The organism is Streptococcus porci DSM 23759 (genome assembly GCF_000423765.1).
GTDB lineage: Bacteria > Bacillota > Bacilli > Lactobacillales > Streptococcaceae > Streptococcus > Streptococcus porci.
The window spans coordinates 1-57,671 of the sequence record NZ_AUIP01000015.1 but is presented as its reverse complement, the minus strand read 5'-3'; the positions used below and the strand labels follow the sequence as shown (position 1 = coordinate 57,671).

General features: G+C 40.0%; 42 protein-coding genes and 1 pseudogene (1 of these 43 running past the window's edge). 12 read left to right on the top strand and 31 right to left on the bottom strand.

The features are described 5' to 3' along the window. Positions 1-994, bottom strand: partial view of a class I SAM-dependent rRNA methyltransferase gene (locus tag G576_RS0107015; protein WP_027974005.1) — the 5' portion only. The gene continues 170 nt to the left of window position 1, outside the view; 994 of the gene's 1,164 nt are visible here — the first part of the coding sequence; its start codon is at positions 992-994; its stop codon lies beyond the left edge, outside the window. A gap of 113 nt (positions 995-1,107) precedes the next feature. Here G576_RS0107015 and G576_RS0107010 point away from each other — a divergent pair, with 113 nt between their 5' ends. Both G576_RS0107010 and G576_RS0107005 read left to right on the top strand, forming a co-directional pair. After that, a complete protein-coding gene (locus G576_RS0107010) occupies positions 1,108-3,297 on the top strand; it encodes an LTA synthase family protein (RefSeq protein ID WP_027974004.1) in 2,190 nt (729 codons plus the stop codon). A 106-nt stretch (positions 3,298-3,403) separates the two neighbouring features. After that, positions 3,404-4,117, top strand: coding sequence for a hypothetical protein (locus tag G576_RS0107005; protein WP_027974003.1), 714 nt, complete (start codon positions 3,404-3,406; stop codon positions 4,115-4,117). Between the two features lie 134 nt (positions 4,118-4,251). Here the strand turns inward: G576_RS0107005 and G576_RS0107000 are convergent, their stop codons facing one another. Further along, a complete protein-coding gene (locus G576_RS0107000) occupies positions 4,252-5,922 on the bottom strand; it encodes a formate--tetrahydrofolate ligase (protein ID WP_027974002.1) in 1,671 nt (556 codons plus the stop codon). Between the two features lie 138 nt (positions 5,923-6,060). Beyond that, positions 6,061-7,299: a carbohydrate-binding domain-containing protein gene (locus G576_RS0106995; protein ID WP_027974001.1), complete on the bottom strand. Its 1,239-nt coding sequence runs from the start codon at positions 7,297-7,299 to the stop codon at positions 6,061-6,063. 179 nt (positions 7,300-7,478) lie between these two features. Between G576_RS0106995 and G576_RS0106990 the strand changes: the two genes are divergently transcribed. Both G576_RS0106990 and G576_RS0106985 read left to right on the top strand, forming a co-directional pair. After that, positions 7,479-8,240 carry a polyphosphate polymerase domain-containing protein gene (locus G576_RS0106990; protein ID WP_027974000.1) on the top strand — a complete coding sequence of 254 codons (762 nt, stop codon included), beginning with the start codon at positions 7,479-7,481 and terminating at the stop codon, positions 8,238-8,240. A gap of 1 nt (position 8,241) precedes the next feature. After that, positions 8,242-8,922 (top strand): DUF4956 domain-containing protein, encoded by a 681-nt coding sequence (locus tag G576_RS0106985; protein WP_027973999.1) that lies wholly within the window; start codon positions 8,242-8,244, stop codon positions 8,920-8,922. 482 nt (positions 8,923-9,404) lie between these two features. Here the strand turns inward: G576_RS0106985 and G576_RS0106980 are convergent, their stop codons facing one another. From G576_RS0106980 to G576_RS0106890, 20 genes are all read right to left on the bottom strand, one after another. Next, positions 9,405-10,205 (bottom strand): C39 family peptidase, encoded by an 801-nt coding sequence (locus G576_RS0106980; protein ID WP_027973998.1) that lies wholly within the window; start codon positions 10,203-10,205, stop codon positions 9,405-9,407. Between the two features lie 88 nt (positions 10,206-10,293). Beyond that, on the bottom strand, positions 10,294-11,634 hold the full coding sequence (locus tag G576_RS0106975; RefSeq protein WP_027973997.1) for a cell division protein FtsQ/DivIB: 1,341 nt from the start codon (positions 11,632-11,634) through the stop codon (positions 10,294-10,296). Next, a complete protein-coding gene (locus tag G576_RS0106970) occupies positions 11,635-12,702 on the bottom strand; it encodes a UDP-N-acetylglucosamine--N-acetylmuramyl-(pentapeptide) pyrophosphoryl-undecaprenol N-acetylglucosamine transferase (protein WP_211218879.1) in 1,068 nt (355 codons plus the stop codon). Next, the gene (gene murD, locus G576_RS0106965; RefSeq protein ID WP_027973995.1) at positions 12,703-14,055 is read right to left on the bottom strand and encodes a UDP-N-acetylmuramoyl-L-alanine--D-glutamate ligase; all 1,353 of its coding nucleotides are present in this window, start codon (positions 14,053-14,055) and stop codon (positions 12,703-12,705) included. Between the two features lie 105 nt (positions 14,056-14,160). Continuing rightward, a complete protein-coding gene (locus G576_RS12515; protein WP_083959974.1) occupies positions 14,161-15,465 on the bottom strand; it encodes a serine hydrolase in 1,305 nt (434 codons plus the stop codon). Positions 15,466-15,873: 408 nt separating this feature from the next. Next, positions 15,874-18,219 carry a cation-translocating P-type ATPase gene (locus G576_RS0106955; protein WP_037618697.1) on the bottom strand — a complete coding sequence of 782 codons (2,346 nt, stop codon included), beginning with the start codon at positions 18,217-18,219 and terminating at the stop codon, positions 15,874-15,876. Further along, positions 18,212-18,406, bottom strand: coding sequence for a hypothetical protein (locus G576_RS13020; protein WP_051178048.1), 195 nt, complete (start codon positions 18,404-18,406; stop codon positions 18,212-18,214). The genes G576_RS0106955 and G576_RS13020 overlap by 8 nt, the downstream gene beginning before the upstream one ends. Further along, on the bottom strand, positions 18,403-18,702 hold the full coding sequence (locus G576_RS12510; RefSeq protein ID WP_051178046.1) for a hypothetical protein: 300 nt from the start codon (positions 18,700-18,702) through the stop codon (positions 18,403-18,405). Before G576_RS12510 ends, G576_RS13020 begins: the two co-directional genes overlap by 4 nt. Before the next feature lie 16 nt (positions 18,703-18,718). Next, positions 18,719-19,981, bottom strand: a complete 1,263-nt coding sequence (gene dltD, locus G576_RS0106945) for a D-alanyl-lipoteichoic acid biosynthesis protein DltD (RefSeq protein ID WP_027973993.1) — start codon at positions 19,979-19,981, stop codon at positions 18,719-18,721. Continuing rightward, positions 19,974-20,213 carry a D-alanine--poly(phosphoribitol) ligase subunit DltC gene (gene dltC, locus G576_RS0106940; protein ID WP_027973992.1) on the bottom strand — a complete coding sequence of 80 codons (240 nt, stop codon included), beginning with the start codon at positions 20,211-20,213 and terminating at the stop codon, positions 19,974-19,976. The genes dltD and dltC overlap by 8 nt, the downstream gene beginning before the upstream one ends. A gap of 32 nt (positions 20,214-20,245) precedes the next feature. Beyond that, entirely contained in the window at positions 20,246-21,502 is a 1,257-nt protein-coding gene (dltB, locus tag G576_RS0106935; RefSeq protein ID WP_027973991.1) for a D-alanyl-lipoteichoic acid biosynthesis protein DltB, read from the bottom strand. Beyond that, positions 21,499-23,025: a D-alanine--poly(phosphoribitol) ligase subunit DltA gene (dltA, locus tag G576_RS0106930; protein WP_425423372.1), complete on the bottom strand. Its 1,527-nt coding sequence runs from the start codon at positions 23,023-23,025 to the stop codon at positions 21,499-21,501. The genes dltB and dltA overlap by 4 nt, the downstream gene beginning before the upstream one ends. A 27-nt stretch (positions 23,026-23,052) precedes the next feature. Continuing rightward, positions 23,053-23,175: a teichoic acid D-Ala incorporation-associated protein DltX gene (locus G576_RS0106925; RefSeq protein WP_037618695.1), complete on the bottom strand. Its 123-nt coding sequence runs from the start codon at positions 23,173-23,175 to the stop codon at positions 23,053-23,055. A 10-nt stretch (positions 23,176-23,185) separates the two neighbouring features. Continuing rightward, entirely contained in the window at positions 23,186-24,346 is a 1,161-nt protein-coding gene (locus G576_RS0106920) for a sensor histidine kinase (RefSeq protein WP_027973988.1), read from the bottom strand. Beyond that, positions 24,339-25,022, bottom strand: coding sequence for a response regulator transcription factor (locus G576_RS0106915; RefSeq protein ID WP_027973987.1), 684 nt, complete (start codon positions 25,020-25,022; stop codon positions 24,339-24,341). Before G576_RS0106915 ends, G576_RS0106920 begins: the two co-directional genes overlap by 8 nt. A 636-nt stretch (positions 25,023-25,658) precedes the next feature. Further along, positions 25,659-27,134 (bottom strand): DUF1593 domain-containing protein, encoded by a 1,476-nt coding sequence (locus tag G576_RS0106910; protein ID WP_027973986.1) that lies wholly within the window; start codon positions 27,132-27,134, stop codon positions 25,659-25,661. After that, positions 27,127-27,993, bottom strand: coding sequence for an MBL fold metallo-hydrolase (locus G576_RS0106905; RefSeq protein ID WP_027973985.1), 867 nt, complete (start codon positions 27,991-27,993; stop codon positions 27,127-27,129). The genes G576_RS0106910 and G576_RS0106905 overlap by 8 nt, the downstream gene beginning before the upstream one ends. Positions 27,994-28,138: 145 nt before the next feature. After that, on the bottom strand, positions 28,139-30,391 hold the full coding sequence (locus G576_RS0106900) for a glycoside hydrolase family 3 C-terminal domain-containing protein (protein ID WP_027973984.1): 2,253 nt from the start codon (positions 30,389-30,391) through the stop codon (positions 28,139-28,141). 57 nt (positions 30,392-30,448) lie between these two features. Further along, positions 30,449-32,863 carry a glycoside hydrolase family 2 TIM barrel-domain containing protein gene (locus G576_RS0106895; RefSeq protein ID WP_027973983.1) on the bottom strand — a complete coding sequence of 805 codons (2,415 nt, stop codon included), beginning with the start codon at positions 32,861-32,863 and terminating at the stop codon, positions 30,449-30,451. A 138-nt stretch (positions 32,864-33,001) separates the two neighbouring features. Continuing rightward, positions 33,002-34,390 carry an MFS transporter gene (locus G576_RS0106890; RefSeq protein WP_027973982.1) on the bottom strand — a complete coding sequence of 463 codons (1,389 nt, stop codon included), beginning with the start codon at positions 34,388-34,390 and terminating at the stop codon, positions 33,002-33,004. A 187-nt stretch (positions 34,391-34,577) separates the two neighbouring features. Between G576_RS0106890 and G576_RS0106885 the strand changes: the two genes are divergently transcribed. Next, entirely contained in the window at positions 34,578-35,528 is a 951-nt protein-coding gene (locus tag G576_RS0106885) for an IS30 family transposase (RefSeq protein WP_027973981.1), read from the top strand. Between the two features lie 84 nt (positions 35,529-35,612). Here G576_RS0106885 and G576_RS0106880 read toward each other — a convergent pair whose 3' ends face one another. The 7 genes from G576_RS0106880 to G576_RS0106850 form a co-directional block, all read right to left on the bottom strand. Further along, a complete protein-coding gene (locus tag G576_RS0106880) occupies positions 35,613-37,019 on the bottom strand; it encodes a PTS transporter subunit EIIC (protein WP_027973980.1) in 1,407 nt (468 codons plus the stop codon). Between the two features lie 10 nt (positions 37,020-37,029). Further along, positions 37,030-37,797: a ChbG/HpnK family deacetylase gene (locus G576_RS0106875; protein WP_027973979.1), complete on the bottom strand. Its 768-nt coding sequence runs from the start codon at positions 37,795-37,797 to the stop codon at positions 37,030-37,032. Then, entirely contained in the window at positions 37,778-39,163 is a 1,386-nt protein-coding gene (locus tag G576_RS0106870; protein WP_027973978.1) for a glycoside hydrolase family 1 protein, read from the bottom strand. Before G576_RS0106870 ends, G576_RS0106875 begins: the two co-directional genes overlap by 20 nt. A 180-nt stretch (positions 39,164-39,343) precedes the next feature. Beyond that, the gene (locus tag G576_RS0106865; protein WP_027973977.1) at positions 39,344-40,138 is read right to left on the bottom strand and encodes a MurR/RpiR family transcriptional regulator; all 795 of its coding nucleotides are present in this window, start codon (positions 40,136-40,138) and stop codon (positions 39,344-39,346) included. Between the two features lie 159 nt (positions 40,139-40,297). Then, complete coding sequence (locus tag G576_RS0106860; RefSeq protein ID WP_027973976.1) at positions 40,298-41,239, bottom strand: alpha/beta hydrolase; 942 nt, start codon at positions 41,237-41,239, stop codon at positions 40,298-40,300. A gap of 145 nt (positions 41,240-41,384) precedes the next feature. Then, complete coding sequence (locus G576_RS0106855) at positions 41,385-42,386, bottom strand: helix-turn-helix domain-containing protein (protein WP_037618693.1); 1,002 nt, start codon at positions 42,384-42,386, stop codon at positions 41,385-41,387. A gap of 85 nt (positions 42,387-42,471) precedes the next feature. Then, the gene (locus G576_RS0106850) at positions 42,472-43,464 is read right to left on the bottom strand and encodes an AraC family transcriptional regulator (protein ID WP_027973974.1); all 993 of its coding nucleotides are present in this window, start codon (positions 43,462-43,464) and stop codon (positions 42,472-42,474) included. A gap of 131 nt (positions 43,465-43,595) precedes the next feature. Here G576_RS0106850 and G576_RS0106845 point away from each other — a divergent pair, with 131 nt between their 5' ends. From G576_RS0106845 to G576_RS0106815, 7 genes are all read left to right on the top strand, one after another. Beyond that, a complete protein-coding gene (locus G576_RS0106845) occupies positions 43,596-44,981 on the top strand; it encodes an MFS transporter (RefSeq protein ID WP_037618691.1) in 1,386 nt (461 codons plus the stop codon). 60 nt (positions 44,982-45,041) lie between these two features. After that, positions 45,042-46,688 (top strand): glycoside hydrolase family 3 protein, encoded by a 1,647-nt coding sequence (locus G576_RS0106840; RefSeq protein WP_027973972.1) that lies wholly within the window; start codon positions 45,042-45,044, stop codon positions 46,686-46,688. Next, positions 46,675-49,275 carry an alpha-L-rhamnosidase gene (locus tag G576_RS0106835; protein WP_027973971.1) on the top strand — a complete coding sequence of 867 codons (2,601 nt, stop codon included), beginning with the start codon at positions 46,675-46,677 and terminating at the stop codon, positions 49,273-49,275. The genes G576_RS0106840 and G576_RS0106835 overlap by 14 nt, the downstream gene beginning before the upstream one ends. 561 nt (positions 49,276-49,836) lie before the next feature. Beyond that, positions 49,837-51,522, top strand: coding sequence for a glycoside hydrolase family 3 protein (locus G576_RS0106830; protein ID WP_027973970.1), 1,686 nt, complete (start codon positions 49,837-49,839; stop codon positions 51,520-51,522). A gap of 18 nt (positions 51,523-51,540) precedes the next feature. Then, the gene (locus G576_RS0106825) at positions 51,541-54,342 is read left to right on the top strand and encodes an alpha-L-rhamnosidase (protein WP_027973969.1); all 2,802 of its coding nucleotides are present in this window, start codon (positions 51,541-51,543) and stop codon (positions 54,340-54,342) included. A gap of 63 nt (positions 54,343-54,405) precedes the next feature. Then, positions 54,406-55,068, top strand: a complete 663-nt coding sequence (gene pgmB, locus G576_RS0106820; RefSeq protein ID WP_027973968.1) for a beta-phosphoglucomutase — start codon at positions 54,406-54,408, stop codon at positions 55,066-55,068. A 90-nt stretch (positions 55,069-55,158) separates the two neighbouring features. Next, positions 55,159-56,706 (top strand): glycoside hydrolase family 43 protein, encoded by a 1,548-nt coding sequence (locus G576_RS0106815; RefSeq protein WP_027973967.1) that lies wholly within the window; start codon positions 55,159-55,161, stop codon positions 56,704-56,706. A 549-nt stretch (positions 56,707-57,255) separates the two neighbouring features. Here G576_RS0106815 and G576_RS13580 read toward each other — a convergent pair. After that, positions 57,256-57,671: pseudogene (locus G576_RS13580) on the bottom strand (transposase); the annotation flags it as partial.

Genomic DNA, 57,671 nt, shown 5'->3' with positions numbered 1-57,671 from the left:
TGGTTGAGGCGATGATAGTCCCATTTGGACTTAAAATCTCCAAAGCCTGCGCAATCAATTTATGGTAATCTTTCAGCACAGAGAAGGTTTGCTTTTTATTTCGAGCAAAGGACGGTGGATCAATGACAATGACATCGAACTTCAGACCATGGCGCTTGGCGTATTTGAAATAGTCAAAAACGTCCATCACCACAAACTTGTGGCTAGTCAGGTCAAGTCCGTTGGCTTCAAAGTGGGCCTGTGATAATTCACGAGACCGTTTGGCCAAGTCAACAGAGATTGTTGCTACCGCTCCGCCCATAGCTGCAGCCACAGAAAAAGCCGCGGTATAGGAAAACATGTTGAGCAAGGTCTTGCCCAGGGCTAGACCATCCACCAGACTTCCTCTGACCTCATGTTGATCTAAGAAAATCCCCGTCATCAGCCCGTCATTCAGAAAAATGCAGTAGCGGACGCCATTTTCCAAAACCTCAAAAGTTTCAGGCGCTTCCTGCCCATAGAGGTGACCAGATTCTGGCAAGTCACTTTTAAAACGCACCTTCTCATAGGCACCAAGAAGCTCTGGAAAAACCTTTTGAAAAGCGGAAACAATCAGCTCTTTCTGGCTGTAAATGTAGGTGTTGTACCAGGAAAAGAGGGCGAAGTCTCCATAGCGGTCAATGGTAAGACCACCAAGGTTGTCTCCATCCTGATTAAAGAGACGGTAGGCTGTAGTCAGTTCCGACTGCTGAAACTGCTGGCGCTTGTCCTTTGCCTTTTTCAAGAGGCTAATAAAATAATCCTCTGTCAATTCGAGAGATTTTCTAGATAAGACCCAGCCAATCCCCTTGTTTTGAGGCGCTAGATAGGCCGTACCCAAAAACCTTCCCTTTTTATCTGACAAGGACACCAAGCCAGTTTCAAAAGTTTGATTTGGAAAATCTCTACCATCAAGTAGCTGAATCCCTGATTTCAGGCGTTTTTCAGCCAATTCACCCATAGTAAGTTTAGTCATAAAAGTATTATAGCAAAAATTCAATCACTTAGCCACAGTAGGTTTAGATTACTCTTGATTTTTGTTTTGTGTTATAATAAAGCCATACTATTTCTATGAATGAGGAAGGCACTTTGAAAAGATTTAAAGACACTTTTTTAGATGTGATCTCGACTCGATTGGGCTTTGTCTTGCTCCTTTTGCTGGGCTACACCCTCAAGACCATCTGGGCCTATTTTATGGCTTTTAATCTAGACTTGGCCTCTGTGGAGCACCCTGTCCAGTACTATCTCCGTTTGATTTTGGTAGTCATTAACCCTATTCCTATAGGTCTTTTGCTAATCGGTCTAGCTCTTTACATCAAGCGCAAAAAGCCCTTTTACATAGCAGCATGGACTATCTCCATATTACTGACTATTCTGCTCTTTGCTAATATTATCTACTACCGTGAATTTGCAGACTTTATCACTTTTAGCTCTGCTATGGCCAGTCGAAAAACCTCAGAAGGACTCGGGAAGACTGTGCTTGATTCTCTGCAACTTTGGGATTTTATCTACCTATTGGATTATCTCTTGATTGCCATTCTTTTTTTGAAAAAGAAAATCACCACAGATGATCGTCCTTTTCACAAACGAGCAAGTTTTGCTGTTACTGCCCTCTCTGTATTGGCTTTTTCCATCAACCTTTTCATGGCTGAGCTGGATAGACCAGAGCTCTTGACCCGGGGCTTTTCCAATACTTACGTCGTACGAGCTTTGGGACTTCCCACCTTTAGTATTTATTCAACCAACCAAGCCATTCAGGCACAAAAGGAGCGTGACAGCGCTAGCCCTGATGACCTTGCCACGGTCAAAGACTACCTCAGCACCCACTATGCCAGCCCGAATCAAAATTACTTCGGTATTGGTAAGGGGCGCAACGTCATCGTTCTCCACTTGGAGTCTTTCCAACAATTTTTGATTGACTACAAATTGAAGGTTGATGGTAAAGAGTACGAAGTCACCCCATTTATCAACTCTCTCTACCATTCAAAAGAAACCTTTGCCTTTTCAAACTTCTTTAACCAAGTTAAGGCTGGGAAAACTTCTGATGCTGAAACCATGATGGAAACAGGACTCTTTGGACTCGCAAACGGCTCTTTCATGGTTAACTATGGCGGGGAGAACACTCAGTTTGCTGCACCGACTATTCTAGCTCAGAACGGCAACTACACTAGCGCCGTTTTTCACGGAAATGTTGGCTCTTTCTGGAATCGAAACAATGCTTACAAGCAATGGGGCTACAATTATTTCTTTGATGCCTCCTACTTCTCTGAGCAGACTTCCAGTAACTCTTTCCAATACGGACTCAATGATAAAACCATGTTTGCTGACTCCATTCAGTATTTGGAGCACATGCAACAGCCATTTTATACCAAATTTATCACTGTTACCAACCACTATCCTTACAATAGCTTGGCTGGCAACAGCGAAGAACAAGGTTTCCCTCTGGCACAAACCAATGACGAAACCATCAACGGTTACTTTGCAACAGCAAATTATCTGGACACATCCATAAAAGCCTTCTTCCAATATCTGAAAGATACAGGAATTTATGACAACTCTATCATTGTCCTCTACGGAGATCATTACGGGATTTCTAACTCACGTAATCCTGAGTTAGCACCTCTTCTGGACAAAGATACAGAGACCTGGAGTCAATATGATAATGCCATGCTACAGCGAGTCCCTTACATGATTCATGTTCCAGGAATGACTAAAGGGTTTATCAGTGATACCTACGGTGGTGAAATTGATGGGCTGCCGACCTTGCTTCATGTGCTTGGTATTGATACTAAAAACTATACCCAAGTTGGGCAAGACCTGCTGTCAGCTGAAAATAAACAAATCGTCGCTCTAAGAACAGCTGGAAGTTACATTACCCCACGTTACACGTCTTATAATGGGCGGATTTATGACACGGTCAGCGGACTTGAAATTACTAATCCAGATGAAACGACCTCAGCTGAACTGGAAAATATTAAAACTTCAGCTGCCCTCCAGCTCCAGATGAGTGATAATGTCCAAACTGGAGACCTGCTCCGCTTTGACAAGACTAACGGCTTAAAGGTTGTGGATGCTAATAATTTTTCTTACACCAATAGTCTGGATAACTTGACGGACATTGAGAAAAAGCTAGGAACAGCTTCAACCAGTATTTATAGCCAAAACGGTAATAAGACAACGGTTGACCGCTATATTGCTCCTAGCTACTCGGCGCTCAATCCTCAAGTTTCTGGCAGTGAAACCAGTCAAAGCACCAGTACGACGGAGAAAGATAAGTAGACAAAACGGAGATTTAGGTCTCCGTTTTTATGATTTCATTTGTAAAAGTTGAGGCAAAAAGCTATAATTAAACTAGGAAAACGCTTTATTTCGGGGGTGAATATCAATGACAAAATGGAAATTCTCTCTAATTCTTGCCTTGATTGTCAGTATCGTCGCAAGTCTGATTGCGATTCCTTTTGTAACAGCTATAGGGATTGCTTTCATGTATTTTCTCTATCTAGTGCTACCCCTGATTAGTTTCTCAAGCACCCTTATCATCAGCCATCGTAAAGGCTGGAATTTCTACTATCCAATCTTTTTACCAATCTTCTGTGCCCTTACTGATCTTTTACTGAGCCAAGTCTTACATCATATCTACGGCCTATTTGACTACGTTGATTACGAACTTCCCTTACTTATTGCCATCTTAACTTTTGTCCCCGCAATAGTGGGGAGCCTTGTTGGCGGTCTTATGCACCAAAAAAGTTGGATTAGGCATCCATCGCTTCCAATTCTGATTTGCCTTGCCATCTACTTCCTCGCTCTTTGTACCAACAACGCCTACCCTTACAACCTTCAGGCTGAAGCTCCGCTCCTTCTCTATGGAGCAAATAGTGGTATCTTTGCTATTGTAGGTCTTGCAGTCGGCTACTGGGACAAAAAAGGCTATTTAGTTCCTATCATCCTAAGCCTCTTCTTCCAAATCTTCTTTGGCTTCATGCACGGAGATTGGCTCAGCTATTTTACCCTCATCTACCTTTTGGTTGCCTACCTCTTTCTTTTCCTTGGACGGTTTTGGCAAAATAGCAGAGCTGATAAAAGAAGGCAAGTCAATTAACTAGCTCACCTCCTTCGCTCTCCTAGTTATCTAGGAGAGTTTTTGTATCTTGAATTTACAATATAAGTAATAAGTAGGCAAAAAAAGCCAACAAAGGTTGGCTTTTAGAGTTCTTAGAAATTAAGATTTAGGACTTAAAACAGACCTACCGCTGTACCATCTTCAAGCACATCCATATTAAGAGCAGCTGGAGTTTTTGGCAGACCTGGCATGGTCATGACATCTCCTGTTAGAGCAACGATAAAGCCCGCTCCTGTTTTTGGAACAAATTCACGAATAGTAATGTCAAAATCTTCAGGCGCTCCCAGCAAGAATTGGTTGTCTGAGAAAGAGTATTGTGTTTTAGCCATGCAGACTGGCAATTTATCCCAGCCGAATTCCGCAAATTGTTTAAGCTGGTTTTTCGCTTTTGGTCCGAACTGAACAGCACGTCCACCGTAGATTTCCGTCACGATTTTAGTGATTTTATCTTCCAAGCTATCTTGGTCTGAATAGAGGCGCTTATAGTCTGCTCCGCCATTTTCCACAGCAGAGACTACCGCACGAGCCAAGTCCACACCGCCATCAGCACCATTGGCCCAGACGCTAGCCAGTTCGACTGGCACATCAATCTGTGCACAGAGTTCTTTTAGAACTGCAATCTCAGCTTCAGTGTCCGCCACAAATTCGTTAATTGCTACAACTGCTGGAATCCCAAACTTGCGGATATTTTCCACATGGCGCTTAAGGTTGGCAAAGCCGCTACGTACTGCTTGGACATTTTCCTGATTAAGGTCGGCCTTCGCAACGCCTCCATGCATTTTGAGAGCTCGAAGAGTGGCTACAATAACGACAGCGTCAGGCGATTTCGGAAGGTTTGGTGTCTTGATATCAAGGAATTTTTCTGCACCCAAATCTGCACCAAAGCCTGCTTCCGTGATTGTATAATCTGCCAAACGCAGTGCTGTTGTGGTCGCTAGAACTGAGTTACAGCCATGAGCAATATTGGCAAAAGGTCCACCGTGTACCAGAGCTGGCGTACCGTAGATGGTTTGCACCAAGTTTGGCTTGATGGCATCTTTCAGAATAAGGGTCAGCGCCCCTTCAATCTTGAGGTCGCGGACATAGACTGGCTTACGGTCGTAGGTGTAGGCCACGACAATATTAGCCAAACGCTCTTTCAAGTCTTTAAGGTCAGTCGCCAAACAAAGGATAGCCATGATTTCAGAGGCAACAGTAATGTCAAAGCCGTCTTCACGCGGCACGCCGTTGACTGGACTTCCAAGCCCCACAATCACCTGACGGAGGGCACGGTCATTAAGATCCACCACACGTTTCCAAATGATTCGACGAGGATCAATTCCAAGCTCATTTCCTTGCTGGAGATGGTTGTCGAGTAAAGCTGACAGGGCATTATTGGCTGTGGTAATGGCGTGCATATCTCCCGTGAAGTGAAGGTTGATGTCCTCCATAGGAAGTACCTGAGCGTAACCACCACCAGCTGCTCCACCTTTGATGCCCATAACCGGACCAAGTGAAGGCTCGCGCAGGGCAATCATGGTTTTCTTACCAATTTTGTTCAGCGCATCTGCTAGACCAATGGACATGGTTGACTTCCCTTCACCTGCTGGTGTTGGGTTGATGGCTGTTACCAACACCAATTTTCCAGGTTCATTTTCCTGAACTGTTTGAATTTTGTCGAAGGACAATTTTGCCTTGTATTTTCCATAGAGTTCAAGATCATCAAAGTCAATGCCAACTTTCTCAACAACTTCAGTAATTGGCTTGAGTTGGACACTTTGAGCAATTTCAATATCAGATTTCATGAGTCACCTCGTTAGTTTGATAACTTCATTATAACAGATAAGATATAAAAACACATGTTACAACTCTTTTTGTTATCTAACGTTCGGAATTTATTTCTTTCTGGCTCTGTTTAGCGATGAATTGTTGCTTTTACACTCTTAGAAACCTCTGCCACCTTGAGTTGGACCTCCTTGACCAGGACCTACTTGACCGCCACCCATCATACTATTGGCAATTTGAGTTTGTTCTTGACCATTTATGATAATCGTTCCGCCTGTGAAAGTTGCTGTACCATCATAGTCAAAGCCTGAATTTCCAACAAGTTCAATCTTGCCTCCTGTCACATTGATATCACCGTTTGCGTCAATAGCATCCGTATCTCCCTGACCGACTTCGACCGTGAGATTACCACCATTCATATTAAAGAAAATCTCATTAGAGGAAGCGTTAGCATTAGCTGCATTAACACCGTCATCAGTTGCATAAACATCAATCGTTCCATCATTAATGGTGATAGATTTTCCTTCAATACCCTCAGTAGAATTTGTCACCTTATAAGTTCCACTGTCGATGACTAGATTTCCTGAAGCATGAATTCCGTCATCACCTGCCGAAATCGTTATCTCATTATCGGCTAAATACATATTTCCAACAGTCAAATCTTCATCATTATCAACTTTGATAGCATCTTCTCCCGCCTCAATAGTCATTTTTGTTCCTGCAATATTGAGCTCATCATTGACATTGAAAGCATCCCCTGTCGAGGTAATCTGATAAGTTCCACCTGTGATGTGGAGTGTATCATTGACTTTAATGGCATTATTGGTCTTCCCTTCAACTTTTAATGTCCCTGAGCCATTAATGGTTAAGTCAACTTTTGAGAAAAGCGCTGCATCAGCATCTTCATCTGTATTTGAGCTTGAATCCGCTAGACTATTGGTTGTTCCATCTGCCAGAATTAGATAAACATGATTCGCTGTAGTTGCAGAAATCGCTGCACTGCTATTGGTCATTGTAACCCCATTTAAAATCAAATGAACATCGTCACTCTCACCTGCTGTAATTTGAATCTGAACCCCCTCGGATTGACCTGAGATAACGTAAGTTCCTGCTGACGAAATTGTCACTGTTGAACCCGAAACAGATACACCATCACCTGAGACCGTAGCTGTCGAGCCTGATAGTTTAACTTTTGAAGCGGTATTGTCATCATAAGTAGTCTGATAGTCCTTTTCACTAAAGTAATCTGTTTGCTTTGAACTGGACTGAGTCGTTGAAGTTTCCGACCTTGTGGCTGTCGAAGTTGTGGCTGTACTACTTGTGGCCTGACTTGTCGAACAACCTGCTAAAAGAGCAAGGGTAGCGAAACTGGTCAGTAATATTTTTTTAGATTTAATAAATGTCATGATGATCTCCTCATTTCTTTTGATTGGTATCAGTTTAATCAGCCAACCTAAAAACAATCTGAAAGTTTTCATAAAGAAAGCTTAACAGATTTTCAGCTCTGCTATTTTTAAAAAAACTTTTAGTTTTCTTCTTTATAGTTATCATCATCATAATCAGTAAGGAGAACAACATGACTCAACACATCACAACACGTTTCAAACGCGTAGAAACTAAATATTTGGTACCAACAAAACACTTAAAGCCTCTTTTAGAGGATTTGAAAGCCTATTTGACCGAAGACGATTTCCCAAATTCTACTATTAGTAACATCTATTTCGATACCCCTGACTTTGAGGTTATCAAAGATGCTTTAGCTGGTCGAAATAAGCGAGAAAAGATTCGAATGCGCTGCTATGCTCAGAAACCGACTTCCGCTAGCCAAGCCTTTTTGGAAATCAAACAGAAGGATTTGGAAGGAGTCGGTCACAAGCTTCGGCTCGTTTCGACACCTCCTCTTATCAATCAACTCCTTGTCCATGGACGAAGCGATAAGAGCATAACTGACCATCACCTCGTACAAGAAATCTATGATTTACGCGACCGCTACGAGGGACTGAGTCCTCGCATCTTCATCTACTATGAACGCTACTCTCTCAAGCAGAAAAAAGGCGCTGAAGATAAGGTACGAGTGACTTTTGATAAAAATCTTCGCTATCGTGACAATCATGTAGACTTGACTTCTGGAAATTCAGGGAAAGCTCTCCTAGATACAGACCACATCATCATGGAAATAAAAGCAAGTAAGGACAAACCTAATTGGTTACAAGAAATTCTAGACAAGCACGGCTTAATCCAGATAAAATTTTCAAAATATGCTTGCGCTTATCACCGCTCAGAAGGTTTAGACTACCAACCACGACCTGCCATCCTAAATGAGAAAGTAGGTGTTTAAGATGAACCTCTTCGATAGTATCTTTAATTCAAATACTTCAACCGTAAATCCCGGATTACTTTTTCTGGCTCTGGCAATCAGTTTACTACTAGGCTTTGCCCTATCTTCTGTCTACAAGTACCGTACCCTCTATACCAAAGAATTTGTCACTACACTGACCCTTCTGCCTGGTCTCATGACCATCATTATCTTTCTAGTCAATGGAAGTTTGGGGACCAGCATCGCCGTAGCCGGAACTTTTTCACTCATCCGCTTTCGCTCTGCAACCAGTGGTTCCCGTGAGCTCTTGGCGATTTTTCTCTCGATGATTATCGGATTAGCAGCAGGTACTGGCTTTCTTCTCCTAGCCATTCTCTTTACAGCTCTCATCTTAGGCATTTGGTTTCTCTTGGAAAAAGGGCAGAGCAAAAAACAGATACAAACTCGTCGTCACTTAACTCTGACAGTCCATAAGACCGAGTCTATTGAAGAACAACTACAGACAGCACTAAATAAATACTGCTCAGCTTTCGAATTGATTTCAATTAAAAGTAATAACCAAGGGAGTGAGCTCCTTCTTAACTATGAAATTGATTTAAAGGTTGCTACAGATGACTTTCTCCTCACTCAATTTCTCCTTAATCAGCTAGGACAGACTGACATTAGCCTAAGCACAAAAGCCAAAAAACGAAAAAATCTTTAAGAGACTCCCCTTTCATTGCTACTAGAATAAAAAACGAGATACAAGAGTACCAGATTATAGTCACATCATCATACGTCACACTATTATGGCCACGGTTTTATAACATCTATGCAAGACAAAAGCACCTCAGAAAAGTATTGCCTGATTGCGATACTTTTCTGAGGTGCTTTATATGTACCTAGATTTTCTCATCCATAAATCCTATTCGAGTGATTTGAAAATTCTAGTGAATCTGGCAATGTTAGATGTTGCACCAATCTAGTGCTTTTGTTTTTGTTGACTATATCTAAGAAAAAGAAATAAACACTCAAAGCTCCATCTGTCACCAGCTAGGTTGGTAGTTTTTTTTTCGTTGAGAAAAACTGGCTTGAAGCCATAGTAAAAAGGTCTAAAATCAAGTTGAAAACTTAATCTCAGACCTTTTTAGTTGGATCTGATAACAGTTTTATCCCATAAGAGGTAATTTCCCCTACTCCAATATCCTACCAGGCATAGTTGGGTTCTACACAAACACTGGTTGAATAGAGCAATTCCTCCACAGTTACCTTTTTTAATCCTCCATAAACAGGATCCTGACTAACGTAAGAGGGGTCTAAATAATAGACTGACTCGATGTCTGTCCCTTCCGCATTCAACTGGTAACCGACCCCCAAGACATTGTGCTCACCCCATTTCTCAGTGGAGAGGGTGGAAAGCTCTATTGTGTAATACATAGGATAACCGTCCGCTATGTTTTTTCTGAGACGTTCTTTAAAGAGCGACTTGTCTGTTTCTGGGTTGGTCACTGTCTCCAAACGGTAACCTGCCTGATTAGCTGATGGAGTTGCATAGCCAAAAAGGTACTGATTTAGAACAGCTATAGCATTAGCATTGTGAGTGCCAAAAGTCTCGTCCGTTCCCATCTCCACTGCTAAAGTCTCCTGACTGACGTCTATCCCTTTATAAGCTAGGAGCATGCTGACCGTTGTTGGGGAGCAAGTATTCCAAGCCCTTTGAACTTGTTGAGGTACTTCTAAGCGTACAATCTGTCTACCGATTTCTGGAGCATTTTCTGATTCAGAAAAAGTTGTTGCCTCACTTGAATTTTCTTTGTAACTTGTATTTCCTATCTCGGAAACAGTGCTTTCCTCTTGAAGAATCGATTTGCTGTCAAAAGTCGTTTCCGTTCGACTCGCTTTTTCGACACTCTGTTCGAATCTTGATGATTTCAAAGTGTAAATACTCGCAACCACAATGATTGTGCTTAGCAGAAGTATTGTGATAAAAGCATACAAGCGTTTCATATTATCACCTCATTTCACTAAAATTATAGCGCTTTTAGATTTTGAAGTCAAAAATTTATGAAAAAAACTCCCAAAAGGGAGCTTGACTTCATTCACTTGAACTTGCTGTACTTGTTTCCTCAGTGGTTCCTGTTTCAGTTGATTCACTGATTTCGGTCGTTTCGGTTTCGTCTGAATTGCTTTGGCTACTTTCACTTGTCGGGTCAGAATTTTCTGAGGTAGAGTCCGCTTTTTTAGCCTCTTCTTCTGCCTTTTTCTTAGCTTCTTCTCGCTCTGCTTTTTCCTGAGCCATAACGTCCTCAATGGTGGCGGTAGTGGTGTAAATGCCGACTTCCATATCAATGATACTTGGTTCAGTTAAATTACTTACTATTTTACTGTAAAATGGTAACTTGACTTCAATTTGCGATAAGGGCACTCGAATAATATGCCCCTCTTTGACCTCCAAAGCAATTAGATCCTCAGTAGCTGCATTCTTGATTGGATTTACGACCTGAATACTTGAAACCAATTTCTGATCTAATTTTGCTAGCTTGGTAACCAAAGACTGCACCGCTTTTTCATCCGTCAAATTAACCGTTAAAAAGGAAGCTGGTAATTTGGCTTCCGAAACAAGAGGCATGCGAACACCATTTTCAAGAACAGGCTGGTAGCCAGATTTAGTCTGCGCGTAAGCGATAATCCGGTTTTCGGTAACAGCAATCTCAAATGTGTTGGGAAAGTGATAGGTCATTTTGGCACTCTTCACCCAGGGATCAGCTGCAATAATGGCTTTCTCGTAGTCCCTCATGTTGAGGAAAACACTGGTAATATAATCAGACTTTTTAATACCCGTAGCGATCAGCACAGTGCTCTCATCGGTGTTTGTTAAACCAGTCACCGTTAGTTTTTTCTCCTTGCTAAAAGGAGTCAAGATAAAACCGGATAAGACTAGGGTTACCAGTGCTACAAAGATGATGGATGCTACTTTTAGCCTAGCAATGCGCATCGGACGTCCAAGGCGTTTTTTCTCCAGACTTTTGGCTTTTTTTTCAGCCTTAGCCTGCGCTTTCAGCTCTTTTTTATCAGTTTTTTCTTCCTTACTGCTGAGCGTATTCCCCTCTTTTTCAGGTTCAGCCTGGGTGACTTCATCGTCTCCTTCCGAACTTTTATCAGCTTCGTCTGACTGGTTCACTTTCTCTGATTCATCTAGCTCAGAAGTTTCTTCCCTATCATCCGCTTCTGGCTTCTCATCTTTTTCTAATCCCTCTTGAGTTTCTGCGGATTCAGCTTCAACTTCTGCTTCAGCTTTTTCTCTCTCTTCAGCAAGCCGCTTTTCTTCCTCAGCTTTTTTAGCTACCCGTCTGGCTACAAATTCCTCATGACGCTTCTGCCACTCGGATTTTTCAATCACCTTTACAGGCTCTTTCTTGTCTTTTTTCTTGGTCATTTACTTTCCTTTGATGGCGTCACTTAAGAGCTGATAGAAAGCATCCGGTGACGTGATTTCCTGCGAGTTTTTCATTGTCTCTTGGTACTTTTCTTTTTGGGACAATAGCAGAGCTACTTTTTCTTTTAGGGTCTTCTCAGAAAGGTCAGGCTCAAGCAATTGCTCAGCATAGCCTTTTTCCTTAAAATAAGCGGCGTTTTCCAACTGGTCTCCACGAGAGGCTTCTTTACCAAGCGGGACAATCAGATGGAGCTTTTGCATAGCGACCAACTCAAAAATGGTATTAGAACCTCCACGGGTCACCACCACGTCAGCCAGATCCATAAGAGGCTGATAAAGGTCGGTCACATAGTTGATGCGGTAGAGATTTTTCTCCAAAGTATTAAGACTTTCATCGCCTGAAATATTGATGATATTAAAGTCAGTTGTCAGGTCGTGATTGCTGATAAAATCATTGAAAACCTTGGCACCAGCCGATCCTCCGATAAAGAGAAGTGTCGTCTTATCAGCGTCAAATTGTGCCTTGATAGCGTCTATCTGATGATGGTTATAGGATTTGGGACTGCCGACTTTTGTAATGGCACCGATATGCTTAGTTTTGGTTAAGCCATCCGACTGCTCAAAAGTAGTGTACATGGTGGTGGCAAACTTATAGGCAATTTTATTGGCCAAACCCATAGACAAATCTGATTCGTGAATGAAAACTGGCACGCGCAAGCCTTTTGCTGCAATAACAGGTGGTACCGACACAAAGCCTCCTTTTGAAAAGAGTGCCTGCGGGCGGAGCTTTGCCAAAATAACAAAAGACTGAAGGACTCCCCAAGCCACTTTGAAGACGTCTAACATATTTTGCCATGAGAAATAACGGCGGAGCTTCCCTGTCGCGATAGAGTGGAAAGTCACATCAAGCCCTGACTTATCAATTTCCTTGTGCTCAATCCCATTTTTATCACCGATATAATGAACTTCCCAGCCATCTGTGAGAAATTTTGGAATGAGAATCAAGTTAAGGGTCACATGGCCTACAGTTCCACCACCGGTAAATACAATTTTTTTCTTGGTCATGATTTATCCCTTCAATGCTTCAAAGCTGGTAATAAATTCATCACCACGCACTTCAAAACTTTTGTACATGTCCCAGCTGGCATTGGCTGGGCTGAGGAGAACAACTTCACCCGCTTCTGCATTTTCATAAGCAATTCGGGTTGCCTCAGCTACATCTTTAGCAACAAGTGTCGCTACACCAGCCTTATCCGCTGCCCGCTTAACACGTGGCGCCGACTCTCCTAAGATGACCATGAGTTTGAGGCCAGTAATATCTGGCACAAGTTCATCAAACTCATTGCCACGATCAAGCCCACCAGCAATTAGAATCGTTTTAGCATTATCAAAACCTGATAGAGCTTTTTGGGTCGCTAAAATGTTGGTTGATTTTGAGTCGTTGTAGAATTTAATCCCATTAACTTCTCCTACAAATTGGAGACGATGTTTAACCCCACCAAATGAGGACAAGGTTTCCTTGATGATGTCATTTGAAATACCTGACAATTTGGCAACAGAAATCGTGGCAAGGGCATTTTCTACATTGTGAGAACCCGGCACACCGATTTCTGATGCTAACATAACCGCCTCACCTTTAAAGTAGAGGGTTCCCTCTTCTAGGTAGGCTCCGTCCACTTTTTCACTGGTTGAAAATGGAATGACTGTCGCTTGGGTTCGTTGCGCCAGCTCTTTTGCCAAGTCTTGGTTAAAGTTCAGAACAACAAAATCCTCTTCTGTCATATGATTTTGCATGTTCCATTTGGCTTCAACATACCCCTCAAAATCCCCGTGGTAATCAATATGGGTCGGCATGAGATTGGTAATGACCGCAATATGAGGACGGAAAGTTTCCACTCCCATAAGCTGGAAGGAAGAAAGTTCCATGATGAGGGTATCATCAGCTGTTGCATTGACAGCCACCTCAGAGGCTGGAAAACCAATATTGCCAGACAGAAGTCCTGACTTGCCTGCGTGATTAAAAACATCCGCAATCATAGTTGTGGTTGTCGTCTTGCCGTTTGAGCCTGTGATACCAATAATGGGCGCCTCAGAAATCAAATAGGCTAGCTCAACCTCTGTCCAGACCGGAATTCCCTTCTCAAGAGCACGAGCTACCATGGGATTGTCGTAGCGAATCCCTGGATTTTTGACCATAAGTTCAAAACGTTCATCCAAAAGCTCAAGGGGATGACTACCGCAAACGACCTTAATGCCCTCCTCAAGAAGTGCTTGGGCTGATGGGTTTTCATCAAAAGGTTTACCGTCATTAACGGTCACAATAGCTCCCAGCCTAGCAAGCAGGCGAGCCGCAGCTTCACCAGAACGTGCCAATCCCAATACCAATACTTTTTTATTTTCAAAATCTGTGATCTGTTTCATGTCACAACAAGTCCATTCTATCAATTCTATCCCATATATTTTACCTTTTATAGACCTATTTTTCAAGGTAAAGGCAGAGCTTCAAATGAAAAAACTAGGTTAGACCTAGTTCTCTGTGTAGCCACTTTCGGTGCTTGTTTCTGGGGCTAGTGCTTCCTTAGCTGGATTCATGTTGACCCTATGCCATTCATTGATGACATAGGCCAAGCAAGTCACTTGATAGTAGCCGTAGCCATTGATTTCCGTAGTAAATTCATTACTTCCACCAAAGCCTGCTGTGTAAAGTGAGATGATATATGGGGTCTCCTCCTCAACAATCGCATTGACATTCAAAGCCTCCTGAGAATAGCCTGGTTTTTGAGAAACCCTAACCCAATTAACATACTGTTCGTACCATTGATTGGTGAAAGAGGCATCTAGGCGGTCAATGATGGGAGCGTACTTGTCCTTATTTTTCCAAAGATAATCAAGCACTTGGATGTAATAATTGCTGGTGGTCTTATTGCCGCCATCGTAGTCAATGGTTTTAACAGCCCCTTTTGATTGACCAAATTTAGCAATACGCTGGTAGGCCACATGAAAACCACCCAAACGGTCTGCCATGATATAGGCAGGTGTATTTTCAGAATGAATCAAAGCATTGTCCAAAATCTGAGTCCAATTCATGGTCTCACCAAAACCAGCCAAATACAGAGGATAGTCTGGAGCATCGGTGATATTTCCAATAGTTGTGTAATTCACTTCCTCAGTCATATCAATGTGACCAGCCTCCACCTCATCAATGATGAGCATAGCAAGCGGTAACTTATAAGTCGAGCCAGCCGTCATAGGCTGGGTGTCATTCATGGAAAATGCTTCATTCGTCACTAAGTTTTTATAAGAAAAAGCTACCTGAGACACCTCCAAACCCTGCTCAGCCAAAAACGCCTTGACGGTATCCTCCAAACTCAGATGGGCATAATCATAGTAAAGCCCCAAAGATGACATATAAGCTAAGTCCTCAGACATAGCCGCTTCTTTTGCTTCCTGACTCTTTACCCACGGCTTAGCCTCAGCTTTCTCAACTTCCGACCTAGTTTCACCCGAAGTTCTAGGAAGTCTATCTTCCTGTCCCTTACTTGTCCTTGTTGTTTGATTGACTTCCTGCCTTTCTTTTTTGGGAAAAGCGGTGCTGACTACCCAAATTAAGGTCAGAGTCGCAAGTAAAGAAAGAGCTCCCCCAAAAAACTTGCTCTCCTTCAAAAAAACAAGTGGTGACTGTTCCAAAATTTTCTTTCCAGTAAGGACAAAAGAGTGATTAGTCTTTCTTCTGTTAGCTCTTATGGTATTTCCCGAACGATAACGAAGATGCTTTGTGGTTTTTTGTCTTTTTTGTCGCCGACTGGTACGACGCCGATAGTTACTTTTCATACCAACCCATTATAAAACATTTTTTTCAAACTTTCTAACAATAACACAAAATCATTGTCAAACAACCAGAAGATGAGTTTCTCGGATTAGAGTGATTATGTGACTTGTGATAAAAGAAACTGGGCGTGCTTTTATGCGAAAAATGACAATATAAACCACTTTCTAGGCTGAACTGACGTTAAATTTTTAAGGTCACATTTTAGTGTCACGCCTTATCTCATCATTTGGATTACCTATCAGTAAAGTGGATGAGATTATACTCCATTGGAGAATCAATAAAGCATCTACCACAAAGCCCTCACTAAGATGAAACTCTTAGCAAGGGCTCTCTAATTTTTTCAGTAATTTGCAAGTAGCTCCCCTGATTTTTCATAAAGAAAATACATTTAGAGGTATCAAAACATCAACTTAGAAATGCTGACGCTCTTGCCAATGACTGAACCAGAAGAAGATAGGGATAAAAATGCTCATGAGAACGACATAAATCGTTAATGTGTGGCTAGTCAATCGGTTGATTTCAACTGTTTGATGTAAGATATGTGAGCTGATGAAAAATCCAAAAACCGAGTAAAGGATTAAGGCCATTCGAGATTTAGTCAGTGGAAGGCAGGCACGAATAACAGCTAGAACTCCTGCCGAACCTAGAACATAATAGGATAGGGTCAGCATATCTTCCACACTCAAATCGCCATAGACCTGCATTAGATGAAAAATCAGAACGCTTACAACCACCATGAGAGCATTTGGCAAGGCTAGTATGAGAGATTTTCTGAGAAAGTGCTTTTCTACAGGTCTGATATTTTTCTCAAAAGTTAGAACAAAAGGTGGAAAGCCCTCCACGAACTGACCTATCAAGGTCATCTGCACTTGAATAAAAGGAAAAACAAGAAGATACTGTGCCTTACCAAGAGCAACACTCAAAATACACACAATCCCTAGAAGGAAAGAGTAGATGGTCTTTATGAGGAAAATCGGTGCCACGTGTGCGATATTGTTGACCACCCGTCGTCCTTCAAAAATAATTTCTGGAATATCCTTAAATTCAGAATCTAAGAGAACGAGATTGGCAATCTGTTTGGTCGCAGGATCGCCCTCAGCCATAACAATCGAACAATCGGCTTCACGAAGAGCCAAAATGTCATTGACGCCATCCCCAGTCATAGCTGTGGTATGTCCATTGGCTTTCAAGGTTTGAATCAATAATTTCTTCTGATGAGGAGATACTCGTCCAAAAATTGCTGTTTCTTCAGCCATTTTTACTAATTCATCATCCCTTATTTTTGAGCAATCCACATAATTCTCAAAGTCAAGAAAGCCTGCTTCCTTAGCAATATGCGATACCGTCACTGGATTATCCCCAGAGATGATTTTTAAGATGACATCCTGAGACCGCAAGTATTCCAAGGTTTCCTTAGCATCTTCACGAATAGGGTCTGTGATTTCGATAGAAGCTAGAGGACGTATCTGACATGGTAAAGTCATTGACTGAGCATCAACCCTGTCCAGACTTTGAGCTAAAATCAGTACACGGGAGCCACGTTTTTGAGCCTCACTAACTGAAGTAGGATTTTCTGTCAGTAGCATTTCAGGTGCCCCTAAAAATAGGCTTCCAAAATCATCAACAGTCACTGCTCCCCATTTTCTATCACTGGAAAATGGAATACTTTCCCTGATTTGATACGGGTGTTTTAGCTCTCCAAAAGCTGTACGAATGGCTTGCGCTGTTGAATTGCTATCTGTACTAGCTTGACTGTAAGCGGCAAGTAATTTTTGAATCTTTTCCAAGGAATACTCATCCGACAGTGATTGAACTTCTTCCACTGTCATTTTTCCTTGGGTGATGGTTCCCGTCTTGTCCAAGCAGAGCACATCAACACGCGCCAGCGTTTCTACCGAATACATCTCCTGAACAAGAATATTTTTCATCCCCAGCTTAATAACTGCCGTCAGCAAACTCGTCATGGTCAAAAGCGCAATTCCTTTTGGTAACATTCCAAGTAGAGCTGTTGAGCTGGTAACGACAGAATCTTTCAGCGGTAAAAGTTTGATTAGGTAGGCTTCCAAAAAGAGTGCTAGACCAAAAGGAATGATAATTTTACCAGTAAAATTGGCAATTTTATCCATGTTATACATGATGCGAGAGACCAGCGGCTTGTGGATTTTAGCTTCCAACATCAACTTGTTGGAATAATTAGCTGCTCCGACATGAACCACGCGCGCGTAGAGCTGGCCACTAACCAGATAACTCCCCGACAGTAATTCAGAACCCTGAGTTTTTAAAATAAGGTCACTCTCTCCTGTTAGCATCGCTTCATTTAACTCAGCCGAGCCCTTGATAACCTGAGCATCACTGGGCACTTGTTGCCCCGCAGATAAGAAGAGAACATCATCTAAGACAATATCCTCTGGGTCAATCAAGACAATCTGACCGTCACGAACCACCTGAATCTGGTCTTTGGTCATGAGATTCAGTTTGTCAATCATACGACGAGCTCGCAATTCCGTCAACATTCCTGAAACAGCATTGAGAATAATAACTCCAAAGAAAAAGAGATTTGACCAAGCCTGCACTGCTAGTAAAGCCAAAAAGACTAGAAAGTTTAATGCATTAAAAGTAGTAAACACATTTCGCCTAAAAATTTCCCAGTTACTATCACTGGCTTTGGTCTTAAAATCGTTAGTCTGACCAGCTTCTACTCGTTTTTGAACTTGGTCAGCTGATAGACCTTGAACACTATCTTTCATTTCATTCATCCATTTCTGGTCTATTTTTCATGATTTTCTCAAACTGAAACATCAGTTCATCTACATCATCATCAAAGACAAAGATGTCGACAATCTTAAAGCCACACTTCTTAAGGTAAAAAGCAATGTTGCGTTTTTCAAAATAAGGTGTCGTTGTTTCCCAGATAATTGTTTCAGGATAAGATTTTTCAATCAATTCCCAAACCCTACTCCCATAACCTTTCCAATAATATCTGGATTCATGTAGAAAAAATCCAAATGATTGTGATAATTAGCTGCAATCTGAACGACGACTTCTCCAATAATTTCTCCAGCTTCTTCAATGAAAAAAGACTGGGCATCAGGATGATGCAAACTCTCCAACAAATCCTCATCGGGTGGAATGAGTTCATCTGAAATATCTTTTTCTTCTTGGACGGCTAATGAGAACGAAACCTGACAGGCTTTCATAAAGGCTGAATAATCCTCCTTCTTTAGGGGAATAAGTTTCATTCTTCTTCCTCTAATCTTACTTAAATTCTTCTAGGCTACCTGTGTAATTTGCCCAGTCCTGACTCAAAAATCTAGAATTAAGCTTGTAAGTTGGCGCCTCTGCTTGTTGGGTTAAGAAAGGGTTTATCTGCTTATCCATCTCTAGCCAACCTATCCAGCCCATGTGAATGGTATCCTGCATGAAGTAAGGTTTAGCCCCATCTTTTGAAAAATCAGCGATATTGGTAAATCCTTGACTTTCTAACTGGTGCTTAATCTTAGCGACTGCTTGCTGATACATGTCCTGATTCAAACCCGTAAAAGCGGCCCACTTATCATTGACTGGTGGAATAACAAATATGACGTTCGTTTCACTCTCCGCAAATTGCTGGAGCATGAGTTGAAAATCTTGATACTCTGGGGATTTTCTATAATCAAAGGCCACTTGACTTCCCCGCAATCTTTCTTTATGCGAAGCTATCCTAGTTGTATAAAAATGATTTTTAATGCCAAATTCATTGTTGCTAGTCTTCTTCCGTCCATCTTTTATTGCCAATTTCTCCAAGCTCGCGTAGGAAAAATCCTGAGGTAATTTTTTGGCTTGTTTTTGAACCTTCTGGTAATTTCCAGTATCAAAAGCTAATCGACCAAAGAAATTATCCTCTTTCAGCAAAATCTGTCGTTGAAAATCAAGGCTAGCCTTCTCTGAGTCATTCAAGTTTTCCCCACCAGACACCTTTGTCAGCATAGCTTGAAATGGAGCTTGGGGGTAGATTTCTAATAAACGCTTGGCAGCGTAGCTATCGTACTCTGTTCCCTTGTTAGTTGCTAAAAATTCAGCGATTTGCCCAGTAGATAAGTACTTCTGAAAAGCATTCGCGTTAGTCCCCTCTTTTACAAACCATTGCGGAGAAACGAAATAAACAGCCTGCTTTCCTTTCAAAGCGTCAGCTATTTCCTGACTGCCAAAAAAGTGAGTTAAAGACGCTGCTCCTCTTTGTCCAAGAAGATAAGGGGTGTAAGATCTATTGTAAGCTTCTGCTAAAACAGATGGATGCATGATGTCAAAACGTGACCACTCGCTAGACCCAAAAAAAGGAACAAAGTTGATTGAGTTGTCCGAAAGGGCCCGATTCTTTTTATATCTACTTTTAAATTGTGAGGTTGATAAAGCAACTGCATCTTTCTTCTCAGCACTCTTTGAATAGGTGATTTGACTTGGGAAGAAGCCGATAAGGGCACTGGCAAGAAGAAAGGCACAGAGAATTGGCCCCAAAATCTGCCAAAGGCGTTTAAGCATTTCTGAGTTCCTCTATTCCTGCAATGATTTTATTTGCAGTGTTCCAGTCCTCACGCCCTAATTCAGATACAGGAACGACAATGTCAAAACGTTCTTCTAAGTTTACAATCAGTTCAACTGTCCCCAAGCTATCCAAAATCCCTGCATCATAAAGATCTTCGTCCATGATGTCAGAAACGTCCTCCATAAAAAGTTCGTCGATAATGCTTAGTAATTCTGTTTTAATATCCATTTTTAAATTCTCCTATTATTTTTAATGATGTACTAATATTTTGGAAACCAGAGCTGATCCAAAAATCCTGAGAACAGAAGAAATGAGAACATGACCACGTTAAAGGTGATAATAATTCCCAGGGCTTCTGTCCATCTGTTTTCTGGCAGGGGTGACTGTCCCTTTGCTTTTCTCTCTTTATTGATACTTTTCTTCTTACGCAACCACCAGTCATTGATGATAAGACCAAGCCCATGAAAGAGCCCGTAGGCAATATAATACCAAGTTAAGCCATGCCAAAGTCCCATGATAAGCATGTTTATCAGATAAGCGACGCTTGAAGTCGTATTTCTGTTTTTAAACACTTTATTCTTCATCAGGACCTTTACCAGTCTCATGAAAACATAATCTCTAAACCAAAAAGACAGGCTCATGTGCCAACGATTCCAAAATTCTTTCAAATCACGAGACTTGAAAGGTTGGTCAAAGTTAGCAGGGCTTTTTATACCCATGAGTTGCGACATCGCTAGAGCAAATAAGGTATATCCGGCAAAATCAAAAAATAAGTTAAAGCCATAGACATACATGATACTTAGCGTTAAAAGACTAAATGTCCCTCCTCTTGACAAAGCCATCTCTTGCAGGGGAGGGAGGAGAACCTGACCTAGCACATAAGCGATGATAAATTTATAAAGGAAACCTCGCATCAAATAATGCACAGCCTTTTCCAACATATCAAGAAGTTCTGCCTTATCAGGAATCTTCTCATAATCCTCATTGAATCGTCGAAAACGGTCAATCGGTCCACTTGAAAAGGTCGGTAAAAAGAGAAGGAAACGCAAGAATTGCCAAAGAGTAAATTCTGTTAGCACTCCATCACGCATTTCCATGAGCATACCTACAGATTTAAAGGTTAAATAAGAAATCCCAAGAAAACTAAAGAGTGTTGCTTGATGAGCATTCTGCATTCCCAACAAAAGAGGTGTCACTTTGACAAAAGTCAATGGGAATATCGCCAGAAACACACTAAGAAAGAAAATCCAAGTCTGATTCGCTTTGGCTCGATAATTCCGATAAGCAAACACCAGAATCGTCTGCCAAACCACATATAGGCCAAAAGAAAAGAGTTGTGACAAGTCTGTTCCCGTTAACATCAGGAAAATGAAAAGCAAGCTAATCAGCGTCTCATAGATGGGGAAGCGTTTCTTATAAAAAAGTCCGATAAAGATTGGCAACACAGCTAAAATAAGATAGATAAAATACAAAGGATTGCCATAGACTTCTAAGTGTGGTAACTGTTGCAAATTCATCGCTGATTCACCTCTTCAATGAGGCCTTTCAGGTTCACCTTCCCATTAGGCGTTAGCGGTAAACTCTCACGATAGATAAACTTAGTCGGCATCATATAGTCCATCATGATGTCCTTAAGTTCTTCACGGATAGCCTTTGTAATATCTATTTCTTTGGCAAATAGCTGAGCTGAACCCTCTTTTAAAACCACATAGGCGATGAGATTTTGTACCTTATGTTCTTTATTATAGCGTGGTACTGCGACTGCTGATTCAACTAAGGTTGACTTGTTCAAATTTTGTGCCACATCTTCCAACTCAATACGGTAACCATTGAATTTAATCTGAAAATCAAGGCGACCGCCATAACGCAAGAGGCCATCGGTAGACAGAGTACCTAAATCGCCAGTATGGTAGGCAGGTTGTCCATTATAAGTGAAAAAGGCTTCTTCCGTCTTTTCAGGATTATTGAGATAACCTTTTGACACAGCTGGACCTGTCACGATGATTTCTCCCTGCTCTCCTGCTGGTAGCTGATTTCCAACCTCATCAATGATAAAGGTTGGCGAATCTGACTTGACATATCCTATTGGAAGTCGGTCTATTCCCGATAGTAAGTCTGGCGTAACAGTCATAGCTGAAAAAGCAACCGTTGCTTCTGTAGGACCATAAGAGTTAATTATACGAGCGTTTGGAAAACGCTCCTGTAATTTCTGAGCTGTTTTCAAGGTCAGTTCTTCCCCACAGAAATAAAAACGATTAAGCTGCGGAAGCGTTTCTTCGCTAAATTCCTTGGACAACATAGCCATATCAACAAATGACGGTGTCGATGTCCAAACGCCTATTGGAAGTTCATTTATCGTACTAAAAAGACGCTTGAAATCCTGAACCAATTCTTTTGGTAATGCATACAAAGTTCCTCCTTTGGCTAACGTTGGAGCCCAATACATGACAGACAAGTCAAATGAATAGGGTGGTTGCGCCAACATCTGAGGTCTTTCAGGAACCGAAAAATCATCCGATTCAATCATCCAATTGGTGAAACTCAGCAAATTATCATGCGAGATTTGCACACCTTTGGGCTTTCCTGTCGTTCCGGAAGTGAAGATGATATAGTAATTATCATCGCCTTGAACAGCGTGAGTGATGTCGTATCCAACCTTTTTAGATAAAACATTTGACAGCTGCTTATCATCAATCATTGGTATAGCATTTCCTGTAATGGGAAAATCACCAACAGAAATAATCAAACTCGGCTCTGCGATTTCTAAAATCGCCTCAATCCGATCCAAAGCCGAATGGGCATCCACAGGAATGTAGGCGTGGCCAGATTTAGATAGGGCGAGAAAACTCACTAACATCTCATATTCGTGGCTGCCAAACACCATAACTGGAGACTTTTCGACCAAGCCCAGCGAATCAAGATAAGCGGCCAAGGTATCCGAATCTTCCTTTAAGTTCTTGTAACTATATCGCTTCCCCAGTATGTCATAAACAGGAAAATCCCCATCCACCTGAGCCCAATGTTCGATTTGTTGAATCATATTTTGAATCATACACCACATCCTTTTCTAAAATTCTTTGTAGATAAAACTGCCTTGCCCCTGTCCAAGATAACTAAACAAGTAAATCAAGACTAAAATAATCAGTGTGTAATAGATTGTTCTTAACAAAAAGATTTGCCAACCTTTCATCATCTTCTCCTTACTTTTTCAATTTAAAGGTAACTTCAAAGGTCATCGTCTCTTGGTCTTGGTAAGCTTTGATTGTACCCATATGTTTATTAACAATGGATTTAGCTAGAGCCAGGCCTAGACCAAAACTATCCTGACGACTTCTGGATTGCTCTGCTTGATAAAAGCGGTCAAACAACTTTTCCAAAACGTCCTCTGGGTATTTCTGACTTGGATTACTAATAGTCAGAACAGCTTTTTTCTTTTCGGTTTTCAAACCAAGCCTTACTTTGCTCTTAGGCAAGGAATATTTGATGGCATTATCGAGGAGAATCGCCAGCAACTGTTTTAGTTGCCCCTCATTTCCACTCATATAAATTCCTTGGCTAATATTATCTTCAATCACTTTGCCTTCTTCATAAGCTAAGCTCTCGTAGCCAAGAAGCATTTCTTCACAAATCTCAGATAAGTTCACACGTGCAACCTGCAGTTTGTCGTAATGATCACCTAGCCTAGAGAGACCTAGTAAATTTTGCACTAGCAACTCCATACGCTTGGTTTCAGACAAAATATGATTCAAGTAACGGTTTGGCTCTATCTGGTTTTTCAAGACCTGAGCATTGGCTCGAATGGCTGCCACAGGTGTCTTAAGCTCATGACTGGCATCTGAGACAAACTGCTTTTCCCTTGCAACTGCTTCCTGCGCAGGCTTTATAATAAAACGAGACAGGTAAACACTCAGACCAAAGAGTAGGAAAAAGCCAATGATAACAAAACTGAAAATTAAGAGGTTCTGAACCAGCGAATTATCCCGACTTGTCAAATCAGTAAAGGCTAATTGCCAACTACCGTCTGACTTTTCAATTAAATGATAAATGTAATGCTCCCATTTCCAATACTTTTTTCCTTGTGTCTTAAGGGAACGACTGATGTCTCTAATTTCCTGATTGCTTAAATCCGTATCATTGTTAATAATATGGATTGTCTCATCAGCGTCAATGGATACCAAAACCAACATTTCGTCAGAGGAGGCGTGATAGCCATTTTGTGCCACTATTTTGACGATACGATGGGTGTCAAATTCATTCCAATAATGGTCATAGTAATTGGAGACTGAAAATAGCAGCAAGACTAGCCCAGACATTAAGGACATGTTAATCAGGACAAATTTTTGACGAAGGTTCTTAATCATTATCACCACCGTCGGTTATTGAGTATCCGACACCTTTACTCGTCTTAATGACAATATCCACTTGTAAAAAGCGGAGCTTCTTTCTCAAAAAGGAAATGAAAACTTCCAGTTGATTGTATTCTGACTCGTCCATTAGCCCCCAAACCTTCATAATCAACTGATTCTTAGGAATAATTTGGTTAGCATTTCGCAAGAAAGTCTCCATCAGCAAAAACTCCTTGTTAGATAGCTTGATATTATGACTTGGTGAGGATAACACTCTGGTATCTAAATTGAGGATTAGGTTTCCCAACTTTAAGTGATTAACATTTTGTGTCGAAGACTGGCGCGTCCTCACGCGAATCCGAGCCAAAAGCTCATCCGCCTCAAAGGGCTTTGTCATGTAATCATCTGCCCCCAAATCTAGGCCCGCAACCTTATCATCAAGCTCTGATTTTGCAGTCAAATAGATGATGGGAATAGTCATTTCTAGCTGACGAACACGTTTTAGTAGAGAGTAGCCATCGATTTTAGGAAGCATGATGTCTAGCAATACCAAGTCATATAGCCCTGTCAGCATATAGTCAAGTCCAGACTCCCCATCATAAGCAAGATCCACATCATAAGAAGCTGACTCCAGAATTGCCTTAATTGCCTCAGCGATACTTTTCTCATCTTCTACCACTAAAATTCTCATCTGCTCCCGACCTCCTACTTTTACTCTATTATAGTATATCCCATCTTCCTTGAAATAAGATTGAATTTTTCAAGAAAATATAGCTTTCTAAAACTACTTAAAAAATAGCAACAAACTCACCCGAGCTTTGATACACTTCTTTATACTAAACAAAAACTCACTAGAAAGCTAAACTGCTCCCTGTCAGATAATGATTGGAATAAATCAAGGAGAGACCATTATTTAGTTTTAAGATAGTTTCGTTCACACCTACATAGTTTTTCTCATATAAATCATAACCCGTACTTCACTAACTCTAACATTTCTATAAAAAAAACGATAATTCAATTTGTTCTGAACCAATAACGTTTAGCTTTCATGCCTAACATTTTTGGTGCAGTTCAAATAAAATTATCATTTCACTAGACTAAAGAGTAGTCTGTTTAGAGAATATTAAAAGTTATTGTCAGCCGTTTTCTTTTCATAAAGCAAATAATACCTATACTAAGTGTTCCTAGAACAATAACCAGAGCATAGTTCCTACAATTCCTTCCATAGGTTATGTAACACCTCTTTCTTTAGGGTAGAGCACTTTATAAAATTTGTACAGAAAAATGTTGCTTTTTCAGATAAGTCCTGTTGTTATAAGCATTTTATCTATTTCACCGTCACAACCACACGTTCGTATGTTTTCAGTGGCAAATCAGTCACATTGGAAACTTCCAAAATCATGTGCATTATTTGGCCAGTTTTAGCATCTTCTGGCACAGTAAATTGGACAACTGACGTATTTTCCCCCGTCAAAGGCAATGCCCAATCAATAGCCATCTCTTTCGAATGCCATGATGACACATGTTCCTTGTCTCCTAAACGAAAAACATCTGATTCTAGCTCAATCTTGCTAAAATCCCAATACGAAGAAGCTTCATGATAGCACCACCAATGATACTTGAGACTATGCCCGTTAGGATCACTAGCCTTAGCTTGTAAAGTTATTACTTGACCAGGCTCCGCTTGGATATCTTTATTAGCCACCTTGACCTGTGGATAATGAGTTGCCGCCTTAAAATCATCCGTAATACACCACTGCGCCCTTGCCGCCAAGTCAGCTTGAATATCGGGAATCCAGCGATAAAAATTATACTCTTGTTCAAAACGTTTGGTATAAGGGTTGTAATCAATCGTCTGATTTGTTGTAAAAGTATTTGGACTAGTCTCCTTAAATCGACCTCCCCAACCACCGAAACTTGGATTTTCAAAGCCTCTCAAACTGGTCTGCAAAAGGTAAAAATACGATGGCGAGTCACCTTCGGAAATGAAGTCATAAGTTTCATAGTCTGGATGCTGACTCAACCATTCCTGTTGCCCAAACTGCTCGGACTCAATCTCTCCCTCTAAGTAATAACCATCACCGATAAGAGCGTACTGGTCTAACAGCTGTCCCTTATTTTTCAAATGGGTCAGATGCCAGTCGGCATTGAGACTTGATTGAAATACCTCTGGCAATCCTTTCCAGCCGTAAGCAAAATACCCAAAATTCAAGCTATCATTAAGTGTCTTAATATTCCAGTGTTTTGAAATATAGTCACCGTAGGTTCCATCTTGATCAAGAATGATATAAAGAACAACCTTCTCTTCAACTTTTTTCTTGATTCTATCCCAATCTGTAGTCTCCTCATAACGCTCTTGAATAGATTTAAGTGCTCTAGCAGTTGTATTAGTGCCGCCCCATATCTGAATGTATAGTGGTCGATCGTCATCATCCAATATCAGATCTGCTAAAAAGTTAGAGCCCTCTGTCTCCTCAATCATATCACTAACATCATCAACATTCCCAATACGATAAACCGACAATAGAGATTCTGGACTTGGATAAGTCGGGTCATGCTTAATAAGATTTTGATAAACCTGACCATATTTTGCAATAAACTCTGGAATCCAAGTATCCCCAGTCCAGCGATAAGCTGGTTTATCTACTGTTCCTCTGTAATGGAACATTGATGAAGTTAAAATGATACCAGCAACATCGACGTCGTTGCTATAAAGTAGAAACCGAATAAACGAATCCATATCATCAATTTCACCATCTGTTGTCACTACTGTACGCAATTTTAGTTTTTTTGGTTCACTCATAGCTATCCTCCAAACCAGTACCAAACACCTTTAACACGTCATCTTTGACTAGAATAATACTCCCCTTACCGTACCGAATACGGCAAAAGGTCGCTGAACGAGGGTCCATTTCAATAAAACGATGATTCAGTCTATCTTCAATCGTAACGGTTCCTGCAAAAATACCGTCAACCAAATCTAGGTAATCTTGTAAATAACTTTTCGCGATTGGCCCCCCATTATGATTGGGAAGGAGATAATCATATTGCTCTTGATAAGCTAGTAGCACTTCTGTATTGGCCCTAAAGTTCAAAAGGCGCTCTTTGATGTTATAAGACTCAGCCATTTTAGGATTACGCGAATTTTCCAATAATAGCACCTGAGCAGACTCCATCTCATCTCCACAAAACATCATACGCTCTCCTTCATCAAAGAAAAACAGCGACGAATTACAATGCGCAGGTTTAACTTCAATCGACCTCAGCGTACGATTTCCTAAATCAATAACATCTCCTGCTTCAATCAACTTTTTACGATATTGAGGAAATGGTAATGTTGTGATATCAAATGGGCCTACATTATTTGTTACAGAAGGTTCATCATCAATATAGCCCGAGCTAACCCAGACTTCTTCAAATTCTCCATTACCACTTGAGTGATCTGGATGAAAATGCGTATTGGCACAAATCAAAGGTTTATCGGTCAATGTCTCAGCAAAGGCTCGTAAAGTTCCTGAACCATAGCCAGTATCTAGAAGGAGAGCTTGCTCATCTCCCTCTAGAAGGTAAATGTGTTGGCTCCCTCCCATGAATTGAATCACCCAGGTTCGTTCTTTTAATTGATATGCAGTATAAGAAGCAAATACTTCTAATGGATTCATAAGGTACCTCTTTTAAATCATAACAAAAGAATAACTAAAATTATCATAGCCTATTTTCAATAGCCAGCCTGCTTTAATCTATCAAGACATTATTGGTAGAAACTTCATTTTACTCGCTAGAGTTTCGTGAAGTATAGTCATCTCCCTAATTCCGATTAAGGTCTGCAATGGCTGCGTCTAATTCTTGGGAGGTCATATTAACAAAACTAATCACGCCTCGCAAAGGCATATTGCGAAAAATGCTATCCCCCATGTCATCACTAACAGCACTCGATTTTTCGACACCATCTGGATGGAAGAAAGCATCTACCTTAGCTTTCAACGTCATGGCCCAGTCCCTTGTTTTGGGATTGTCAATCAATTCTCCAAAGGTACTGTTACGGTGAACCTGATAAGGTAGAGTTTGCGTACTCGTTAGACGAACAGTTTTGACAAGGCCTTCATCACGAGAATGACGGCAAATAGTGACCTCATAGTCGCCTGTTGGCACGTACCAATCATTTAAGTCTGTGTTAAATTGCGCAAAGCTCCGTTTTGATAAAGTGAAACCAACAACTTGAGACTCTCCTGGTTGTAGGAAAATTTTCTCAAACCCCTTCAATTCTCGAACTGGTCGCTCAGCTTTTTCTTCCAATGACGAAACATAGAGTTGAACCACTTCCTTACCAGCAATCTTTCCGACATTTGTCACAGTTACTTTCACAGATAGGGTATCCGTATCCAATAAATTGTCTGATGAAACAGTCAGATTTGAATAGGCAAAATTTGTGTAAGATAGACCGTAACCAAAAGGATACTGCACTGCCATTTTCTTCTTATCGTAATAGCGATATCCCATAAAGATACTCTCACGATATTCTACAGTCCGTCCATTACCAGGGAAATTTAAGTAGGATGGGTTGTCCTCAAGTTTGTAAGGGAAGGTTTCTGCCAAGCGGCCACTAGGATTAACCGTTCCATATAGAAGATTGATTGTGGCTTGGCCGACTGCTTCTCCAGCTAGATACATTTCTAAAATTGCTGATACCTCATCGTGCCAAGGCATAGCAACCACTGCACCATTTTGAAGAACTACAACCGTGTTGGGATTAACCGCTGCCACAGCAGAAATCAGCGCATTTTGATTGGCAGGCAACTGAATGTGTGTACGGTCATAGCCTTCTGATTCAAAACTTTCTGGCAAGCCAGCAAACACAACAGCCACATCGCTGTTTTGAGCAACAAGCACAGCTTCATCAATCAGCTCTTGATTGATTTCCTCGTTTTCCAAACTATAACCTTGAGCAAAATTTATCCCCGCTTGGTCCTTTACAACATCCCACGCACTGATAACCTTATAAGGATTGACATGGGAACTGCCTCCGCCTTGGTAACGTGGCGTTCGAGCAAATTCTCCGATAATAGCTGTTTGTTGGTCTTTTGCTAATGGCAGAACACCTTCATTTTTCAGTAGAACTGCAGACTCTTCTGCAATATGTCTGGCCTTTTGATGGTCGCCCTCATAATCAAAGACTAGTTCTTTTTTATGATCAACATAATCAAAAATAACTGTGAGTAGTCTGATAACTGCTTTATCAAGTTCGGCTTCTTCTAATTGGCCAGAAGTGATAGCCGCCAGAATTTCTGACTCAGAGTAGCCGTTCGAGCTAGGCATTTCAAGATCCAGCCCAGCCTTTATAGCGTCTACACGGCGGTCTACAGCTCCCCAGTCGGAGACGACATAGCCATTAAATCCCCATTCTTTTCGGAGAACATCCGTCAGTAACCAACGATTTTCAGAAGCGTAAACACCATTGATAAGATTGTAAGAAGACATGATGGTCTTTGGCTGAGCTTCTTTGACAACAGTCTCAAAAGCAGGCAAGTAAATCTCTCGTAAGGTCTGTTGGTCAACCTCAGCTGAGATACTCATCCGCCAATTTTCCTGGTTGTTCACTGCAAAATGTTTTGGACTGGTTGCAACACCTTCTGACTGAACACCTTGAACAAAAGCGCTAGCTAATTGCCCTGTAAGGTAAGGGTCTTCAGAGAAATACTCAAAATTTCGTCCACATAGTGGGGAGCGTTTAATGTTTAAGCCAGGTCCTAAAACTACTGACACCTCTTCCGCCTGACATTCCTGACCAATTGTTCTCCCCATTTCCCTCAGCAAATTGCGGTCAAAGGAATTGGAAGTACAGGATGCCGCAGGGAAACATACTGCTTGAATACTTTCGTTAATCCCGAGGTGATCCCCCTTGTCATCTTGTTTTCGCAAGCCGTGTGGGCCATCACTCAGCATCACAGACGGAATCCCCAAGCGATCAATTCCTTTGGTATGCCAAAAATCGGCTCCCGAACATAGTCCTGCTTTTTCTTCCACAGTCATTTCCGCCACTAAGGCTTTAATATCTCTCATTTCTTCCTCCCTTAAAACAAGGCTCTGTAATAGCTCTAAGCCTGTTCTAACTCATCTTTATATTGTAACGGTTGCTGACAATCCTTGTCCTGTCACCTTCACCGTTGCTTTGTCGCTTGTCTTTTGAACAACAGCAAGCGCACGACCGTAGAAAGTACTCGTTTGATTTTCTTGATAGTTGCCAACTGGTTTTGGATTGCCCGAACCAAAACCTAGCAAGGTTGCTCCTTGAACATCGATGTAGAGGTCACTTTCAACCATATCAAATACTGTGCCCTTTTCGTCTTGTACTGTCAAGGCAATGTAAGTCAGCTCTGCATTTTCTTGAACCTCTGCCACTAAAACTTTGACTGTCTCGTCTGCCGTCGCCAGAACTGTCTCAGCAAGCACTTGACTGTCCTGGTAAGCGACTGCTTTGAGTACACCAGCCTGATAAGCCGTTTCAAATCTTGTCAGGCAACCAAGTTCTTGACCTACAGGTTGTTTATCCAGTAATTCATCATTAAGGAAAAGGGCCACTTGGTCGCCAGGACTATACACTTCGACCACACAAGGTTTTCCTTCGTAACCAGACCAAGTCCATGAATGAATCGCATCTGATAAGACCCAAGGGGTTTTAATCAATGGCTTGCCGTAGTGTTCAGGTTTTTGCACCGCAATGTAGGGCTCTTTGCGCAGGCCAAAGACAATCTCACGGTAGTAGGACAGAGGACGACGAACACCTGTCAAGTCCAGATCACCACAATAAGCTAATTGTGCTGGGAATTGAGCTCCAAAGCCACCCTCTCCCCAGTTGTAGGCAGGAATACCAACGCCTGCTTCACCGATATAGTCCCAACCAGTCCAAGTAAAGTCGCCAATAACGCTTGGCAACTGTTGAATCATTTCCCAGTTCCGAGCAATCTCTGGCGGATAGGTTTCACTGCCAACCATAACTCGATTAGGATAGTTGACAGCATCCAAGGCATAACGGGCAGTCATATAGTTATATCCAGCAATATCCGTTGCTGCAGTCGCCCTCTCCAGATTTTCAGAAACAATTGGATGGACGACGATCTGGTCCATGCTAGTATCCATCATAGACATGAAGTCGTTGACATTGCCGACCACTTCTTCGCCTTTAGCCTCTTTTTCAGCAATGACATCTCTCAGGATTTGAGGAATGCCTTCACTTGAAGCAAAGACCCCATTAATCCCCGCAAGCGTTGGTCGTGTCCGGTCCAAAGACTTGATATGGTCGTGGATGTCCTTAGCCAAATGAGCCCCGTGTTCAGTGGCGATTTCAGGAATTTCATTACCAATAGAGTAAAGGATCACACTTGGATGATTAAAGTCGGTTAAAACCATAGCCGATACGTCTTTGCGCCAATTTTCTTCAAAAACAAGACTATAATCAAAATCTCCTTTAAATCGTGTCCACATGTCAAAAGTCTCATCCATCACATAAAGCCCCAACTCATCACAGGCTTCAAGTAAGACTGGAGCTGCTGGGTTGTGAGCCATCCGAATAGCATTGAATCCTGCTTCTTTGAGTAAACGAATGCGACGTTTCTCAGCAGTTAAGTAAGTCACCGCTCCCAAAAGACCACTATCGTGGTGAATACAAGCACCACGCAGTTTAACTGCCTCTCCATTAATACGGAGTCCCCGTTTGCTATCAACCGTAATTGTCCTAATGCCAAAGGCTTGCTTATCACAATCGATAAGCTTGTCATTTTCCATCACATCAACTTCTAGTTGGTAACGATAAGGGGATTCAGCTGACCAAAGCTGAGCATTTTCGATAACAAGCGAGGTGACAAAGTCGGAAGTTTCACCAGCTTTGATAAAGTATGGACGAGAATCTTCTTGAATTAATTCACCTTGTTCACTTTTGACACGTAGATGCAACTGAAAAGCTTTTGCTCGACTGCTCTCATTCACCAGAGGAACTGTAATTTTAACCCTTGCTAAATCGTCACTAGCTTCTGTCGTTTCAACACGACTACCACTGGCCATCACATGAAGCTCCTGACTGCGCAAGAGGTAAACGTCACGATAGAGCCCACTTCCAGAATACCAACGGCTATTACTCATAGCCCCATTACGGACTTGAACACGGATTTCATTGTCCCCAATATGAAGAAAATCATGAATAGGAATATAAAAAGTCGTATAGCCATTGTGATGTTTACCGGCTAATTGTCCGTTGACATAGACAAAGGTATTCATGTAAGAGCCTTCGAATTTCAGCAAAAGTCGTTGCTCCAAATCAGCTTCAGTTGCTTTAAAGGTTTTGACATAGACATAATTTCCACCATCTCTAAAGCCTGTATTCCCACCATTTTTGCTCTCTGCATAAGGCTTTTCTGCTATCATCGCATCATGCGGAAGTGTCACTGGCTTGGCTTTTTCAGGAACATTCCAAACCAAGGCAAAAGAATCTCCGTCATTCCAAAACAGCCAATTATCGTTATAAAGTTCTTGTTTCATTTTATTACCTGATGTCAAAATCATTTGGAAACCCAAATGTTCACACCAATTCCTCTCTATTCCATCATATCTTTGTTAATAGACAAACGACACGTTGATATAAACCAACCGTGTCGTTGCCACTATATTCAGTTGGTGTTAGGCCTCGTGATTATCATCTGAATGGTCACGAATCATAGATTTCATGGTTGCAATATCTTCACGATGTTTCTCAACTGGATTGAAACGCAAAGCTAATAGCATCAGTAATCCAATCACAACAGGCGCTCCAAATCGAAGGAAATTAATCGCAAACATTGTCGCTTCATTTTGGTGACCTACAGCATTCGGTACATAACCTACTAAACCAAGTACGAATAAGACACCCGAGTTTGTTAATGCATTACCGCATTTTTGAGCAAATCCTTTAATTGAAGAAATCACACCGTTTGCAGAGATACCTTCTGTGAATTGGATGTAGTCAATCGCGTCGTTAACCAAAACGTTAACCAAGGCATTTTGCATTGTTGAGAAAAGAGCAGCCGCAAAACTAAGAACAATTAATAAAGTAAAGTTTGAACTTCCAAAAAAGAATAAACTAACGAAGAAAATTCCAGAAGCAAAAACTGAGAAAGCAAGCGCTTTTTGAGCCGTTTTTAAATATTTTAACGTCAATGGCATGATTACCATCATTGAAATGATACCTGCTGGAGATGTTGCAGCCATATATGTACTGATAAGGTCTGGTCTTGCTAAATAGTACATGATATAGTAAACAGAAGCAGCAAATCCTAAACCATATCCGAGTGAGGCTAATACCCAGACAACAATGAATGGAGCCAACTCTTTATGTTTAAGAATACGTTTTAAATCTTCCGTTAAAGGACGCTCTGGTAGTGGTTCGATGTATTTTTCCTTAGAGGTTGCAAATAGTCCCCAGAAAGTTATACAAGATAAAATTCCTAAAATAAACATAAAAGGAATATAACCGTTTGATACACCCAACCACTTTTCAAATAATCCTTTGATGTCCATCCCAAAAGAAGAACCAATCGTAAAAGCAATTGCAGTTGTACCAGCTCCCAATGAGATAATCAAATTACGTTTGCTATCATCTTTAACATGAGCGGGCAAAATAGCCATTTGAGGCATGGTGTACATAGTTACGGTCATTCCATATCCGATGTACATTACCAATAAATACCACCATTTACCTGTAGTAGAAAAGTCAGGAACCAACCATACCATAGTGGCAAAAAAAGTTAAAAGCAACGGAGCTAGAATAAAGTATGGACGATAACGTCCCCACTTAGATTTCGTACGGTCAGCTAAAACTCCCATCATCGGGTCATTAATAGCATCCCATAGAGTTGCAATCAGCATGATTAAAGCACCCGATGTGGCACTTATCCCAAGATTATCCGTCATATGGACACTTAAAAATGTCGCCATTGCTGCAGCGATAACCATTGCCGGTCCATTTACCGATGTGGCATGGAAGAAAGCAAATTTACCATCTAATTTTTCTTTTGGCTGTTTATTTTCCATAAGAAGAACTCCTTTATTTATTGTCTATTGGTTTTTACAAGTTTAGTATAACAATAAGAAAGCGGTTCCTCTATAGCCTAATATTAGTTCTTGTGTGTTCATTTCGTAGAATTAAGCTAGACAGAAAAAAGCCATCTATGTTAGGCTCAGATAAACTACCACATTTGTCTGAAAGGAACTAACATAAATGACCTATACTCATCTTACCACAAATGAACTCGTCATGATAGAGGCTTATTACCAAGAAGATAAGAAAGTTTGCGCTATTGCCAAGTCACTTGGAAGAGCGAGACAAACCATTTATAATGTTATCTCTTTTCTGAAAATAGGTCATTCAGCTTATGACTATTATCAACGCTACAAAGCCAACAAGAGGCATTGTGCCCGGCAAAAGACCCAACTCACCAAACCAGTACAAGAGTTTATTCAATCCTATCTAGCATCAGATTGGAGCCTCGATACGATAAAAGGAATCCATCCTGATAAAATCCCTTGTTCCATGCGTACTCTCTATCGCTTAGCTGACCGTGACATCTTCAAGAAAGAGGATATGCCTTGGCAAGGCAAACGAAAGCCAAATGGGAAGAAAGAGAGGCGAGGAAAACAAGCTTTTCGCAGAGATTTACGTGAAAGAGCTGAACTCTATCCTGATTTTCATACAGAGTTCGGACACCTCGAAGGAGATACCATTGTTGGCGAGAAACACAAAAGTGCGGTCATTACCTTAGTTGAACGCCTCTCTAAAGTCATCATTACACTGAAAACTAAGGGACGAAAAGCAAGTGATATTGAGGAAGCCATCAACCAATGGATGTCCCGGTTTCCTAAGAATCTCTTCAAGTCCATCACTTTTGATTGCGGGAAGGAATTCTCGAATTGGAAGTCAATTTCTAACAAACAGGACATTGACATTTTCTTTGCGGATCCTGGTTGCCCCGGTCAACGTGGACTAAATGAACATTCTAACGGTTTATTGAGACGTCATGGACTTCCAAAGCAGATGGATTTCAGCGGACTTTCTCAAACATTCTTATCAGCTGTAGCTGATAAGAGAAATCGCATCCCAAGGAGGTCCTTGAACTACCAAACGTCGTATCAAGTTTTTCTGAGTCAGGTGAAATTGTCTAGCTTAATTTGACAAATGAGGATTTTAAAATGACCATCATTAATCTTGTAAAAAATCTTGTCAAAATGTTTTCTTTTGACAAGATTGTTTCTTTACTTAATAATTCCTATCCAATTCTTCTTTTTTAAACCCAAACAAATAAGTAACTACCGCTGCAACAATCATAGAGAGTAAGCAAGAGATAATGCCATTGACAAGGTTGGCTGTTGTTCCACCGGTAAAGCTGATGAGATATAGGAAATTAGCACTTGACATAACATAAGTGGTTGCATTCGTGATATAACTATAGGCACCGCCAACAAATCCTCCAAGCATAAGACCGATAAAACACCTTCTATAAGTAAAACAAATACCATAAAGTGTTGGCTCTGTAACGCCACCAATAATTCCAGAGATGAAGGCTCCAATTGCTGTACTTCTTTTCTTTTTATCTTTTAACCGTAACGATGCTCCTAAGGCAACACCAAAACATGCCCAAATTGAGAAACCTGCTGCAATAGCAGCTCCTGACATTTGACCTGTTTCAAAAAAGCTTGCTAACATAGGCATCATCAAGGCTAAGTGCATACCTGTCATCACAAGAAACTGCCAAATAGCTCCCATTATCCCTGAACCAATGAAACCTGTTTTATCGCTGAAAGCTAATAAACCACCACTGATGAAACTTCCTATTTGACTGCCCAATGGTGCTAAGAAACAGAGCGCAACTGGAACTGTAATAAGAACCGATAAAAATGGCGTTAATAGAGTTGTCAAAACATCTGGCATATATTTTTTGACAACTTTATAAACTAAGCTCATAAAATAGACAGATAACATAACCGGAATAACCGTCTGTGAATAATTGTTCATAGGCACTGGCAATCCTAAAATATCAAAACTTTTTTGTTCGTTAACTAGTGCTATTAATCCAGGAGCAATCAAAATAGCTCCTATGAATCCACCCAAAAGACTTTCCATTTTTAACTGTTGTGCAGCATTAATACCAACAAAGATAGGTAAAAAGTAAAAACCTGCATCAAAGATAAAATTAAATAAAAGATATAAATTGCTCGTTTCAGGATACAGATTTAGCAAACTTGGACCTAGAACTGCATTCAAAGCTTTAAAAAGCCCTGCCGCTAGCATTACAGGAATAAGAGGGGTCATACTGCGAGACATGTAATTCAAAATATTATTTCCAAGTGTTTTTAAGGTTAATTTTTCTCTCACCTTACCTGCATCTAAATTCTCATCTATCTGCTTTTCCTTAGTAAAATTTCCTAATTGACAAAGTTCATCATATACCTTTGGAACATTTGTTCCAATAACGACTTGGTATTGCTGATTATTATTGACAACTCCAATAACACCGTCTATTTTTCTAACTTCATCATCATTAACTAAGGACCTATTTTTAAGATTAAATCGTAATCGTGTCATACAATGAACAACACTATTAATGTTTTCAGCACCTCCAACAACACTCAACACTTTTTGGGCGATTTCTTTATTATTTGCCATTCCTTTTCCCTCATTTCAAATCTTTATATGTTACTAAATCTATATTTTGTTTTTTCAACCACTCAGCTACCCACGGTTGAATGAGCATATCCGCTTCATAGGCTCGTAAAGTTGTCATACTAGAGTGTCTTAATAAATAAGCATCAATATAACCAGGATGAAAAACAAGCAAGTCACAACCATCCTCATGACTATTTATGACAGTTTCTTCAATAAGTGAGAAGGGATTGTTCTCGTAAGCGACAAAATCTTCTGGCATTCTTGAATAAACTTTTGTTTGTCCGAATAGAACAGGATCACCATCCATTGACATTGCAAAATAGGGAAGATGATATTTTGCTGCTACGATTTCTAACCCTTTAAAGAAGTTTGGACTAGCAACAGCATGTCCTTCAAAATAACTTGGTTCCTGACCAGTCAATGCAACAAATCGGTGATATTGTGCTTCAATTTCTTTAACAACTTCCTCTAAAACAACAAAGTCTTCACCCTTTTTAAAGGCTTCACGGTAGCACTTACTGCTGCGAAATTCCCCATTTTCTTGACAAAGGCTAGGAATCTCTTCTGGAGGAAGGATAGGTTTCCCAAGACAAATATTGGTATGCTGCCCTAAACAAATATCGTAACCTTTTAATAGACTTAAGCCTGCTTCTACCGTTGGCATATTAACCATTACTCCTACAGACTTCACTAAACCATGTTCAACAGTTTTAGCAATACCTAAATTAACGCCTTCACTGTAGCCAAGGTCATCTGCCCTAATCAATAATTTTGTCACCGTTAATATCCTCCTTAATCATATTTTGATACCAATAATAGCTTTTTTTAGGATAGCGCAGGCAATCTTTTAAATCTGTATCAGTTCTATTGACATAAACTAAGCCATAACGCTTTTTAAATCCTTGATGAGAACTCACTAAATCAATAAAAGACCACGGCGAATACCCTAGTATCGGATAGCCTTCTTCTTTGGCAATTAAAACTTGCTCTATATGTTTTTCTAAATAATCAATACGGTAGTCATCTTCAATCATACCGTCTACCATTTCTTCTGAATAAGCCATTCCATTTTCTGTAATAAGCATTGGGAGATGATAACGATTAAACAATTTATATAAGACTGTTCTTAAACCAATAGGATCAATACCAGAAGCCATCCATTCAGTTGGAGATAACTCAGGATTGACAATCATCGTATAAGCACTGGAACGCGTAAAAGGAATACCTGTTGTTGGAATATCTCTAGACTCATTTTCTTTGACACAGCCGCTACAGTAATAGTTGACTCCAATAAAGTCTGGACAGTTATTTTTCAATACCAGATTATCCTCATCTTGCATTACAGGAAAGAGACCATCACGTTTCAATAGATATTGTAATCTTGGTGAGTATTCTCCATAAACAGACATATCTAAAAACATGTACATCGTCAACTCCTCAGCATCCATCGCTGCCAAGACATCTTCTGGCTTGCTCGTTAACGGATAAATATTTTGAGTTGCTGAAACTGTTGCTACCTTAGCTTTCGGAATAATGTTCCTCAAACGTTCAATGGCCTTTGCTTCGGCAACAGACATATGATAACTCATCTGGTAAGTACCAATTAGCATATCTTTCGTATTATCTGCTTTATTCCCTGTTAATTCTGGAGCACCAGTAACAACTAGTTGCTCATTAATAGTTCCCCAGAGGAAAACTTTATTTTTAAAAGCCTCAAAACACACTGTCGCATAATGGACATAATCATCAATACATTTCCTTGATCGCCAACCACCATACTCATCTACTAAGGCTTGAGGCATTTCAAAATGATATAGCGTTGGAAAAGGTGTAATTCCATAAGATAAACATAAATCAATAACTTGATGATAGAATGCTAGGCCTTCTTGATTAACTGTGTGACCATCTGGCATAATACGTGACCAACTAAATGAAAAACGATAAAGATTAACCCCTAACTCCTTCATTAATTTGATATCGTCTTCATAATGATGGAAATGGTCACTAGCTACATGTGTATTAGCCAAACCATCAGGAACTTTTCGGACATCTGTAGTCGCAAGTCCTTTCCCCTCTTCATCAAAGCCTCCTTCAATTTGAAAAGCACTCGTTGATACTCCCCAATAAAATGATTGTTTTGTCATCTCATTCCTCCTTTTGTTACCATTAATTTATCAAGAGTTAAAAGGTAATACAATAACAAAACATACACAAAAATTTCAAGAAATGAAATAAATTTCAACTCTTGAAACTCATAGTATCTCCCATCTAATAGTCTTTTCAAAACATTATAAAACAGGAGATTTCTAAGCTCCTGTTAAAATTTATTGAAATTTGTAGTTAACATAGTAGTACATTAAAAGTAATTCTATCATGTAGAGTAATGAAAGACGCCCTTCTGTATCAGAATTATTTTTATTACAAATAAGAAGTTCATCCACCGCCTGTAACACCCTAGACGGTTGGTTCATGGTTATAGCAATAATTTTAGCTTGTTTGTCTTTCAAAATTTGAAAAATTTCAGGACTTCGATAAAAGAAACCACCTTCAAGCGATGCAATAATGGCAACACTATTAGGAGTCATAGAGTTAGCATACTCCACTTGTTTTTCATAAGTATCTCCTAATCGAACAAATTTATTACTTTCAGCCATTTTTTGCTGAAAATGTTGCCCTATCAAGGTAGCAAATTGAAAGCCAAAATAAGCTACTTCATCCGCTTCAAAAATGGCTTTTGCAACACGTTCTAATTGTTCAAAGTCAATATGTTCTAAATTATAATCTAAATTTTCTTTGATATTATTAGTGTAACGTCGAAAAATAGGTTCTAGGTCTTTGCCATCTGCTTTAGTCACTTTAACCGAATAATCAACATCAATGTCAATAACAATACGACATTGATTTTTAAACTCACCATAACTTGAAAAACCTAGTTGTCTGACAAATCGCGAAATTGAAGCAGATGACACATAACAGAGTTCAGCCAATTCATGAATCGAAATACTTGGAATATCCTTAAAATGGTTAAGCATTCCTTCTGCAATAGCAAAATTAACATTATCTTGCTTAGTTTGATTAATGAATTTTAACAACTCACTTACAATAGAAATATGTTGCATAGGTCGTTCTCCAAAGTATAACTAATAAAATAGTTAGTAACTAGTATTTGTGGAGCAATTTATGAACTGAGCTTTTCCAATCTAATTCAAGAAATCTCTACATCGTGTCCTGTCCTACTATTTTACTGCTGAATCCATTTTACCACAATAAGAGGTTTCCTATGCCCATCTACTTTTTTCTTCTAACGGTAAAGCAAAGCGTTTTTGGAGCCAAGTGTCTGCTGATTTTATCCAGTCTGAGGCAATCGGATTAAGCTCTGTTAGTGCCTTTGCTGTCGCTTGGGTAGCTAGAGATAGACCATGTTTCCCTTCCTCATAGATATGAACCTCAAACGGGACACCTGCATCAGCTAATGCCGTTGCCATACGTGTGGTATGACCAACGGGGACAAGATTATCACCTGCCGTTGCCCATAGAAACATCGGTGGTGTTGATGGGCTAACTTGTTGTGCAGCACTTACCTCTGCCAAGACATCCTCAGAGGGTTTCTCTTTTCCAAAAAAGGCAAGGTTTGACAGTTTGAAGAGTCCTTGGGCCATTTCATCCTGTTTAGTAACAGATTCTTTCATAAAAAGATAGTCCGAAATAGGATAACCCGCTATAACCGCAGCTGGTTTGACCTTGTCAACATCAAAGCTATCTGTTATGACTGGTTTGTCATAATGAACAGCATAATTGAGGACATTATGACCACCTGCTGAGAAACCACAGATAGCAATCTTTTCAGTATCAACTAACCATTCATCCGCATGGTCATAAATGACGGCAAAAGTCTTGGCAATATCTCTGATGGCTGCTGGGTAAATCGAGTGATCACGTTTTTCAAATGTTTTACCTGCTAAAAGTTCAGCAAATCCGTCTTCAGTAGCTTCAAAAAACACGCTGTAACGGAGAACAAAGGCATGGTAACCCATAGCCGCAAAGGCAAGAGCAACTGGTTCACCTTCACGATCGGAACAGTTGAGATAGGCTCCCCCAGGACAAATGAGAACTGCAGGGCGTTTTTTTCTATTCAGCAATTCAGCAGAATCATCCAAAACATAAGTGGTTAATGTAACATCAGGATTATTGTCATCTAATTGAATTTTTTTAACAAGCATTGTGATACCTCCTTCCCCAATTATAATCTTTTATGATTCTTTTCTCACTGCTTGTTTCGTAGAACAGAAGTGTTCTTTTCGCAGATAATAGCTAGGGAATTTCTGAAAAATAATTTTCCTAACTGACAACTTCCAATTACCAACTTCACTTCCCTTTTCCACTATTTCGATACTCGGCTGGTGACATGCCTAGAATTTTCTTAAAAACTTTGTAAAAATAAGAAGGATTTTCATAACCAACCTTAGCTGCAATTTTTTCGATTGGCGCTTTGGTATATAATAGATAGTCTGCAGCAGCATTGACACGTTGTAAGTGAAGCAATTTAATAAAAGATTTTCCTGTATGCTTTTTTAAATAGGAGGAAAGGTAATTCGGATTAAACCCAAAATGCTCCCCCATATCCTCTAAAGTTGTACTGGCATAGTGCGTTTCAATGTAGAGAAGTAGCGACATCAAAGTTGATTCTTTTTTACGGCTACTAACCATGACTGATTCTTCTTTTAAGGATAACCGTAACAATTTAGCAAACAAAACAAGTAGTTCGTACCGGATAATAGAACTTGATTGACCATCTGTAATCTTGTAGTATTCATAGGCAATATTGGCAATCGTATGTAGGACACCATCTTCTGGCTTGGTGTGAAAAACAGTATAAATTCCCTCATCACTACTCGTTTCCTGCGGTGTAAAAAAAAGAAGATCTGCTAAGTAGCTACTAGCACCACTTCTTCTCAAAAAATCTAGATCAGTGTGTGAAAATGCTGTAGGTTTCAGTGCAATATTTAAGGCCAAATCATCCCTACCACTCTCCAAATTTTGGTGAGTCGTATTTGGACCAACAATAAAGATATCTCCCTCAGTCAGATGGATATGCTCGTTTTCCATTACAATATCCAAGGTTCCTCTAATAGGAATAATCAGTTCCACATGATTATGATAATGAAATGGAACAAAAGAATCTACAGGATTTACTGAGAGAGCTATTGGTTGTGGGTTTACATCCAGCGATTCATCTAAGTTATGAAAAAATTCATAAACAGGTTGTCCATCAAGGGTTTTAGCCGGGATTGGATGCATGGTTGAAACAATTGTCTCCCAATCTCTTTTTTCCCGATATTTTACTAAAAGATCATAGATATCTAGCATTAACAACTTCCTTATTCTTATATTTTGACATCCTTTGAAGGGGATTGAGCTTACCTAAATTAATTACCTAAAAAATATCATAATTTCATTTTTTTCGATAAACATTTGGAGTACATGCGTATCTCTTTTTAAATTGCCTAAAGAAATAGCTTGTTGTGTTAAATCCTGATTCAAATGCTATGCTATCAATGGATAAGTCTGTATTTTCCAACAAGTCACAAGCTATCAAAAGACGCTTTTCTAATAAGATTTCTTGAAAATTTCGGCCAGTATGTTTTTTTAACATATTGCTCATATAATTACTATTGTAACCAAAATGTCTAGCCAAATCTGAAATTTTGAGATTTCGATAATTAGAATCAATATAATCTAATACTTTGGCATAATCAAATCGTTGTGATGTATGATGTGCAAAATTCTCAGTTTGATAAATGCGAAATAACTCCATAAAAATCAATTGCAAATAGTGAGATAAAAACGTTTCCCGCTGGCTTTTATAAGACCAATATTCAGATAGAAGCATCTGCACCTGTAAATGAATAATATCATTTTGATTCGTCTCAAAAATCATATACCTGTCATGACTAGCTTGTTTGTTAAATGTTGTCGCTAAAAAAGAGGTTGCCAAACTTGTATCATTTTGCAGACGCAAGAGGAACAAGGAAGAGAAAGTCTCTTCATTAATTAAAATATTAATAAGAATGTCCTCTTCTCCGAGAGGTTCAATCGAATGAGGTACATCCCTGTCTAAAACACAGAGACTTCTTTGTGGCAAATAAATTTTCTCGCCATTAATAATCTGGGTACAACTTCCTGAATAAACGTAAGTCATTTCAATAAAGTCATGTAAATGTTCAATCATAGGTGCAAAGCGATTATGACGGCTGATAAATATATTTTGACCATCTCTGAAAAAAGCATTTTTAGGGAAACGCACAATATTAAACAAGGAATCTAAATAAAATCCTTCCATTTTATCAGATACTGGAAAGTCATTAATGGCTTTTCCAGTTTCTCTTTGTTTCTTCTCAATAACATTAATATGATGAAGATAAGTTTCTAATTCTTTGAGATTCATAGCGCCCTCCGATATGTAGATAGTTCATTATATCCTAAAATAAATACATTGTAAAAAGTTTTATTAGCGTATAAAATATTGGCATAGAAAACGTTTACAGATATCTATTGATATCTAGAAAGGAACCCTTTATGATTGAACAAAACACATCCAAAGTGCCTTTAAGCGAGAAAGTCACTTTTGGTTTCGGTAACCTAGCAGCTAATCTGATGATTACAACAGCTAATGGCTTTATTACCTATTTCTATACCGATGTCGTAGGATTAACAATGACTATGGTAGGCTCTATACTCTTATTTGCCCGCATCTTTGATGGAGTATCCGACTTGGTGATGGGAGCCGTTGTAGATAGAACGTCAACAGCAACTGGTAAGGCAAGACCTTGGATCAAGCGCATGATTCTTCCTTACGCACTAGCCTTGATTCTGCTCTTCACTTCTCCATCATTTCTTCCAGAAAGTATGAAAGGCATCTACGCTTTTGCAACCTATGTGATTTCTTTAGCAGGTGTTTACACAATGACGATGGTTCCTTACAATACCTTACTTGGAACAACTTCATCTGATTCAAAAGAGCGTGGCTACCTTTCAACCTCTCGGACTATTTTTGGTTTTGCTGGAGCGTTTTTAGTCAACGGGGTCGTCTTACAAATTGTCAACTTCTTTGGCGAAGTAACCTCTGCTTCATCTTGGACAAAAATGGCTTCAGTATTTGCTCTTCTTTCAGTGATTCTGCTCTATATCCTTCATCAAAATTCTAAGGAACGTGTCCTTGAAAATAGTGAAGCTCTCAGTGCCGATCAAGCACAGAAAGTCTCCACAGCCGATAACATTAAAGCCTTATTCAAAAATAAATATTGGATTATTCTAATCTTAACGATGTTGATTAGCTTCATCAGTTCTGGACTCGGTGGTATTAATATTTACTATGCTCAATATATTCTTGGTGATGTTAGTAAAGTTGCTTTGATTGGGATGCTCTCATTTGCCCCAATCCTTATAGGTAGTCTAGTTGTCCCATTCTTGATGGCTAAACTATCCAAGAGAGCTGTGATGATTTTGGGAAATATCATCATGCTGATTGGTACTATTTTATTAGCACTTTTCCCGACTGATTTTACTATAGTTATTGTGGGTCTCATCATTCGTGGTTTAGGTATCGCACCTGGTGCTGTAGCTGGATTTGCTATGCTTGGTGACGTTGCAGACTACGGGGAATGGAAAACTGGTATCCGTTCTGACGGTTTAATTTTCTCAGCAGCTACATTTGGTGAAAAAGTTGGTTCGGGCCTTGGTGCTCTTATCCTTGGACTCGTTATGGCAGCAGGAGGATATGTTGCCGGGGCAGCCACTCAATCATCAGCAACACTCTTGGCTATTAAAGCAGTGTTTGCCTATATTCCAATACTTCTAGCAATTCTCTCAATCGCCCTATTATTCTTCTATGACTTGGATAAAAAATTACCTCAAATTGTCAAAGACATCCAAGCACGCGCTAAAGATATTAACGAAAACTAATACTTACTTTAAGGAGAGGAGCAAGGTTCCCTCCTTAATCTTATTTGAAAGGAAAATACAATGAATTTAAAACTTAAGCCATTTTATCTAGATGATGATGCCATCAATTGGGTACAGGAGACATTATCACACTTAACCCTTGATGAAAAAATAGGTCAGCTCTTCCTTCCCATCGGCTACTCAACAGAACCCGAATACCTGGATCATTTACTCTCTCTCGGTATTGGTGGCCTATTTTTCAGACCAGGAGAGGCCAGCGACGTTCACAATACTTATCGCTATATGCAAGAAAACAGTAAAATTCCACTACTGACAGCTGCAAATCTTGAAGACGGTGGTAATGGGGCTGCATTTGAAGCAACTGCTTATGGACGACAAATGGCTGTTGCCGCTACAGGAGATTCTAAAGATGCGTACACGTTAGGAAAAATAGCTGCTCGTGATGGTAGAGCAGTCGGTGTTAACTGGGGCTTTTCTCCAGTTATAGATTTAGATTTTAATTTTAGAAACCCTATAACAAATGTCCGTACCTATGGTAGTCAAGTTGACCTTGTTATTGAAAATGCAAAAGCTTATACACAAGCTTTTCACGATAATGGTTTAATGACATCAATCAAACATTTCCCCGGAGATGGGGTGGATGAACGAGATCAACACTTACTAACCTCTATTAATAGCTTATCAATGTCCGCTTGGCACAAAACATTTGGTCGTGTCTATCAGGAACTTATCGATTATGGATCCAAAGCGGTTATGATTGGCCATATTGCCCTACCAGCCTATACTGGTGATAATATGCCTGCGACACTAAGTCCTAAACTCTTGAAAAATTTACTACGAAAAGAACTTGGGTTTAATGGATTGACCATAACAGATGCTAGTCCCATGGTAGGATTCGGTGCAGCAATGAAACGTCGTGAGGCTGTTCCTTATACCATTCAAGCAGGTTGTGACATGTTACTCTTTAATCGTGTTTTGGAAGAAGATATCCAATTCATGAAAGATGGCATCGCAAATGGCATTTTAACACTAGATCGCTTAGACGAAGCTGTGACAAGAATTTTAGCTACTAAGGCATCACTTGGCTTACACTTACAAGTTGAACATGGCTCAGGACAATTTGAAAACTATGAACAAGAGCAAAACGACCTAGCTGACCGCTCTGTTACTCTTGTCAAAGACGATCAAAACTTACTACCTCTAAATCCAAATCATCACAAACGTTTACTTGTTCAAATTTTAGGAAATTTTGAATCCAATGCTAGGGTAACTGAACAAGTCACCACCGCATTAGAATCACGTGGTTTTGATGTTAGCCTCTATGAGCCTGAAACTAATTTTTGGGAATTAGATACCGTCCAATCCTTTACCAGTCGATATGATGCTGTCCTATATATTGCTAATGTTGAAAATGCAAGTAATCAAACTGTCGCTCGTATTAACTGGCACACCTTGTTTGGATTGGGAAACAATCTCCCTTGGTTTGTCAAAGAAATTCCTACGGCTTTAATTAGCTTTGGAAATCCTTATCACATTTTTGACTTACCAATGGTTGATACCGTCATTAATGCTTACTGTAATTATGACCATTTCATTCAAGCAACTATTGCTAAACTAACTGGCGAATCTACTTTCAAGGGCATTAGCCCTGTTGACCCATTCTGCCATAATATGCTATTAGAGGAACTCAGACATGATCATTCATAATTTAAAAGTCAACGGAATTACAGAACCTCTCGGTTACCATTTTGATTATCTAACCTTTTCTTGGGAAATTTCAGCTGCTAGTTTAGACGATAGGCTATCGTTCACTATTGAAGTAGCTAAAGATAGACATTTTAATAACATTCTTTGGAAAGGAAGTACGACAGATACTTTTAATACAATAAGTACTACTGCTGACTTTTTAGAACCTAGACAACGATATTTTTGGCGTGTCTCTGCTGAAGGAACTCAAGCAATCAGCTACTTTGAAACATCTAAGATGAGTGAAAAATGGTTAGCCAATTGGATTACTTACAAGGAGGATAGCTTACCGAGCGCCCGTTTTTCGAAAATCATCCATCTTGGTAAACCTGTCCAATCTGCAAGACTATACAGTACTGGTCTAGGTCTTTATGAAGTTGAACTCAATGGTCAAAAGGTTGGACAGGAATATTTTACTCCTGGCTATCATAGCTACGATTTCATTGAACAATATCAGACCTATGATGTGACTACTTTACTCACCCCAAATTCTGAACTATCTTTCATCTTAGGAAACGGCTGGTACCGTGGGCGCTTTGTCTTCGAAGGTGGTTTCGAAAACCTTTATGGCAATAGACAAAAATTGATTGCTGAGCTTCATATCACTTATCAAGATGGAAGCACTGAACTTGTTGTTACTGACAATTCTTGGAGGACTACGAGCACTGTGATCCAAGAAAACTCTATTTACGATGGTGAGGTTATTGACTTTGGTCAAGTTGAAAATCTTTTAACCACAGTAGAAATATCCGATAGCAAGCATAACTTACAGGGGAGAATTGACCCTCCCGTAGAAATCGTGGAATCTTTAACTCCCAGCATTTTTCACGATGCTGCGGGACAACTTGTATTAGATTTTGGTCAAGAAATAACAGGATGGATTAGTGGAACATTACCAGCTAATAAAAAAAGAGTGACCTTCCAATTTGCAGAAATATTGCAAAATAGCACCTTCTACACAGACAATTTACGAACAGCTAAACAGACATTTACCATTCTTAATAATGATATCCGACGCCACATTAGACCCCATTTTACATTCTTTGGTTTTCGATACGTTAAAGTTGAAGGTCTTACGAAAGAGGAGGTTAGACAATTCAAAGCACAAGCTATCCATAGTTTAATGGATGAGAGATTTTCTTTTTCATCCTCTCATGACAAATTAAACAAACTGGTTAGTAATATTCGCTGGAGTCAAAAAGACAACTTCCTAAGTATTCCGACAGATTGTCCCCAGCGCGATGAACGCATGGGGTGGACAGGCGATATCACGGTCTTTGCTAATACTGCCTGCTATAATATGGAAACTAGAGCTTTCTTAGGACATTTTATGCAGATGCTTAGTCTAGAACAACATCACCTTAAAGGAGCTGTCCCTTTCTTTGCACCATTTCCAAAGATAGAAAAAAAGGAAGGTCTAAATCCTTTCTTGACTAGCGCAGGAGCTGCTGTATGGGGAGATGCTGCTACTATTCTTCCCTATACACTCTATAAACACTTCCGTGATAAGGGGTTGCTAGCAAAACATATCAATAGTATGGTAGCTTGGGTTGATTTTATCCATCAACAAGATGAAGCTCGAGGCGGTCATAGGCTCTGGGATTTTGGTTGGCAACTGGGAGACTGGCTAGCTCTCGACTCTGGTATCAAGGACTCTGTATTTGGTGCAACAGATTCTGCGCTGGTAGCTTCTGTCTACTACTATCTCTCTGCTAATTATACGGCACAAGCACTCCACATTTTAGAGGACAATCGCGCTAAGTTTTACCAGCAATTAGCCGAGGACATTCGTCAAGCAATAATAGAAACTTATTTTATTGACAGCCGGTTAAATCTGCAACCTAAAACACTACAGTCTGAGGTTGAGCATATCCGCCAAAATATGGCTAATACTTTCGCAGGGCAAAGCATCCCAACCAAAATCGATACACAAACTGGAATATCCCTCCTACTTCGATACAAACTCTACCCAAATGAGATTGCTCAAAAAGACTTAATTGACCGTTTGAAAAATAACTTAGCTGAGCACGATGGCTTTTTAACTACAGGATTTGTCGGAACACCTGCGCTTCCCCATGCCCTAATAGATAATGGACTAAAACAAGAAGCTTTTAATCTATTATTCAAAGAAGCTGCACCTAGCTGGCTCTTTGAAGTCAATATGGGGGCTACGACCACTTGGGAACGTTGGGATTCACTATTACCAGATGGAACCATCAGCGGTACAGAGATGAACTCTCTTAACCATTATGCCTATGGTGCCATCGAAGATTTTATTGTTGAAAAATTGTTAGGAATCAATCTTCCAGATGTTACTGACAACACCGCGACTTATACAATATCTCCTCATTATACAGATTATTTAGATTGGGTAGAAGGCAGTTTAAGAACTCCTAATGGTAATTTAACTGTTCGTTGGGAAAAAAATGGTGCAACATTCTCCGTTTCAGTGAATTTACCTGTTAGAACAAAAGCTATCTTCATCACACCTGAGGGCCATCATCAGTGGTTACAACCAGGAGAAAATCACTTGTCAATCATTGAATAACATATATACTTTGATTTGAAAAATCTATCCTATATTAGCCAGCTCTTAGTAATGAGGGCTGGTTTTGATACTAGCATTTCTAAACAAAGCCAGGCTAAAAATTACATTAAATCAATTAGTACCACTTAGTCAGATTATTATAGGTAGTTAATTTGCTATTACTGCTACCTGTATCTAGATTAAATACTTCTCGCTACTATACTGTGTCAAATGCTGAGCATATTCCAAAGTCTGCTTGTCTTTTGGGCTACTAACAGTTATTATGCCATCATCAATAATCGAACTTTTAGTCCATTCAATATGCTACTAATCTCATGGATGAATGCTTTCATGTTAAAACTCTTTTCTAAAATTTCAATACTTAAGCCAAATCTAGAACTATTTTAGATTTACTCTTTCCAATGCACCACATTTAAATCACTCATTTTTCAAAAGCAGTTTAATTCTATGATAATGTATCAAAAAATCTGTGAAATGAACACATTAGAGATTATTTTAGACTATTGTTTCCGATGATGTTTGTTGTTAAACTGAAGCAAACGATATATCTGGAGGACAGCTATGGTAAACTTATCACAATCTCCCTTTCATTTGACACAAGAGCAAAGCGAGTTCGTTACTCAAACAGTCACTAATCTCACCCTAGACGAAAAAATTGGACAACTTTTCTTTGTTATCGGTCAAGACGAAAATCTAGAAACATTCATTGAAACCTATAAACCTGGTGGCATGATGTACCGCCCTGGCCTTGCAGCAAGCATCAAAAAGAATATCCAAACGATTCAGAAACATACTAATATTCCTCTCTTTTTTGCAGCTAATTTAGAATCTGGTGGTAACGGCATTATTTCCGAAGGGACTTGGCTCGGAAATCCTCTGCAAATGGCAGCAACCGATGACACAGAGTCTGCCTATCAGCTCGGAAAAGTCGCTAGTTACGAAGCTAACCAAGTTGGTTGTAATATGAGCTTCTCACCTATCGTTGATATTGATTACAACTTTAGAAATCCAATTACGAACACGCGCACTTTTGGTTCGGATCCCAATCGAGTGCTCCGCATGGCTCAGGCCCAGGCTAGAGGTCTAGAAGAAAATCACGTTATTCCCGTTATCAAACATTTCCCAGGAGATGGTGTAGACGAACGCGACCAACATCTACTCTCAAGTATTAACAGCTTATCGGCTGATGATTGGTCAACAACCTATGGTCATATTTACAAAACATTGATTGACGAAGGTGCCCCAAGTGTCATGATTGGCCATATCTATCAACCAGCTTGGGAGAGAAAACTCTGTCCTAGCATTGACAATAAAGATTTACGCCCTGCTTCTGCTTCAAAATTCTTAATTGATGGGCTCTTGCGATCAGAACTTGGTTTTAACGGATTAGCGATTACCGATGCAACGGCTATGGTGGGCTACAACGTTATCATGCCACGTGAACAACTTCTTGCAGAGACGATTAATGCTGGTATTGATATGATTTTGTTCAATAAAAATATTGACGAAGATTATGCTGCTATCCGTAAGGCTGTAAAGACCAGAATCATTTCTGAAAAACGTCTTGACGAAGCCGTCACACGAATTATCGCAACAAAAGTAGCACAACGTCTCCTAACCTTAGATAACAAACTAGGTATCACTATTCCTGAAACACTTGCCTTAAAACCAGAAGAGCACGCTGCTATTACTGCAAAAATTGCAAAAAAATCAGTCACATTGGTCAAGGATCGTGATAAGTTATTGCCACTCTCACCAAATAAAACACCTCGAATTCGTCTTGTCGTCCTTGGTGACTCTGACGAAGGTGGCTTTAAAGAAGGTGGAAAAGTAACTGACCTTTTCAAGAATGGCTTAACAGAGCTTGGTTTTGAGGTTACCCCTTACCAAATGGATTTTCATGAGATGTTTGAAGAAGGCGTTGAAGATTTGAAACAGAAATTTGATTTAGCCTTTTATGTCGCTAATGTCGAAACAGCGTCTAACCAAACGACTACGCGGTTAAATTGGATCCAACTAATGGCTGCTAATGCTCCATGGTTTGCCTCAAGTCTACCAACTGTTTTTGTCTCTACTGCTAATCCATACCATCTTTTTGACGTACCCTACCTTTCAACATTTATTAATGCCTATACTGGTACACCTGAGACTGTAACAGCGGTACTCCATAAAATCGTCGGTCAAGAAGACTTTGAAGGGGTTAGCCCTATTGACCCATTCTGTGGTGACTTCCTTGCGAAATTATAACTAGAGGAGGAGAAATAAATGAACATTTCAAGTATTCTTATTAATCACATGACAGAACCTATTGGTTTTGAATTAAAAAGCCTGCGCGTTGATTTTAAAATTGAAGCAGAAACTGATACAACTGTTCAGAAAAAATTAATCATCTCAACTGATGAGGCAGTTGTCTATGAAACTGACTTTATTGCCTATGATAATAATTATTTTGAGGTTCCTATCAAACTCGCTCCTCGGACACGTTACGACGTTCAAGTGATGATTAAATCGACAGAGGATCTCATTACTGCTAAGACTTTTTTTGAAACAGGTAAAATGTCTGAACCTTTCAGCGCCAAATGGATTGCCAACAAGGATAAAACCATCCAAAACACCCTGTTTCGCTCTGCTATTTCCATTGATAAGCCTGTAAAACAAGCTCGTCTTTATATGACTGCTCTTGGGGTTTATGAAACCTATATCAATGGTGAAAAAATCGGAAAAGAATTCCTAGCTCCTGGGCAAACAGCTTACGATAAGTGGGTTCAGGTCCAAACCTATGACATCACTAAAGCCCTTTCGTCTGGGCAACACGAGCTAGTCATCTCGACTGCTGATGGCTGGTTTAAGGGGCCTTATGGCTTTATTGAAGGTGTGGATTGTATTTATGGCGACCAACACCGTGCCCTTGCTGAATACCATATTGTGTACGAAGATGGGACAAGCGACCTTTTTGTGACTGATGAAAGTTGGGAAACAACCGCAGGGCAAGTAACTAAATCCTCTATTTACTATGGAGAAGATCGTGACGACACAAAGACTATATCAGATTGGGAACCTGTTACCCTAGTTGAAGCAGATAACCATGTATTAACAGACCGTCTTAGCCTACCTCTCGTTGTCAAAGAAACCCTAGATGTTCTGGAAGTACTTCACACGCCTTCTGGTGAAACTGTCCTTGATTTTGGACAAAACCATGCTGGTATTTTTCGCTTCTACAATCGTTCGCCAAAAGGGACTCGTATTTTCTTACAAGTCGGCGAGATATTACAAGAAAATAATTTTTATAATGGCAATCTTCGTTCTGCTCGCGCTGGATTTGAATACATATCAGATGGTGTAGAAAAATGGGTACAACCTAAGTTTACTTACTATGGTTATCGCTATATCAAGGTCGAAGGTCTTGACAATATTATTGCTGAAGACTTTAAGGCTGACGTGGTCTATTCGGATATGCCTTTGACAGGTCACATTACGACTAATAATCCAAAGGTTAACCGCCTTTTCCAAAATGTTATCTGGGGTCAAAAGAGCAACTTCTTTGACGTTCCAACTGACTGTCCGCAACGTGATGAGCGTTTAGGTTGGACTGGAGATACTAATGTCTTCTCAAATACAGCCCTCTTTAACATGAACGCTTATGCCTTCTTCCGCAAATTTTTACGAGATGTCGCGATTGAACAAAAGCTCAATGATGGTCGTGCCCCAATGTATGCACCTTCGTTCGGCAATCCTGATGGGGGCGGTGCTATCTGGGGAGATGTCACCACTTTCGTTCCTTGGAATAGCTATCAAGCAACTGGTGACCCTAGCATCTTAACTGAACATTATGACAATATGAAGGCTTGGGTTGATTGGATTGGGCGTAACACTAAGACTGAAAATCTCTGGACAGGCTGCTTCCAGTTTGGTGACTGGTTAGCCTTAGACGGTGAAAACCCAGCTATGCCAACTGGTAAAACAGACGAAGATTTTATCGCATCCATTTACTATCATTATTCTGCACACATTGTTGCTGAAACGGCCAAATTAATTGGCAAAACTGATGATGAAATAGCTTATAGAAATCTCTCTGAGAGCATTCTTCAAGCCATTCGCAACGAGTATATCTCAGCTAACGGTAAACTGACCATTGATACGCAAACGGCTTATGCGCTAGCTCTTCAATTTGAACTCATTCCTAAAGAGCAAGGTCAGCGTGTTACTGCCGACTTAGTCAAGCGTTTAAACAAAGACGATGACCACCTCAAGACTGGGTTTATCGGAACACCATACATCAACCAAATGCTATCAAAATATGGACAGCATAAATTAGCTACAAAGATTTTCCTCTTAGAAGACCTCCCAAGCTGGCTATACGCTGTTAATCTGGGAGCAACAACTGTCTGGGAGCGTTGGAACTCCGTAGAACCTGATGGTCACATGAACCCTGAAGGGATGAATTCTCTCAATCACTACTCCATCGGTGCCATTATGGAGTGGGCTTACAAATATGTTGTCGGTATCCGTAACCCCCAAGCAGGCTACAAAGTATTTGATTTTGCTCCTGAATTTGATTACCGCCTTGATACCATTGACGCTCACTTTGACTCTCCTTATGGAAAAATTGCTATCACTTATCAGATTGAAAGTGATGACAACCACACTATTAAAATCAATCTAACCATTCCATTTGGTAGCACTGCTCAAGTGACTCTTCCGCGTTCTGAAAACGTCGTTGTAACAATTAATGGAGCTAGCCAAATAGGAGGACAATTTAACCTAACTGCTGGTAACTATGCAATCAGCTATATCCCAACCGAAAACTACATTGAACACTACTCTTCTGAAACGACCGTTGCTGAAATTATGAAAGACCCATATCTTGTGGAACAAATTGATGCCATTGATAGGGAAAATCCAATACTAGGCTTCTTTAAAAACGACCCAGGAGCTGTAAATGGTGGACTCGGCAAAATGTCACTTGCTAAAGTCAATGCTATTTTGCCATTCATTACCATTTCAGAAGAAAATCTTGAAAAAGTTGCACAGGTCTTAGAATCAACAGTTATCTTGGCGCAACGCTAGTTTATTTGAGATATCGCAAGCCAAACCGCTTGCGTTCTCATCTTTTTAGAAAGGAAATACTTTATGTTTAAAGGTGCTCTTTTTGACCTTGATGGTGTGATTGCAGACACCGCTATCTTTCACTTTGCAGCTTGGAAAAATTTGGTAAAAAAACATTTTAATACTGAATTACCGGATGAATTAGAAGAAAAAACGAAAGGAGTTAGTCGCGAAGACTCCCTCACCATTATTTTAAATTACCTCAACATCCAAGTTTCAGAGGAAGTTTTCAAATCCCTAGCAGCTGAAAAAAACGAGGCCTATGTTGAAGCCCTAGATGTTTTAAATCCAAACTATATTTTACCAGGCATCACATCATTTATCAGCGACCTTAAATCAAATCATGTCAAAATCGCCCTAGCATCAGCTTCTAAAAATGGTCCACTAATCTTAAAGAAATTGGGACTTGCAGACTCTTTTGAAGCCATTGCTGATCCTGCTAAAGTCGCTGCTGGAAAACCTGCACCAGACATTTTTTTGGCAGCAGCTAAAGCCCTTAATCTTGATCCTAAAGACTGTATTGGGGTTGAAGATGCAGTTGCTGGTGTATCTGCTATCAATGCTTCTGGAGCCACTTCCATCGCTATTGGAGGTAGTGAGTTAAGTCACGCCACCAAACGTTACAATAGTACATCTGAACTCGATTTCAAAGAAATTGTGGAAGCTTGGAAAAAGAATCAACAATAAGTCGTACAGGCTTTTGGTAGACTTTCCTCTTACACTTTTAAAACGAAACAATTATTCTTACTTTTAATCATCGCTTAGAAAGTTTTTCCTATGGTAGTAACATCTTATCAAAACCCCATCCTACGTGGTATGTATCCTGACCCATCCATCGTTCGTGTAAAAGATACTTTTTACCTGGTTAACTCAACCTTTGAATATTATCCTGGTATTGCACTCTCTAAGTCCACCGATCTTCTCAATTGGACGAAGATGCCATCAATCGTAACAGAAATCAGTCAGGCGGATTTACGTTTTTCCAAATCTAATGAAGGCATCTTCGCAGTCTGCATTCGCTATTACAACGGCCACTTCTACGTCATTACGACTAACTTCGCTGAGTTTAAAAACTTTATCATCCGCGGAACCCTGAGCGAAGATGGTACACATATTATCTGGGAGCAAAACCGTATCATTGTCAATATTTTTGGTATTGATCCTGATCTCTTTTTTGAAAATGGCAGATTCTATATTCAGTTTACGGGCTATATTGATGATAAAGGGACCAAAGCAATTCAACAAGTTGAAATTGACATTACTAATGGTACTATCCTTAAAGGTCCTGAAGTCCTCAGTCTTGGAACTGGAGGACGTGACGTAGAAGGTCCACATATTATTAAACGAAACGGCTGGTACTATCTCTTGGCAGCAGAAGGCGGAACTGGGTTGGGCCATATGATTACCATGTTTCGTAGCAAATCCTTGTGGGGACCTTTTGAGCAAGCGCCACAGAATCCTTTTTTCACTAATCGAGACCGTGCCGATGAGCCTCTTCAAAATATTGGACATGCGGACCTCTTCCAAGATACTTCTGGTAATTGGTGGTTGACTTGTTTAGGGACTCGCCCTGCCTCTATTGGTCATATTCAAATTACCAATATTGGACGTGAGACACTATTATACCCAGTTGATTGGTCTAAGGAGTGGCCAATCATTTACAATGGCATTCCGACACTTACAGTTGATCTAACTCATTTCCCAGAACATGCCAAATCACTCCAAAAACAAGAGTCAACCGACTTTATTGATGATTTTTCAGCAGATAGCTTACATCCTGAATGGGTCAGTCTTAGGGATTCTTTGACATCAAGACTTCATCTCTCGCAGGGAAAACTATCCCTATCTGGTTCTTCGCTCACATTATCTGATTTAGGAACACCAAGTTTTCTTGCAATCAGACAAACCGAGCACAATGAAAAATTGACTCTTGATATTGATACAAAAGAAACGGAAATCAATAACGGTGCTATTGGCATAGCTGTCACTATAAACACCGAACATTACGGCGCTCTCTTAATCGAAAAAGGAGATTTTGAAGACACTTATCATCTCTTCAAGTTTGCAAAAGTTCTTGATTTAGAAATCAAAGAGCATGTTGCTACGATTAACCAAATTCCTGAACAATTAGAATTAGAACACGGAAAAGATTACAAACGCTTCTCTGCAATTTTTAATGAGAGAAAAATAACATTTGACCTCCACGCTCAACATTTTTCAAACGAGGCAATCGCTGCTCTTAATACAGGAGATTTCCAAGGACTCTATGTATTAGGAGATGCACAATTAACTATAAATAAAGCTAGCCGAATACATATTAATTAACAATAAAAACACTCTCAAATCTATGAACAGCACCCTAATTGTTAGATACAAAATCTAACAATTAGGGTGCTGTTTTATCTATTTTTGAACTTTTTAAGTCCTCCTAGACCATCTGGAACAAATACAAAATGCTTGAAAAACTGTATAAAATCAAGGGTTTTCACCATTCCTTCTTTTGTAGTTTCACTACAGCCTCTACTGGTGTATTATTGTCCAAACTAATTTCTAATTCTTCCTAAACGATTGAAAGTTTGAAATGAATGGCTTTTACCCAACATCCTGCTTTATTTTTGTCATAATAAATTTCGACTTTTTCAATCAATATCTGACACAATCGCTTCTTGTCGGCATCTTCCATGACGTCCATAAATGATGCAAAGTTGACCAATATTTTATAAATATTATCAGCAGTCATTTTATCTTTTAGGATTACCTCTCGTTTAGATTCACTTGTCTCAATTAGTGTCTCTATCTCAGCTATTTTATCATAAATAGTATTTAATCTGAAAAAGCAACACTTTTCTGTACAAAATTTATAAAGTGTTTTTGTTAAACGATTACTCTTTTAGTCATGGGTGTTTGGTAATTAAGAGTGCTGTGGATGCGATGGTGATTCCACCAGTGGACATAATCCTTAGTTTTAAGGGTTAATTCTTCCAGAGAGCGGAAGTTTTCTTGGTTGATAAACTCAAGCTTAAAGGAGCGATAGGTACTCTCAGCTACCGCATTGTCATAAGGACAGCCGGCCTGACTTAGAGACCGAATGGAAGAGTTTGACCTTGGTCAGAGCGTAGGGAATGCTTTGAATGCCTTCTTTGACCAAGTCAGCAGTCTTGTGCCAACCAAGGGATAGGCCAATGATTTCACGATTGAAGAGGTCAAGAATCAAACAAACATAAACCCAACGATTGGCAACACGAACATAGGTTAAGTCCGTCACAAGGGTTTCCAATGGCTTTTGTTGG

Coding starts and splice junctions, on each gene's coding strand:
- dltD (WP_027973993.1), bottom strand. CDS start 19,981: ATGCTTAAACGCCTTTGGCAGATTTTGGGGCCAATTCTCTGTGCCTTT.
- pgmB (WP_027973968.1), top strand. CDS start 54,406: ATGTTTAAAGGTGCTCTTTTTGACCTTGATGGTGTGATTGCAGACACC.
- dltA (WP_425423372.1), bottom strand. CDS start 23,025: ATGATTCAACAAATCGAACATTGGGCTCAGGTGGATGGGGATTTTCCT.
- dltC (WP_027973992.1), bottom strand. CDS start 20,213: ATGGATATTAAAACAGAATTACTAAGCATTATCGACGAACTTTTTATG.
- G576_RS0106895 (WP_027973983.1), bottom strand. CDS start 32,863: ATGAAACAAGAACTTTATAACGATAATTGGCTGTTTTGGAATGACGGA.
- G576_RS0106975 (WP_027973997.1), bottom strand. CDS start 11,634: ATGACCAAGAAAAAAGACAAGAAAGAGCCTGTAAAGGTGATTGAAAAA.
- G576_RS0106925 (WP_037618695.1), bottom strand. CDS start 23,175: ATGAAAGGTTGGCAAATCTTTTTGTTAAGAACAATCTATTACACACTG.
- dltB (WP_027973991.1), bottom strand. CDS start 21,502: ATGAATTTGCAACAGTTACCACACTTAGAAGTCTATGGCAATCCTTTG.
- G576_RS0106990 (WP_027974000.1), top strand. CDS start 7,479: ATGACTCAACACATCACAACACGTTTCAAACGCGTAGAAACTAAATAT.
- G576_RS0106915 (WP_027973987.1), bottom strand. CDS start 25,022: ATGAGAATTTTAGTGGTAGAAGATGAGAAAAGTATCGCTGAGGCAATT.
- G576_RS0106880 (WP_027973980.1), bottom strand. CDS start 37,019: ATGGCAAATAATAAAGAAATCGCCCAAAAAGTGTTGAGTGTTGTTGGA.
- G576_RS0106900 (WP_027973984.1), bottom strand. CDS start 30,391: ATGAGAGATATTAAAGCCTTAGTGGCGGAAATGACTGTGGAAGAAAAA.
- G576_RS0106835 (WP_027973971.1), top strand. CDS start 46,675: ATGATCATTCATAATTTAAAAGTCAACGGAATTACAGAACCTCTCGGT.
- G576_RS0106910 (WP_027973986.1), bottom strand. CDS start 27,134: ATGAGTGAACCAAAAAAACTAAAATTGCGTACAGTAGTGACAACAGAT.
- G576_RS0106870 (WP_027973978.1), bottom strand. CDS start 39,163: ATGACAAAACAATCATTTTATTGGGGAGTATCAACGAGTGCTTTTCAA.
- G576_RS0106865 (WP_027973977.1), bottom strand. CDS start 40,138: ATGCAACATATTTCTATTGTAAGTGAGTTGTTAAAATTCATTAATCAA.
- G576_RS0106860 (WP_027973976.1), bottom strand. CDS start 41,239: ATGCTTGTTAAAAAAATTCAATTAGATGACAATAATCCTGATGTTACA.
- G576_RS0106850 (WP_027973974.1), bottom strand. CDS start 43,464: ATGAATCTCAAAGAATTAGAAACTTATCTTCATCATATTAATGTTATT.
- G576_RS0107005 (WP_027974003.1), top strand. CDS start 3,404: ATGACAAAATGGAAATTCTCTCTAATTCTTGCCTTGATTGTCAGTATC.
- G576_RS0106885 (WP_027973981.1), top strand. CDS start 34,578: ATGACCTATACTCATCTTACCACAAATGAACTCGTCATGATAGAGGCT.
- G576_RS0106905 (WP_027973985.1), bottom strand. CDS start 27,993: ATGAATCCATTAGAAGTATTTGCTTCTTATACTGCATATCAATTAAAA.
- G576_RS0106985 (WP_027973999.1), top strand. CDS start 8,242: ATGAACCTCTTCGATAGTATCTTTAATTCAAATACTTCAACCGTAAAT.
- G576_RS0106855 (WP_037618693.1), bottom strand. CDS start 42,386: ATGCTAGATATCTATGATCTTTTAGTAAAATATCGGGAAAAAAGAGAT.
- G576_RS0106980 (WP_027973998.1), bottom strand. CDS start 10,205: ATGAAACGCTTGTATGCTTTTATCACAATACTTCTGCTAAGCACAATC.
- murD (WP_027973995.1), bottom strand. CDS start 14,055: ATGAAACAGATCACAGATTTTGAAAATAAAAAAGTATTGGTATTGGGA.
- G576_RS0106920 (WP_027973988.1), bottom strand. CDS start 24,346: ATGATTAAGAACCTTCGTCAAAAATTTGTCCTGATTAACATGTCCTTA.
- G576_RS0106830 (WP_027973970.1), top strand. CDS start 49,837: ATGGTAAACTTATCACAATCTCCCTTTCATTTGACACAAGAGCAAAGC.
- G576_RS0106815 (WP_027973967.1), top strand. CDS start 55,159: ATGGTAGTAACATCTTATCAAAACCCCATCCTACGTGGTATGTATCCT.
- G576_RS0106890 (WP_027973982.1), bottom strand. CDS start 34,390: ATGGAAAATAAACAGCCAAAAGAAAAATTAGATGGTAAATTTGCTTTC.
- G576_RS0107000 (WP_027974002.1), bottom strand. CDS start 5,922: ATGAAATCTGATATTGAAATTGCTCAAAGTGTCCAACTCAAGCCAATT.
- G576_RS0106955 (WP_037618697.1), bottom strand. CDS start 18,219: ATGAATGAAATGAAAGATAGTGTTCAAGGTCTATCAGCTGACCAAGTT.
- G576_RS0106840 (WP_027973972.1), top strand. CDS start 45,042: ATGAATTTAAAACTTAAGCCATTTTATCTAGATGATGATGCCATCAAT.
- G576_RS0106845 (WP_037618691.1), top strand. CDS start 43,596: ATGATTGAACAAAACACATCCAAAGTGCCTTTAAGCGAGAAAGTCACT.
- G576_RS12515 (WP_083959974.1), bottom strand. CDS start 15,465: ATGAAAAGTAACTATCGGCGTCGTACCAGTCGGCGACAAAAAAGACAA.
- G576_RS0106825 (WP_027973969.1), top strand. CDS start 51,541: ATGAACATTTCAAGTATTCTTATTAATCACATGACAGAACCTATTGGT.
- G576_RS12510 (WP_051178046.1), bottom strand. CDS start 18,702: ATGAAACTTATTCCCCTAAAGAAGGAGGATTATTCAGCCTTTATGAAA.